The sequence below is a fragment of the Wenzhouxiangella sp. AB-CW3 genome, from assembly GCF_014725735.1.
GTDB lineage: Bacteria > Pseudomonadota > Gammaproteobacteria > Xanthomonadales > Wenzhouxiangellaceae > Wenzhouxiangella.
Genome location: NZ_CP061368.1, coordinates 1 through 57,671, shown reverse-complemented (window position 1 = coordinate 57,671; position 57,671 = coordinate 1). Strand labels below are relative to the sequence as shown.

At 62.8% G+C, this 57,671-nt stretch carries 48 protein-coding genes (1 of these 48 running past the window's edge); 19 read left to right on the top strand and 29 right to left on the bottom strand.

All coding sequences use genetic code 11. From position 1 onward, the window contains the following. From IC757_RS00240 to IC757_RS00180, 13 genes are all read right to left on the bottom strand, one after another. Positions 1-376, bottom strand: partial view of a sialidase family protein gene (locus IC757_RS00240; protein WP_190975426.1) — the 5' end (the start) only. The gene continues 917 nt to the left of window position 1, outside the view; the window shows 376 of its 1,293 coding nt (coding positions 1-376); it begins with the start codon at positions 374-376; its stop codon lies beyond the left edge, outside the window. A 104-nt stretch (positions 377-480) separates the two neighbouring features. Beyond that, complete coding sequence (locus tag IC757_RS00235) at positions 481-1,347, bottom strand: class I SAM-dependent methyltransferase (protein ID WP_190975425.1); 867 nt, start codon at positions 1,345-1,347, stop codon at positions 481-483. A 112-nt stretch (positions 1,348-1,459) separates the two neighbouring features. After that, positions 1,460-3,115 (bottom strand): tetratricopeptide repeat protein, encoded by a 1,656-nt coding sequence (locus tag IC757_RS00230; RefSeq protein WP_223846183.1) that lies wholly within the window; start codon positions 3,113-3,115, stop codon positions 1,460-1,462. Positions 3,116-3,131: 16 nt separating this feature from the next. Further along, positions 3,132-3,560: a cupin domain-containing protein gene (locus tag IC757_RS00225; RefSeq protein ID WP_190976874.1), complete on the bottom strand. Its 429-nt coding sequence runs from the start codon at positions 3,558-3,560 to the stop codon at positions 3,132-3,134. Positions 3,561-3,720: 160 nt separating this feature from the next. Continuing rightward, a complete protein-coding gene (locus IC757_RS00220) occupies positions 3,721-6,189 on the bottom strand; it encodes a protein kinase domain-containing protein (RefSeq protein ID WP_190975424.1) in 2,469 nt (822 codons plus the stop codon). A gap of 3 nt (positions 6,190-6,192) precedes the next feature. Further along, positions 6,193-6,738 (bottom strand): ECF-type sigma factor, encoded by a 546-nt coding sequence (locus IC757_RS00215; protein ID WP_190975423.1) that lies wholly within the window; start codon positions 6,736-6,738, stop codon positions 6,193-6,195. 95 nt (positions 6,739-6,833) lie between these two features. Next, positions 6,834-8,537, bottom strand: a complete 1,704-nt coding sequence (locus IC757_RS00210) for a potassium channel family protein (protein WP_190975422.1) — start codon at positions 8,535-8,537, stop codon at positions 6,834-6,836. Positions 8,538-8,552: 15 nt separating this feature from the next. Then, a complete protein-coding gene (locus tag IC757_RS00205) occupies positions 8,553-8,936 on the bottom strand; it encodes a DUF6394 family protein (protein WP_190975421.1) in 384 nt (127 codons plus the stop codon). A 322-nt stretch (positions 8,937-9,258) separates the two neighbouring features. Further along, positions 9,259-9,525: an RNA recognition motif domain-containing protein gene (locus IC757_RS00200; RefSeq protein WP_190975420.1), complete on the bottom strand. Its 267-nt coding sequence runs from the start codon at positions 9,523-9,525 to the stop codon at positions 9,259-9,261. Positions 9,526-9,715: 190 nt separating this feature from the next. Next, a complete protein-coding gene (locus IC757_RS00195) occupies positions 9,716-11,221 on the bottom strand; it encodes a serine hydrolase (RefSeq protein WP_190975419.1) in 1,506 nt (501 codons plus the stop codon). Positions 11,222-11,331: 110 nt separating this feature from the next. Then, the gene (locus tag IC757_RS00190; protein WP_190975418.1) at positions 11,332-12,690 is read right to left on the bottom strand and encodes an amidohydrolase family protein; all 1,359 of its coding nucleotides are present in this window, start codon (positions 12,688-12,690) and stop codon (positions 11,332-11,334) included. A gap of 25 nt (positions 12,691-12,715) precedes the next feature. Continuing rightward, on the bottom strand, positions 12,716-13,204 hold the full coding sequence (locus IC757_RS00185) for a DUF411 domain-containing protein (RefSeq protein ID WP_190975417.1): 489 nt from the start codon (positions 13,202-13,204) through the stop codon (positions 12,716-12,718). Continuing rightward, on the bottom strand, positions 13,201-13,473 hold the full coding sequence (locus IC757_RS00180; RefSeq protein WP_190975416.1) for a hypothetical protein: 273 nt from the start codon (positions 13,471-13,473) through the stop codon (positions 13,201-13,203). Before IC757_RS00180 ends, IC757_RS00185 begins: the two co-directional genes overlap by 4 nt. Before the next feature lie 91 nt (positions 13,474-13,564). On the opposite strand from IC757_RS00180, the gene IC757_RS00175 reads away from it, so the two are divergent. Continuing rightward, the gene (locus tag IC757_RS00175) at positions 13,565-13,774 is read left to right on the top strand and encodes a cold-shock protein (protein WP_190975415.1); all 210 of its coding nucleotides are present in this window, start codon (positions 13,565-13,567) and stop codon (positions 13,772-13,774) included. A 97-nt stretch (positions 13,775-13,871) separates the two neighbouring features. Here IC757_RS00175 and IC757_RS00170 read toward each other — a convergent pair whose 3' ends face one another. After that, entirely contained in the window at positions 13,872-15,341 is a 1,470-nt protein-coding gene (locus IC757_RS00170; protein ID WP_190975414.1) for a hypothetical protein, read from the bottom strand. A gap of 200 nt (positions 15,342-15,541) precedes the next feature. Here IC757_RS00170 and IC757_RS00165 point away from each other — a divergent pair, with 200 nt between their 5' ends. From IC757_RS00165 to IC757_RS00155, 3 genes are all read left to right on the top strand, one after another. Then, positions 15,542-17,389 (top strand): winged helix-turn-helix domain-containing tetratricopeptide repeat protein, encoded by a 1,848-nt coding sequence (locus IC757_RS00165; protein WP_190975413.1) that lies wholly within the window; start codon positions 15,542-15,544, stop codon positions 17,387-17,389. Positions 17,390-17,509: 120 nt separating this feature from the next. Further along, positions 17,510-18,526 (top strand): hypothetical protein, encoded by a 1,017-nt coding sequence (locus IC757_RS00160; protein ID WP_190975412.1) that lies wholly within the window; start codon positions 17,510-17,512, stop codon positions 18,524-18,526. Between the two features lie 77 nt (positions 18,527-18,603). After that, positions 18,604-19,842 (top strand): hypothetical protein, encoded by a 1,239-nt coding sequence (locus IC757_RS00155; protein ID WP_190975411.1) that lies wholly within the window; start codon positions 18,604-18,606, stop codon positions 19,840-19,842. A 41-nt stretch (positions 19,843-19,883) separates the two neighbouring features. Here IC757_RS00155 and IC757_RS00150 read toward each other — a convergent pair whose 3' ends face one another. Then, positions 19,884-21,980, bottom strand: coding sequence for an alpha/beta fold hydrolase (locus IC757_RS00150; protein WP_190975410.1), 2,097 nt, complete (start codon positions 21,978-21,980; stop codon positions 19,884-19,886). A gap of 210 nt (positions 21,981-22,190) precedes the next feature. On the opposite strand from IC757_RS00150, the gene IC757_RS00145 reads away from it, so the two are divergent. Then, the gene (locus tag IC757_RS00145; RefSeq protein ID WP_223846182.1) at positions 22,191-24,938 is read left to right on the top strand and encodes an alpha/beta hydrolase family protein; all 2,748 of its coding nucleotides are present in this window, start codon (positions 22,191-22,193) and stop codon (positions 24,936-24,938) included. A gap of 46 nt (positions 24,939-24,984) precedes the next feature. Here the strand turns inward: IC757_RS00145 and IC757_RS00140 are convergent, their stop codons facing one another. Continuing rightward, positions 24,985-25,482: a macro domain-containing protein gene (locus tag IC757_RS00140; protein WP_190975409.1), complete on the bottom strand. Its 498-nt coding sequence runs from the start codon at positions 25,480-25,482 to the stop codon at positions 24,985-24,987. 231 nt (positions 25,483-25,713) lie between these two features. On the opposite strand from IC757_RS00140, the gene mutM reads away from it, so the two are divergent. The 7 genes from mutM to IC757_RS00105 all read left to right on the top strand — a co-directional run bounded on the left by mutM (position 25,714) and on the right by IC757_RS00105 (position 33,494). Continuing rightward, on the top strand, positions 25,714-26,526 hold the full coding sequence (gene mutM, locus IC757_RS00135; protein WP_190975408.1) for a bifunctional DNA-formamidopyrimidine glycosylase/DNA-(apurinic or apyrimidinic site) lyase: 813 nt from the start codon (positions 25,714-25,716) through the stop codon (positions 26,524-26,526). Between the two features lie 45 nt (positions 26,527-26,571). Further along, positions 26,572-26,781, top strand: a complete 210-nt coding sequence (locus IC757_RS00130) for a DUF3185 family protein (protein ID WP_190975407.1) — start codon at positions 26,572-26,574, stop codon at positions 26,779-26,781. Between the two features lie 166 nt (positions 26,782-26,947). Next, a complete protein-coding gene (locus IC757_RS00125) occupies positions 26,948-29,008 on the top strand; it encodes a protein-disulfide reductase DsbD family protein (protein WP_223846181.1) in 2,061 nt (686 codons plus the stop codon). Between the two features lie 80 nt (positions 29,009-29,088). Then, positions 29,089-29,688, top strand: a complete 600-nt coding sequence (locus IC757_RS00120) for a redoxin domain-containing protein (protein ID WP_223846180.1) — start codon at positions 29,089-29,091, stop codon at positions 29,686-29,688. Positions 29,689-30,245: 557 nt separating this feature from the next. After that, positions 30,246-31,391, top strand: a complete 1,146-nt coding sequence (locus tag IC757_RS00115; protein WP_190975405.1) for a trans-sulfuration enzyme family protein — start codon at positions 30,246-30,248, stop codon at positions 31,389-31,391. A gap of 10 nt (positions 31,392-31,401) precedes the next feature. Next, the gene (locus IC757_RS00110; RefSeq protein ID WP_190975404.1) at positions 31,402-33,228 is read left to right on the top strand and encodes a Na/Pi cotransporter family protein; all 1,827 of its coding nucleotides are present in this window, start codon (positions 31,402-31,404) and stop codon (positions 33,226-33,228) included. After that, positions 33,225-33,494 carry a hypothetical protein gene (locus IC757_RS00105; protein WP_190975403.1) on the top strand — a complete coding sequence of 90 codons (270 nt, stop codon included), beginning with the start codon at positions 33,225-33,227 and terminating at the stop codon, positions 33,492-33,494. The genes IC757_RS00110 and IC757_RS00105 overlap by 4 nt, the downstream gene beginning before the upstream one ends. A 42-nt stretch (positions 33,495-33,536) precedes the next feature. Here IC757_RS00105 and IC757_RS00100 read toward each other — a convergent pair whose 3' ends face one another. From IC757_RS00100 to IC757_RS00075, 6 genes are all read right to left on the bottom strand, one after another. Further along, a complete protein-coding gene (locus IC757_RS00100) occupies positions 33,537-34,016 on the bottom strand; it encodes a CYTH domain-containing protein (RefSeq protein WP_190975402.1) in 480 nt (159 codons plus the stop codon). A gap of 99 nt (positions 34,017-34,115) precedes the next feature. Beyond that, the gene (locus IC757_RS00095) at positions 34,116-36,128 is read right to left on the bottom strand and encodes an alpha/beta hydrolase family protein (RefSeq protein WP_190975401.1); all 2,013 of its coding nucleotides are present in this window, start codon (positions 36,126-36,128) and stop codon (positions 34,116-34,118) included. Positions 36,129-36,255: 127 nt separating this feature from the next. Further along, positions 36,256-36,744 (bottom strand): DUF3299 domain-containing protein, encoded by a 489-nt coding sequence (locus tag IC757_RS00090; protein ID WP_190975400.1) that lies wholly within the window; start codon positions 36,742-36,744, stop codon positions 36,256-36,258. A 69-nt stretch (positions 36,745-36,813) separates the two neighbouring features. Next, complete coding sequence (locus IC757_RS00085) at positions 36,814-38,079, bottom strand: ABC transporter permease (RefSeq protein ID WP_190975399.1); 1,266 nt, start codon at positions 38,077-38,079, stop codon at positions 36,814-36,816. Next, positions 38,076-38,765, bottom strand: a complete 690-nt coding sequence (locus IC757_RS00080) for an ABC transporter ATP-binding protein (protein ID WP_223846179.1) — start codon at positions 38,763-38,765, stop codon at positions 38,076-38,078. The genes IC757_RS00085 and IC757_RS00080 overlap by 4 nt, the downstream gene beginning before the upstream one ends. 6 nt (positions 38,766-38,771) lie before the next feature. Then, complete coding sequence (locus tag IC757_RS00075; RefSeq protein WP_190975398.1) at positions 38,772-39,332, bottom strand: ZrgA family zinc uptake protein; 561 nt, start codon at positions 39,330-39,332, stop codon at positions 38,772-38,774. Between the two features lie 83 nt (positions 39,333-39,415). Between IC757_RS00075 and IC757_RS00070 the strand changes: the two genes are divergently transcribed. From IC757_RS00070 to IC757_RS00055, 4 genes are all read left to right on the top strand, one after another. Then, a complete protein-coding gene (locus IC757_RS00070; RefSeq protein WP_190975397.1) occupies positions 39,416-39,862 on the top strand; it encodes a MerC domain-containing protein in 447 nt (148 codons plus the stop codon). Between the two features lie 49 nt (positions 39,863-39,911). Beyond that, a complete protein-coding gene (locus tag IC757_RS00065) occupies positions 39,912-41,273 on the top strand; it encodes a sodium-dependent transporter (protein WP_190975396.1) in 1,362 nt (453 codons plus the stop codon). 346 nt (positions 41,274-41,619) lie between these two features. After that, positions 41,620-42,693, top strand: coding sequence for a hypothetical protein (locus IC757_RS00060; protein ID WP_190975395.1), 1,074 nt, complete (start codon positions 41,620-41,622; stop codon positions 42,691-42,693). A gap of 33 nt (positions 42,694-42,726) precedes the next feature. Next, positions 42,727-44,577 (top strand): DUF11 domain-containing protein, encoded by a 1,851-nt coding sequence (locus IC757_RS00055; RefSeq protein ID WP_190975394.1) that lies wholly within the window; start codon positions 42,727-42,729, stop codon positions 44,575-44,577. 118 nt (positions 44,578-44,695) lie between these two features. Here the strand turns inward: IC757_RS00055 and IC757_RS00050 are convergent, their stop codons facing one another. Genes IC757_RS00050 through IC757_RS00040 form a run of 3 tightly spaced genes read right to left on the bottom strand, consistent with a single transcriptional unit; the run spans position 44,696 to position 47,884 of the window. Next, the gene (locus IC757_RS00050; RefSeq protein WP_190975393.1) at positions 44,696-45,580 is read right to left on the bottom strand and encodes a ribose-phosphate pyrophosphokinase; all 885 of its coding nucleotides are present in this window, start codon (positions 45,578-45,580) and stop codon (positions 44,696-44,698) included. Positions 45,581-45,582: 2 nt separating this feature from the next. Next, on the bottom strand, positions 45,583-47,118 hold the full coding sequence (locus IC757_RS00045) for a thymidine phosphorylase family protein (protein ID WP_190975392.1): 1,536 nt from the start codon (positions 47,116-47,118) through the stop codon (positions 45,583-45,585). Positions 47,119-47,125: 7 nt separating this feature from the next. Then, positions 47,126-47,884: a glutamine amidotransferase gene (locus tag IC757_RS00040; RefSeq protein WP_190975391.1), complete on the bottom strand. Its 759-nt coding sequence runs from the start codon at positions 47,882-47,884 to the stop codon at positions 47,126-47,128. A 106-nt stretch (positions 47,885-47,990) separates the two neighbouring features. On the opposite strand from IC757_RS00040, the gene glyQ reads away from it, so the two are divergent. The 3 genes from glyQ to IC757_RS00025 are packed head-to-tail and all read left to right on the top strand — an operon-like array spanning position 47,991 to position 51,447. Then, positions 47,991-48,887 carry a glycine--tRNA ligase subunit alpha gene (glyQ, locus tag IC757_RS00035; RefSeq protein ID WP_223846178.1) on the top strand — a complete coding sequence of 299 codons (897 nt, stop codon included), beginning with the start codon at positions 47,991-47,993 and terminating at the stop codon, positions 48,885-48,887. Then, a complete protein-coding gene (gene glyS / locus IC757_RS00030; RefSeq protein WP_190975390.1) occupies positions 48,884-50,959 on the top strand; it encodes a glycine--tRNA ligase subunit beta in 2,076 nt (691 codons plus the stop codon). The genes glyQ and glyS overlap by 4 nt, the downstream gene beginning before the upstream one ends. A gap of 5 nt (positions 50,960-50,964) precedes the next feature. Continuing rightward, positions 50,965-51,447 (top strand): hypothetical protein, encoded by a 483-nt coding sequence (locus IC757_RS00025; protein WP_190975389.1) that lies wholly within the window; start codon positions 50,965-50,967, stop codon positions 51,445-51,447. A gap of 27 nt (positions 51,448-51,474) precedes the next feature. Here the strand turns inward: IC757_RS00025 and gyrB are convergent, their stop codons facing one another. The 4 genes from gyrB to dnaA all read right to left on the bottom strand — a co-directional run bounded on the left by gyrB (position 51,475) and on the right by dnaA (position 57,671). Then, the gene (gene gyrB, locus IC757_RS00020; protein ID WP_190975388.1) at positions 51,475-53,865 is read right to left on the bottom strand and encodes a DNA topoisomerase (ATP-hydrolyzing) subunit B; all 2,391 of its coding nucleotides are present in this window, start codon (positions 53,863-53,865) and stop codon (positions 51,475-51,477) included. 64 nt (positions 53,866-53,929) lie between these two features. Further along, on the bottom strand, positions 53,930-54,985 hold the full coding sequence (gene recF / locus IC757_RS00015) for a DNA replication/repair protein RecF (RefSeq protein WP_190975387.1): 1,056 nt from the start codon (positions 54,983-54,985) through the stop codon (positions 53,930-53,932). A gap of 21 nt (positions 54,986-55,006) precedes the next feature. Beyond that, entirely contained in the window at positions 55,007-56,104 is a 1,098-nt protein-coding gene (gene dnaN / locus IC757_RS00010) for a DNA polymerase III subunit beta (protein ID WP_190975386.1), read from the bottom strand. A gap of 232 nt (positions 56,105-56,336) precedes the next feature. Beyond that, entirely contained in the window at positions 56,337-57,671 is a 1,335-nt protein-coding gene (gene dnaA, locus IC757_RS00005; RefSeq protein WP_190975385.1) for a chromosomal replication initiator protein DnaA, read from the bottom strand.

Genomic DNA, 57,671 nt, shown 5'->3' with positions numbered 1-57,671 from the left:
CTTCCCAGGCGATGTAGACCCGCTCGCCGTCAACGGCCACCCGTGGCAGCCAGGAAAAAATGTCTCCGGAGACCGATACATTGACCGGTTCATCGAGCTCGGGCTCACCATCCCGGTCGAAAATCTGGAAATGAATGTCCTGGTCGGCATTGTCGACCCAGGCAAAGAAGATCTTGCCATCGGCCAGCGCAACGGCTGGGTCGTCGACGTAGAGAAACTCCGACTCGTTCATGCGCCATGGGCCCTGGTAGGCCTCACCCGAGGCCACCTTGACCGGCTCCGACCAGCGCAGGTCGGTTTCTGGCATCGATTCGGACTCCGCCTGGCAAGCCGTCAACCACAGTACCAGCGGCAGGTACAAGACAGATCGTGGCATGGGTGCAATCTCCATACTCAGATGGCCATACACCACATTGTAGCGGTGCCGAAAGACCCAGGCCCGGCAGGCTGACGACTGGGCGACCGAATCAGTCAGACAACTTACTGTTCCCTTCGCGCCGTGACTGTCCACGAGCTCGATGGCATGACGATGCGTCCGCCCTGCTCATAGGGGGCGAGTGCGTCGCGCAGCGCCTGCTCGATTTCGGGGCGCTTCGCTTCGGCCAGTTCACCGGCCTCGCGAAAGACTTCGCCGGCCGGGCCGAGTGCCAGCTGGAACTGCATGGCGTTTTCGACCGAGTCACCCACGGTGACCGGACCATCCGTGCGCTCGAACTCGATGTCGCCGAAACCCGCGATCTCCAGTTGCTTGGTGACCACTTCCGGGTTGGCCATGGAGAAGGGGCCGGGCCCGCAGGTGCGCGCGTCATCGCCGGGTTCTGGCAGAAAATCGAGCACCACCTGTTTGGGGACACCCACCCAGGGGTTGTCGGCAATATCGCGCCAGACGATGAACATCAGTTCAGCGCCCGGCTTGAGCGCGGCACGGATGTTGCGCATGGCCGCGACCGGGTTCTCGAAGAACATCATGCCGAAACGCGAAAAGCAGAAGTCGAACTCGGGCATGAAAGGGAAGGTTTGAACGTCGGCGGCCACGAACTCGACATTGTGAATGTCGGCCCGGCGGGCATCTTCGCGGCCCTTGTCGAGAAAATCATCGACGCAGTCCAGCCCGAGCGCATGCCCCTCTGGTCCGACCTTTCGGGCCAGCTCAATGGCGGTGTCACCCCAGCCGCAACCCACATCGACAACCCTGGAGCCGGCATCCAGATTCAGACGCTCCAGGGGCACCCGGCTGTGATAGCTCAATCCGTTCATCAGGATCTCGCGGAAACGGTTGAATTTTTCCGCCAGGGTGTCGTTCCAGAACTCGACGTATTCGTTGGCTGCTTCAACAGGCTGATTCATGATTTGCTCCTCCGGGTTCGCTACTCGCTCAGGGTTTCATCCGAACTGCCCATCTCCGAGGACATGCCCCTGAACTTGAGCAGCCCATCGGGAACTTGCAGGACCGATTCCTTCAGCGCGCGGCCAGTTCGCGGGCGTCCTCGATACTTGTGCGCTCGGCATCGGGAGCCACCTCGACCAACCGGCTCGACCACACGGCAGCGGCTTCGTCATCGCCGGCAGTTCGGGCCGCGTGAGTTGCCCCCAGCAGCGTGTTGTAGCGTCCCGGCCAGATCTCGTCGGAGGCCCGGTAGGCCGCCATCGCCTCGTCCGGTCGGTCCAGTTTTCTGAGCAGGTCGCCCAGGGCCTCGTTGGGTGGGTACAGAGCACCGGGTGTAATCGGATGCTTCTCGACCGAGGATTCCAGCTCGGCGGCCGAACGCATCAGTTCGACAGCTTTCTCGCTGTCGCCTTCGGATTGGGCGATGAAGCCGGCCAGGATGCGGCGGTCGACTTCGAGGTAGACGGCGAAGCGTGTGTCGGGCGCCTCCTCGGCCGCCTCGGCCAGTTCGGCGAGGCGCTGCTCGGCGCGGCGAGCGGAGTCTAGGTCGTCGGTGTGGACCGCACCCAGCCCGCGTGCGTACCAGCTCAAACCCTCGGGCCACTGGAATTGGTCCCAGGGAAGATAGTCGGGCGTGCGCGGCTCGATCGCCGCGGCGGCCTCCCAGTCGCGTTGCTCCACGGCCAGGCGTGCCGGAATGGTGGCCAGGTGGAATGCGCCGGGGAAGCCGCCCTGGTGACGACCCTTGTCCAGGGCCGTTTCCCACTTGGCCTGGGCGGCGGAATCCTCGCCGCGCTGGAGGTGGCCATAGACCAGGTAGTCGATGGCATGGATGTAGTGATACGAGATCGCGCCATTGACATCGTGGTTCAGCGCCGCCTCGGCCGAGCGCAGGTTCCAGCCGATCACCTCGGGCCAGTCGCCCAGGCGCACGTAAATGTGCGAGGGCATGTGCAGCGCATGCGGCACATCCGGGGCGATTTCGCCGTAGGCCTCGACCATGTGCAGCATGTTCTCGGCCCGGCCGTCGGCATCGCTGGCATGGATGGCGTAGTGGATCGCGCCGGGGTGCGCGGACTCCTGTTCCCAGACGCGCTGCAGTATGCCTTCCGCCTTCTCGTGCAATGCGTGATGGTCGTCGGCTTGTATGGCCTCGGTCACCAGAGACAGCGCGTACAGGGCGGCCACGTCGAGATCATCGGGGTAGGCCTGGTAGGCAGCCGCCATGCCGTCGATCCAGCCCGGCATGCGATCCCAGAGCCGGTCGGTCTCGGGCTCGAAGAAGGCTGCCGTGGCCTCGATCAGCAGGCGTTCGCGCTGGTTGTCCCGGTCGACAGTAGCCTGGGCCCGTTCAATCGCCGCGCGGGCCTGTTCGACCTCCTCGTCGGTGGGCGTGGTGCCCCACAACGGCTGAAACAGCGTGGTCGCCACCCCCCAGTGCGCCATGGCGCAGTCAGGATGGTCTTCGGCGATGTCGGCGAACTCGCCGCGCGACTGCAAATACATCATGTGATGCATCAGGCCCAGGGCACGGTCAAACTCCGCGCGCGCCGGCTCGGGACAATCGGCGCCGAAATCCACCGTGCCAATGGGCTCATCGGCACCCACGAGCGCGTCGTCGTGCATATGCTCGTGATCATGATCGTCGTGATCATGGTCCGCCATGGCCATGCCGGCTCCCACCATGAGTGCGGGTAGCAAGCTGCGAATCAGGTTGATCGTATTCATGGTTCGCTCCGAAATGTCAGTATCCGTTTTCCCCTTGATCGGTAGGCACGGCATCGACCGGTTCCTCGAAGGCGATGAACAATACGCAGGGATCATTGCCCTCCAGGCAGCGAGCCGTGTGCGGCAGGCGGGCCGGGCCGTAGGCATAGGTACCGGGGGTGAGCGTGACCGGTTCCTGATCGTCGTAGTCGACGACCATTTCACCGGAGACCAGCACCATGCGCTCAGCCGAGCTGTGCCAGTGATGCGCGGCCTTTGTGCCGGGCTGCAGGCGGAAGAAGATGTCGGCGTTGTGCCCGGCCGGGTCACCCTGCAGCACGGCGATGCGGCAGTCATCGGGCAGGAACTCGGGACAGGGGCCCCATTCCAGGGCGGGGTCGTCGGCCGACCAGGTGAAGGCCTGGTCCTCCGCCATGGCGAGGGGCAATCCGCCCAGAAGCAGCATGCCCGCCGCGGTGAACGCAAGAACCTTTTTCACGATTTGCTCTCCGGCTTTTTGATTGGATTGGTGCACAGGGACACGGAAAGCGGGCGGGCTACCCGCCAGGAATTTACCGACCGGTCAACGGCCGTAGCCCGAAGGCGAGGGGATTCAGATCCCCGGTTCAAGGACGTCCATCTGCAAGTTCCGCGCGGGCATCAATCACCTGAGCAAAGCGAGGATGGTCATGCAGTTCGAACTCCCGAAATCGGGCTTGAGCCTGGTCGAGTAACTCGGCTGCCTCGTCGTGGCGTTGCAGGGCCTTGAGGATTCTCGCCTTGAGGAGTTGCCGGCCGGTCAGTACCAGCAGGTTGCCGGGCCGGTCGGCGGCTTCGAGCGCGGCATCGATGGCTTCCAGGGCCGGCTCGGGCTGGCCGGTTTCCAGGTAGCAGGCGGCACGGGCTTCAGCCAATTGGGCACGATTGCGGGGGTTCCCCTCCAGCGTCTCGGCATGCTCGAGGTTTTCAAGCGCTTCCCGGCCGGCCCGGCCGTCTCCGGCCAGACAGCTTGTCCAGGCCAGGAGCATGCGCCCGGTGGCGATCAGGCGCGGATCGAAGCCGTCCTCTTCCCGAAAAAGACGGTCGGCGCGCTCCATGTCGGCAAGCGCGTCGCCGGGCTCGCCGATGCGGGCCAGAAAGGTGCCGCGCCGCGTGTAACGCAGCGGCCAGCGATCCGGCTCGTTGCCCAACGCCTGGGCGTGTTCGGCACTTGCCAGATCCATCGCTTCGAAGGCTTCATCGTAGCGTCCGGTCGCCAGCAGCGTGCGCGCCAGGCTGGCACGGGCCACGGCACGGTAGTCAACCGGGTCGGAATAGATGCGGTCGTAGAGCGCGATGGCCTCGCGCGCGCGCCGTTCGGATTCTTCGAAACGACCCAGGATTCGTTCCTGACCCACGCTGTTGGCCAGGGCAACCGCATAGCCCAGACTGTCCTCACCGTGCGCACGCCGGTAGGCCTCGATGGCCTCGCTTCTCATTCGTGCCGAAGCCTCCTGGTCGCCGGTTGCACCTTTCAGTCCGGCCAGGGCGTCGAGCAGTGCAGCGCTCATGGTATCGCTCAGCTTGCCCTGCCGATAAAGGCTGTCGTAGAGCGGCTCGACCAGTGCCAGGGCACGTTCATGTTCGCCACGATGACGCTCCACCCAGGTGCGCATGATGCGAATTCGCACCAGCAGGTTCCAGGATTCGTGCTCATCGTCGAGCAGTGATTCGGCTTGCAGCAACAAGGCCTCTGCATCGTCCAGGCTGTCGCCATCGCTGATCATGAGGTGTGCCTTGAGCTGCAAGGCCCGGGCGTGATCCTCAGGTCGCAAGGCAGGCGTCGTTTCGACCAGATCGACGGCCGCCTCGATCAGCGGACGGGCATCGTCGTAGAGATTCCGGGATCGGTAGACACGGCCGATGGCAAGCAGCATGCCGAAGCGTTCAACTGCAGGCGCCGACTCCGGATCCAGGGCCCGTTCGGCGCCGCGCGACAGGATCTCTTCGGTGGTCGGTAACTGATCGCGGGGACGGGTCGGACGGGTCGCCTCGAACAGGTTGACCAGGAAGTCACCGAGGGCCTCGGCCCGGGCCAGTGCGGCCTGTGTATCGGCCAGTGCGGCCTGGGCACGCGCCGCCTCACGCTGGGCCAGATCGCGTTCTTCGGCCAGTTGCAGGGCCATCCATGCCCCGCCGCCGACAAGAACCAGGACGGCGGTGGCCGTGACCAGTGAAAGCGCACGGTTGCGCCGAACCCAGCAAGTGAGACCGTAGACCAGTCCGCCACCGTGGGCGAGCACCGGCCGATCCGACAGCCAGGCGTCGATATCGGTGGCCATGGCCGAGGCCGACGCATAGCGTTGGTCGGGTGATCGGGCCGTCGCCCGCGCGATGATCGATTGCAGGTCGGTCGCGACGACCTCGTCGGCGAGCAGGTCGGCGAGCAGGTGACCGAGTTGCCAGATGTCGGACGCGGTGGTGAGCGGATCACCGGCACGCTGTTCCGGACTCGCGTAATCGGGGGTCAGCCCGTAGCTTGAACCCAGGCCACCGCCCTTCATGCGTGAAATGCCGAAATCGACCAGGCGCGGCTCGCCGCGACCGTCGACCAGCACGTTCGACGGTTTGATGTCGCCGTGGATCAGACCGCGCCGGTGGGCATGATGAACGGCCCGGCACAGCTTGGCCACCAGTGCCAGGCGATCACGCAAGGCCAGATTGGCGGCATGGCGGTCGACGGTCTGACCCTCGGCCAGGTCCATGGCGAACCACAGCATGCCGTCGTCGGTCTGGCCGCCGTCGATCAATCGCGCGATATGGGGATGGTCGAGGCTGGCCAGCAACTCGCGCTCGCGCGCCAGTGCTTCACGCCCGCCGGGAACCGGCCGATCGCCACGCAACCACTTCAGAGCAACCTGCTGGGAGAAGGCGCCGTCGGCACGTTCGGCCATGTAGACCACACCGCTGCCGCCGCGACCCAGTTCGCAGACAACGCGCCAGGCGCCGATACGGTCGCCGGGTTCGGGCTCGCGGGTTTCGGACAGTCGCCGCAGAAAACCCTCGAACAAGCGGCCTTCCAGTGCCCCACCGGGCTTGAGAGGATCGTCGCCCATCGGTCAGTCCAGGCGCCCGGCCAGCCATTCCCGGGCCGACTTCCAGTCGCGCTGCACGCTTCTGAGCGAGCGACCGGTGGCCTCGGCGGTTTCTTCCTCGGTCAGGCCGGCGAAGAACCGGCATTCGACCACGCGCGCCTGGCCGGGATGGATCTCGGCGAGTCGCTCCAGCGCCTGGTCCACGGCCAGGCAGTGTTCGGCTTCGGCCCGTTCGGCCGCATCGTCGTCGCGCAGCTCGACATGCACGGCCCCGCCACCACGCTTGACCGCTAGCCGTTCGCGAGCATAGTCGACCAGGAGCTGGCGCATGATACGCGCGGCAAGGTTGAAGAAGTGGGCGCGATCGTTGACCTCGAGTTCGCCGGAATTGAGGAAGCGGAGGTAGCACTCGTGAACCAGGCTGGTGGTGTCGAGCGCCTGGCCGTCACCACGCCGGCAGCGGTGGGCCAACTGGCGAAGATCGACATAGAGCAGGGCCACCAATCGATTGAGCGCCGGCTGATCGCCGTCGCTGGCCGCTTTCAGCAATAAAGTGAGTTCGCCGGGCATGACGCCATTCGGTCCCTGCCGGATTTTCCATGTGTCTGATTTGGCAGGATAACACTGCCCAGAAGCAGGGGCCAGTGCGTGAGCGGCGGCGATGCTCAGCGCAAATCGCGGGTCCCGGTCAGTCGCTGCCATAGCCAACCCTGGTGAATGTCGCGGCCGGTCAGGGTGCGGCCGAGGATATTCTCGTTGTCGAGCATGGCGCGCAAACGCCGCCCGGCGCGGGGATGGCCTGCCATGAGAATGCGGTCGCCGACCATCAACTTTGTGTTTTCATCCGGGGTGAGGATGTCGCCGCTGTCGCGCCGCAACAGCAGAACCTCCACGGGCAGGCGCCGCTCATTGTCGACCGGGTTGCGCACCAGCGCCGAAATGGGAACCTCGATCCCGCGTTCGATCAGACTGACCAGCGCTGGCGAGCGACGCTCACTGATGCGCAACGTCAGGAAATCGGGCGGGGCCTCCCGGCAATGCACCGACAAGCGATCAAGGAGGGCGTCGATGGCTTCGTCGTCGCATTCGAGTATGCGCTCGATGAACGGCTGGACCAGGGGCGAGCGCAGGCGGCTGAGGATGGTCCCGGCAATGACCGTACTGGGCTGGGCGACCAGGTCCGGCTCGGCGGCGCGCACCATGGAATGGCTGGACAAGCCGTTTTCCAGCACTCCGGTGAACAGGTCGGCATGGAGGGTCCGGGCCGTGATCAGAATGGAGAGGTTGTCGACGTCGTCGCGGGTGGTAGCAAGGATGCCGACGGCCCGATCGATGCCGGCTTCTCGAAGCGTCTCGGCCTGGGTGCCACGACCGCGAACAAAATTGGAGGGCAGGCCGGCCAGCGTATCGTCTTCCTCGATGACAGTCACTTCGATGCCGATCTCGACGAGCATGGCGTGCATGGCCTTGCCGAGACGGCCGAACCCGGCCAGGATCCATGGACCGCGCGGGGGCCGGCGAATATCAGGGATACGGGCGTGGGGTCCGGACTGCAGCCAGTGATAAAGCCGGAACGCGGCCGGTCGCTCGATGGCCAGGCGCATGCGGTAAACGTATTCGGTCACCGGGTTGACCACATCCTCGGTGTCGAACGAGAGCATGTTGTCGGCCACTTCGGGCAAGTCGGCACGTGCGTGCACCGCACAGCGCTTGTTGAGCAAGCGCGTGGCCACGGCGATCTTCAGGTTGGCCCGGTCATCGCCGGTCACCGCCATCACGCCCATGCACCAGCGGCTGCGCATGCCGCTTTCGACCAGGTTGTCGGGTGGACGCGCATCCATGGCAAAAGCCGCCACCGGCATCTTGAAATCCTGCACCGACAACGCATCAATCTTGTCGGTGTTGTGGTCGACAACGACCACGGGATGGCGTCGTTCGGTCAGGGCGCGGGTCAACAGGCGCCCGGTGTCACCGTATCCGCAAACCAGGTAGAAGGGTTCGTTGATGGCGCGCACGGCACGGCGGAAACGTGCCCGCTGCAGGCTGCGTCGGAACGCCGGGTCCTGCAACAGTGAAATGATGGTGCCGATCGAAAACAGCCAGGCGATCACGGTCAGGTAAATGCTGACCATGGTCCACAGACGCTGCGCTGGCGAAAACTCGTAGGGGACCTCACCGAACCCGATGGTCGAGCCGGTATAGCTGACCACGTAGAACGCCTCGAACAGGCTCAATTGCCAGGGGTTGCCTTCGTCGTCCACTCCCGGCATGAAAGTGAAGCCGACCGTTGCGATGGCATAGGCGGAAATGAGTACCACCAGCGGCACCCGCATGCGCCGGAAAAACACGAAGATGAAGGATCCACCCACGGGGCAACCAGGGCGCTAGCGACTGAAGCCGGCCGTTTCCAGCGTCAGCAGCACCACCGAGAGCAGGTTGGCCAGCAGCGCACCGCCGGAGAGCGAAACGATGGTCGCCATGACCGCCGGGGTCAGACCGATATCGGTGACGTGAACGGCAAACGCCCACACCAACGCAGCGGCGATCAGGTGCAGATCGACTACCAGGCTGGATGCGAGCAGCATGGCGCTCATCTGCGAGCGCTCACCCAGCTTCATGACCGTCGCGATCAGGCCCACGACCAGCGCGGCAAACAGCTCATAGACGTTGTGGTGATCGGGGTTGTCGATTTCGCCGATGAAAAAGCCGAAATTCAGGGTCAGTGCCAGCAGGACGAAGAATCCGAAGACCACCTTGCTCATGTTCATGACGGCCAGCTCCCTCGATGGTAACGTGAAGCTTCATTATGCACAGGCCCGGCGCGGCATGGCGAGTCCCCTTGACGGACCGACCGAATCGGGTATCTGCCGCACGGTGCCGGCGGCAGATCCGGAATGTCCCGGACTAGTGGGCCATGCGGTTAATAAGGTAACGCTCAGAGCCACTGTGCTGGCGCGAATCAAGGCGCGTTTCGCAGGGAATGGCAGCGTCCTTGCCAAGAAACGCAACGCCGAGTCGCGCCAGCACAGTGACTCCCGAAGGGCCGTCGCACAAGCGCCGTGGGCAGGGCAGGCGAAACCGCATGGCCCACTAGCGCCGACCGCCGCGCTTCTTGCCGCGCGGGCGCTCTTCGCGCACCTGGATGGCCTGGCCGTTGAACATGGCGCCATCAAGGCCGGCCTGGGCCGCACGCGCTTCATGGCCTTCCATGTCGACCATGGCGACCCCGCGGCAGCGGCGGGTGAAGATGTCCATGGGCAGTTTCATGCCACGCACGGTGCCATGACGGGAAAACAGTTCCTTGAGATCTTTTTCGCGGGTTTCGGGATGGATATTGCGTACAAACAGGGTTTTCATCTGCAGGCGGCCTCCGGGCCGTGAGGTGATTGGGGCGGACCCGTCTGCCGACAGGCGGCGAAACAGGCCGGACCCCGAAAACAGGCGGGAATGAACGATCGGAACTCGATCGCAGCCGTGCAGTATAGGCCGGTTTGAGCCATCAAGCACGCAGGTTGGCCAAATCCACCCGAAACCGGCCTCGGATCGGTCACTCCTCGATGCGTGGCCAGCGATTGCTGTGGCGGTGATAGGCGACGACGCGCCCCTGCTCGTCGCGCTCGAATTCGATCAGGTCGCCGGGCAGATCATCGCGTCGCTGCCAGCGAAACCGGTCGTCCTCGACGTGCTCGAGCATGACCAGGGATCCGACCGGATCGGAAGTCGGCAGTTCGAGCATGGCGAGGTTTCCACGCCAGCCAACAACCGCGACTTCGCCACCCCAGGGCGCCAGGCTGTAGCTGCCGAGGTAGTCGGAAAATTCCGTGGGCAGCGCCACCGCTTGACCGTTGCGGGCCTGATTCACGGCCGTACTGACTGCCTCGAGCGCACGCCGCACCCACAGCTCGGTGTCCACCCCGGATGCATTGGCCAGGGCCGTGGCGGCCATTGCATCGTCGGTCTGAAGCCACAGCGCCGAGCGATAACCGGGACACGATCCGCTATGGCCCACGTAGATGGTCTCTTCGGGCCGATAGACACCGAAACCCAGGCCGCGGGCCGTCTGCCAGTCCGGTTCCAGCCACTGCACGCGCTGCATTTCGCGCAGGGTGTCGGCCGCCAGCAGGTCCGTGTCGCCATTGCCACCCAGCAGGCCAAGCTGCCAGATAGCGAAACGCGCCAGGTCGTCCGCGGTGGATGAGAATCCGGCCGCCGGTGCAATACCCCGCGCATCGAACAGCGGCACGGCCACACGCTCTCCGGCACGGTTGCGTGCCCCGTGTCCCACGGCCAGGCGTTCGCCATGCAGATCGTCCGGCATGTAGGTGCGGGTATCGCGCATGTTCAGCGGTTCGAGAAGGTTTTGTCGGACATAGTCATCGAACGAGGACTCACTGGCCTCCGCGACCAGTTCGCCGGCCAGGGTCAGGCCCAGGTTGGAATACTGAAAGGTACGCTCGGGCGGATACAGCATCTCCTGTTCCGCCAGGCGCTGGCGAATCAGCTCACGCGGCGGAAAGGGAAAGTCGGGGGGGGTCCAGTAGGGAAAGTCGGATTCGCGCGGCAGGCCGGCAGCGTGTGTCAGCAGCCCCCAGAGGGTGACAGGCCGACTGTCGTCCCCCGCACCAGCCATGTCGAACCAGGGCAGGACATCTCGAACCGGATCGTGCAATGCCAGTTTTCCGCGGTCGCGCAACTGCATGGCAGCCACGGCGGTGAACAGCTTGGAGATCGAACAGATGGAATAGAGGGTATCGGTTCGGGCCGGGACATCGGCGTCCGGGTTGGCCTGGCCAAAGGCTTTCCGCCACAGCACCTGGTCGTCGTGGACAACCGCCATTGAGACCCCCGGAACGCCCTCGTAGGCTCGCTGCGCGTCGATCCAGGTTTCCAGCAGCGCCAGGGTTTCGACAACCTGCGGGTGCTCGTCAAGCGCGGGCTCCTCGGCCCACAGTGGACTGACGCAGCCGGCCAGCAACAACAACAGCAGCCCGCCGCGACGGGTGCAACGCACCAGGCCTGGACCGATGGCCTTCAATTGAATTCCGGGATACATGGACCTGCCTCGCTTCTGAATCGGTGTCCGGGAAACCGGCCCGACGAACAGCCGGACCGGTACACCGGGCCAATTTAGCCGGCGGCAAGATGGTAAGTCAATCCATGGAATCAGCCGCCTTCCATTGCCTGAAGCCGGCTATCAATTTCGTCACGACCAATCCATCGACCGCCGACAACGACGCCCGAGAGATCCTGCAAGTGCGAAATATCTTCCATCGGGTTGCCCCCAACGAGCACAAGATCGGCGATATATCCTTCACCGATATGGCCCAGCTCTTCTTCCATGCCCAGGTACCGGGCGGCATTGGCCGATGCCATCTTCAGAATACTGTAGTCGGAGAACCCGACTTCCCTGAGCGCCGACATCTCGTGATGCACGGAGAAGCCCGGAACATTGAACCACTGCGGGGCATCGGAACCCAGCAGAAACTTCGCGCCCTCTTCCCGCAGTGCTGCGAGCAACTCGGCTCGTGCACGCATGTAGGCCTTGCCTTCCTCGGGGCTATCCAGCATGTTCTCTCGCATCATCTGAACCTGGCTGGACCAGCTCTCGCGCACTTGCGCGGGAACATAACGCAGTTCGGGACGATCGTCTTGCAAGGCCTGAATGGAGGCGCCGCCGAACAGGGTGTATGCGAGACTCTGTGTGGGCACGTTCCAGAACTCTTGTTCCGCCAGTTCGGAAGCAAGCATTCTCGCCCGCTCCGGATCGAAGCCCCGGGCCAGGCGGGCGCCAAACAAGCCTGCCGAGCCATCCACGTGGGTATCAGGATCAACCGTGGATGGCATATAGCCATCAAGGTGTTCAATCGTTGCGTAACCCAGACTGACCGCTTCTTCCACCGAAAGGGAAGTCGGAACATGACCCGACATTTCCATTCCCAGCCGCTCGGCTTCTTCGGCAATGGCTTCCATCTCCGGTCTCGACAACCCCTCAAGTAATTTAAGCAGATCGTAGCCTGCCTCCACCTGAGCTCGTACTTGTTCTCTGGCGCCATCGACACCGTCAACGGTGTTGTACCCGAACCCCGAGTTGTCAAGCGGTGGGCCACTGGTTATCAGTCGCGGCCCCGGGTATTCACCCGCGTCGATTGAGCGACGGATCTCCAGATGCTGCGGTGTGCCAATCATGTTGCGTATGGTTGTAACCCCGTTGGAGAGGAACAGGAACAACACATCCCGTGGGTCCATCGCGGAACCGGATTCATCCGACGGCAGATGTGCATGCATCTCGGACAGCCCGGGCACGAGATACTTTCCGGCGCCATCAATTCTCCTGGCACCGTCAGTCACGGAAACCGAGTCCGATCGATCAATCTGCCGGATGCGTCCATCCGATATCACGACAGACTTGTCTTGCAGAATTGCGTGATTCTTCATGGTGACCACGTTGACGCCCTCGATGATCAGCACTTCGGCCAGGACCAGTGAGGGGGCCAGCGCGACCAGAAAAAGCAGCCCTTTCATGTTTAGTCGCATCATGTAGTCGACCTCAGTGGTTTGGGTTGTAGATGGCATAGGCGTAGGTTTCGCCAGATTCATCGAAAGCTAGTACCTTGTAGCGCTCCTTTGCGTCGGTCACGTCCATTCCGGGAGAGCCAAGAGGCATGCCCGGCACACTAAGCCCCACAATGTCCGGTCGCTCTGCAATGAGGGATTTGACTTGTTCAGCCGGGACATGACCTTCGATGACGTAGCCATCCACCAAGGCCGTGTGGCAAGAGGACAGATCACTGTTCGGGCCCGTGTGATGGGTCTCCTGCAGCGACTGGAGGTCCGAGGGGTCGAGATACTCGAGCTCGACGGTAAAGCCCGCTTCTTCCATATGATCAGCCCATCGCACACAGCACTCACAGTTCTCTGTCAGGTTCAGGGTGACCGTGGGCAGCGGCTCCGAGCTGAAGCCGATGTTGCACACGAAAACCAGGGCCGCAACCAGCAGCAAGGGAGTCGAACGGCAATCAAGTCGGTAGTAATTCATGGTTTGGCTCCTTGGGCATCAGTTTTGATTTCACCGGTATCGATCCGATTGAGGTGAAACTGTGCCGAACCTGTTGTGGGCCTCGGTAGGGGTTTCGTCAGGGGAATGTCAGGATGTTTTCCGGGGACGGCCATGCCATCGATCCAGCCGGGCACGAAGAAGTGCTTGCACACCCGCAGAAACCGTGTATAATCGGCGACGCTGCGGAACACAGCAGTGGTCGAATTTGATCGAAGTTCCCTTCCGGTACCCCCTTCAAGCTCCTCCATTTCCTGAATTTCCGAGTAACAGCAACACCGGACCCGGCCGTGTGGCATGGTCCATTACAAACTTGCAATACATTTAAAGGTAGACATCAATATGTCCAGCAATACCGGAACCGTGAAGTGGTTCAACGACGCGAAGGGCTTCGGCTTCATTTCCCAGGACGATGGCGGCAGTGACGTCTTTGTCCACTTCAGCGCCCTGACCGGCTCGGGCTTCAAGTCCCTGGCCGAAGGTGCGAAGGTGAGCTTCGACATCGTCAACGGCCCCAAGGGCCAGCAGGCAGAGAACGTCGTCACCCTCTAACAGGGGCGACAGACCGCATTGCCGCGAAAAACCCCGCCGCCGGCGGGGTTTTTCATGTCCGGTATTCCCGGAGTTCCACGTTCCCCCCGGTCACCGGCTACAGGCCACAGGAGACTCCTACGGTGTCAGCCACTCGCTGCAGTTGGTGAGTCTGCGCACCATCAGCGCCCGAAATTTCAGCCGTGGCCTGGTTGCAGCTGTCGAAGACGAACGTGACCTCGCCCCAATGCGATAGATCATCTGGCTGCACTGGGTCGCTGAACGAGCCGAGTTCCCCGTACAGCAGGTTGTAGGCAACCGACTCCCCGGTGGAGATATCACCGATCACCTCTTCGGTGATCAGCCACAAGGTCTCGCCGCTGTCGGCGTATCCATAGAAGTACCCGAACACACCCCCCGGCGTGGCGATGAAGTTCCAGCCCTGGCCGGCGGTGGCCGGGTCATACCAGGCACCGGTCAGCCCGGCTCCTGGCGTGACGCTGAATTCCACCAGCATGCTGACCTCGGGATTGTCTGCATCAGGCTGCACGGGATTGGGCACCTCGGAGACCAGCACGTATTGGCCTGGCGTGAGATCGGCATGAAAGTAGGCCGTCAGGGGAAAGTCCTGGCCGGCACCGGCATTCGGAAAGAGTGTCTGTACACCGCCAAGAAAGGTCTGTGGGCCGCGTTGGCCGCTGGCCGAGACCAGCGCACCGCTGTCGGCGTAGTAGCCGTCGGCACCGATGTCGAGGTAGTTAATCCAGCCATTGATCTCCTCGACAGTCGTTTCTCCATCGAGCCGGACCAGGTGGACGTCATGGCCCAGGCCATGGCCGTAGACGATGTTGTCTTCGAAGATGACCTCAAAGGTTGTCGGTCCTGGCTGTAAGTTCTCGGCTTCCAGCCTCAGACCCTCGGTTGAGGAGATACGTACCTCGACCTCACTTGCCGGCTCGGAAGACTCGTTGTCTGAATCGTCGACAACCTCCAGGCGATTGACCATGCCGTGGGTGGTATGGAATACACCCTCGGTGTCGAGCACGTAGCACTCAATGAAGTAGGTTCCCGGTTCCAGGTACACGGTCATGCTGCTGGTCATCCCGCCGCTGGTGAACCCCGGGCCACTGCTGGGGACGCTTTCGGCAGACCATTCGGGCATTCCGGGCAGCAGCACATCGAAGAATCCTCCGACGTCGACGTCTCCGGCGAAGTACGGATCCCAGGCATCCTGAAACGGCAATGACAACGCATCCATGTATTCCTCGACAGACAGGTCAGCCACATCATCGGGCACACGCACCATGTAACCGAAGTGCGTGGAACTGGAATGATTGCTCATCCGGATCGTCGTCCAGCCCGCCGGAATCACCTCGTCGGACAGGACGAACTCGTAATGCGCATGGGCATCGGCCAGGGGCGGATGCCGGGTGATGACCTCTAGTACATTGGTCCCATGGGGGTTCGACAAGGGTCCGTGCCCCTGGCCCTGGGCTTCTGGCGGTCCGGCCGTCGCCAGCATGGGGGCAGTCATCATGGCGATGACTGCAACCGGGATGAGGAATAGTTTGCCAACTCGGATATTCATGATTGCCTCCTGCAATTGATTTGGACAGCTCCGCCAGATGGCGGATGGATCCAGCCTGCACAAGGCGTCCCGGAGTGTCCTGAGAATCTGGTGAGACTTTCCTGCGAAAAATGTGGGGACACTCCGCCCGTGGTCAGTGCAGCACCAGGTCAATCCGGTAGACTGGGGCTCATGGTCATCAATCGAGGGGCAGACCATCAATGGAGTTGAACCGGGGATTCCAGCTGGGCGACTGGCTGGTGCTGCCAGAGGAAAGCCGGATCAGGGGACCGACCGGCGACGTCCACCTGACCCCGCGTGCCATGGCAGTGCTGGTCTACCTGGCCGAACAGTCAGGGCGCGTGGTCTCTCGCGATGAGTTCAATGAGCAATTGTGGGCGCCTGCGGTGGTCACCGACCATGCGCTCACCCAGTGCATCGCGGAGTTGCGCCGGGCGCTGGATGACTCGCCAGCTCATCCGCGCTTTATCGAAACCGTTCCAAAACGCGGGTATCGACTGAGTGCTACCGTCACGCCGATCGAGGCGACCCGGAAGGAGGCGTCATCTGCAGCGTCCCGCACTCAGCGTCACGGCTGGATTGCGCGCGCCGGAATGGCCATGTTTACCGCACTTTTGGTTGCCGCCGGACTTTGGCTCCTGGATCCCGATTCCGGACCAGAGTTCAAGCAGCACTCGATCGCGGTTCTGCCCTTCGAAAGGATTGGCGTTGAGCCGGCACTGCCGCTGGCCGATGGATTGCACCACGATCTGCTGACCCGTCTGTCGGATATCGAGGATCTGCGCGTCATTTCCAGCACGTCGGTCCGGCAGTACCGCGACACGGTGCAGACCATTCCCGAGATTGCGCGGCAGCTTGGCGTGGTCTGGGTGCTCGAAGGCGCGGTTCAGCAGATCGGGGCCGAGGTGCAGCTAAACGCACAGTTGATCGATGGCCGCGATGACACGCACGCCTGGGCCAAGACCTATCGCCGTTCACTGACGGCCGAGAACCTGTTCGCCATCCAGGCCGAACTGATCGAGGATATCGTTGGCTATCTGGCCACCGAACTGGATCCCGATCCGGCACGAGCGCGTTTCCGGCCGACTGACAACCTGGAGGCTTACACCCTGTATCTGCGCGGCCGAGCTTTTGCCGATCTGCGTACCGCCCCCGGTTTGCGCCAGGCCACGACCTACTTCCGACAGGCCATCGAGCGCGACGAAAACTATGCACTGGCCTGGGTCGGGCTGGCCGATGCGCTGACGCTGCTCTACGACTACGGCTACGCCGCGCACGAAGAGGTCGTGCCGGATGCACAAGCGGCCATCCAGCAGGCGAAGGACCTCGACCCGAAGCTGGCCGAAGCCCATGCCTCGCTCGGGCTGCTCTACACCGCCACCCGCAATGGCTCCAGGGCTGTTCAATCGCTCGAACGGGCCGTGGCCCTGCGACCCAGTTATGCCGAGGCGTATAACTGGCTGGCCTGGACCTATCTCGTGCTGGGCCAGCCGGAAAGAGCCCTGGAGAACGCGGTTCGCGCGGTCGAACTCGATCCCATGTCACCGGAAGCCTTGTCCAACCTGTTGCTGGCCCAAATCGGCACGGCCGAGCACGAAGCCGCGCTGGCAGCGGCCCGGCAGACAGGCGACATGGAGCTGGCCTTCACCACGTTTCAGTTCTACAAGGCGTTGGCGCTTTACCACCTCGGTGACCCACGCGCGATCGAATTGCTCGACGGGCTGAGCGCCGCCTGGGCCGGCGAAGGGCCGAGAGCGACCCTGGCACTGGCCTATATCGCCCGGGATGAACCGGACCGAGCGCGCGAGGTACTCGACGCCATTCGGGCCACCGACGACGCATTTGCCATCGGCCTGGTCAAGGCCGCCCTGGGCCAGGTGGACCAGGCAATCGAAATCTTCATGAACATCGAGGAGTGGGACTACTGGCCCGCCCTGTCCGTGCACTTCCTTTATCCCGAGGTGCTCGACCCCGTGCGCCGGGACCCGGGGTTCGAGGCCATCATGCACCAGGCCCTACTGTCCCACGGCGGTAAACCCGATACCTGATCCCGGCTGCATCACCCCGGGTGTCGGCAAGCAGACTCGCAGTCGGTGACACATTCTCCTTCGGTTCACCGTAGAGTAGAGTTGAAGCCAAAAAATGCAAGAGAACAGGGGAACGTAACCATGCAGCAACATCTGAGAAAGCCGGGCATCGGCGAACGGCTGGGACAGCTCGCCTACCTGCTCAAGCACACTTTCACCATTGTCGGGCGCGACCCCGGCATTCTGAGGCCCTGGGTACGGATGGCCATCTACAGCATGGTCATGACCACGCTGTTCTTTGCCGGCATTTTTTCCATCGTGATCGGCGCCTACGGTTTCGGGGCCTTGCTGCTCGTTGTCGCCGTGTGCATGTTTCTCTACAAGTTCTTCTACTTCGTTCGCCAGGAGCTCCGACAGAGCTGGCTGGTCAGCGAGGCATTGCAGGGGCGCACCCGCAGCGCCGACGAAGCCAAGGCCCGGGTGCGGGAGGTACGGTCCACCGCCCGGCGGATTGCCCTGATCGACATGCTGGTGGCCTGGATGCTTTCCATGGCGCGGCGCAACGGCAATGCCGGCCGCCTGGTGAGGCTGTTCATGCGCGGCATCGAGGAAGTCTGGGACCTGGTCAATCACTATCTCCTGCCGACCACGGCCGTGGACGGCTGCAACGTGCGCGAGGGGATTGGCCGCATGAAGGCGCTCCGGGACAACGTACCCGAAACGCTGACCGGCGTGTTCGGCATCGACATCGCCGCGCGCGCGGTCGGCACCATCATGGCACCGGTCTATGCGTTGCTGGTATTGCTGGCCATCGGCCTGGGCCTGTGGGTCGGCGACAGCATTGCCGCCTTCTACGTCGGTGACCTGCGCGAGATGCTCGGCGATGTCGAGGTCGACTTCCTGCCCGAAGTCATGCACTTTTCCTGGCTGCCGCTGCTTGTTGTGCTGTGGATGGGCAAGCTCGGAAGCGTTGTGCTCGAGCGCGTGACCACCTCGGTCAAGGTCATCTACTACTCGATCTTCTACATGCGCATCACTCACATCGAGGAGATCATTCCCGAGATCCGGGACGATCTGGACAGCTACCTGCGCATGGAAGCCGAAGAGGTGACGCCGGTGGCGGGACAGGACGCGCCGCAGCCGGATTCGGCCGGCTGATGGACCCCGGATGACGGGTTTGCCGGTCCCGGGCAGTTGCGGTATGTTGGGTTCAACCTTCACCGTGCCAGGACCGCATGGAAGACAACGCCCGGCAACGCAATATCGGCACCCTGCTGCTGGAACTGGGCAGGGTGACCGAACAGGACCTCGAACGTGCGCTGGAACATCAGCGTATTCAGGGCGGGTACTTCGGTCAGGCCCTGGTTGATCTGGGCATCGTCGAGCAGGAGGAACTGGATTTCGGGCTCGCCGCCCAGGCCAACCTGCCTTACCTGGTGCCGGATGTTGACCATATCGATCCGGATGTCGCCGGGCTGGTGCCGCCAACCTGGGCCCTGCGCCACAACGCCATGCCGGTGCAGCGCGAGGATGGCTGGCTGACCCTGCTGCTGGATTCACCCCTGAAGGCCGGGCTGGCCGAGCAGATCTCCCGGCGTACCGGTCTGTCAGTCAAGCTGGCGTTGTGTTCGCCACGCATTGTTCGTGACGCCATACGGCAGGTCTACAAGCTCGAACCGGTGCGTGAAAAGGCCGAGCGGGTGCTCTCGACCGAAGCGTTCTGGACGCTGGCCTCCTCTCCCAGCGCGAGCCGATGGGGTCTGAGCGTGCGTCGCGACTTGGTGATTGGCTGGATCGACAACGGCGACGGTGTAAAACGTCATCCTCTCATGCACAACTGGCTGGTGTTTCTCGACCGGCTGCTCTCGCCACCGCCCTCGCAGCTCTTGCCTGGCCACGGCATGCGCCAGTGGCGCGCCAGCGTACGCCCCGATCACTCCCCCACAGCAGTCAATGTGACCAGCCTCTCCGGTCCGGGCGGCCATGACCTGCTGTTTGAGCCCTTGCGCGAACGCGAAAGCGAACTGGCCAATCTTCCCGGCGCCTCCATCATCGCCAGCTTGCGCGAATCGGCGCGATCGGGCAAGACCGCGCTTGGCGTGCGCAGCCCGACGGGACAGGCGGCCCGCAGCCTGGTCACCCGCCTGCCGCGACTGCTGCTGAAATCAGGGCACCGCAGTGTGTGCCTTTTCCGCGAAGGCGGCCACACGATCAGCGAGGATGTGCTCATCCTCACACTGCCCGAAGACGGCAGCGAGGATGAATGGATCTCCTTTACGCGGGATCTGGCGCTGGATGCAGTCGGTGTTGAAATCGAACCGAGCAGCCAGTCAAGCTGGCAACAGGTGCTCGAGCTGGCGCCATTGACGCTGGTGGTCCTGACCGGCACCGGCGGCAAGCCGCCGGCCGGCCTGAGCTGGCACCTGTGGTGTGACGACGATCGGACGCCACGCTGGCAACTGGAATCGGCCTGAGCCGCCCACTGCATGGTGGGGCGGCCCGGGCCGGCCGGCGATCAGATCGGCCAGAGATCCCAGAACAAGGTGAACACCGACAGGCTGATGATCGCCAATCCGGCCAGCAGCAAACCGATGCGCGGTGCCGCGGCAAGGGCCGGCCGGTAGCGCCAGGCCTGCACCAGGGCAAGTATCCCCAGCAGGCCGGCCAGCGGTCCCAGCCAGGCAAACCAGCGCGCCCAGGAGACCATGCCGAACAACAACATGGCCTCGGTGATCTCGCTGGTGGCATGGATGGCCGCACCGAGTCCGCCCAGGTGTGTCAGGGCCACGGCCGAGGCCAGGAACATGAGAAAGCGACTGCCGCCGGCCGGAGTAAGGCCGCGACCCTCCAGCCGGCGCGCCAGCCAGCCGAATGACAGCACGATCAGGGTTGCCAGGGACAGGGCGGCGGACAGACCGCCCCAGACGGCATGACCGCGCAACCGATCCTCTTTTTCGGCATGCATGACGATTCCCCGGGTGACCGCCCGGCTGCGGAAGTAGGGAGCAATGTAGTCGGCGGCATCCTCCCCGTGTTCGATGCATTCGCGGTCGAGTTCGGCGGCGGGATCGTCGAAGTAGTCGTTGAGCAGGTCTCCGGCGCATTCCACCGAGCGGGTCGGTCCGTGGCCGGCATGCGGAAACACCACCAGCTCGCCGTTGGCAAAGCCGGGCATGATGTACTCGGCCAGCGGCACCGGTGTGATCGGGTCCCAGGCGCCGTTGACCACCAGCACCGGCAGGTCGGTTTCAACCAGCTCGAACTGGGCCGTATCGCGCGGCGTCAGGCCCACTTGTCGACAGACCTCCGGCGCTTCGGCAATCGCTTCCAGTGCACCGAAGGCATGGGCCAGCGTCGGGTAATCGCGAAAGTCCGAGGGCGCGGCTTCGGCCCAGCGGTCGACATAGCCATCGAGACAGCGCACGGCCGTCGACATGCCCCTGCTCATGCCCGGCCCCCCGGGCTGCTCCATCAGGGCAATGGCCCGGAAGAAGCGCTGGTCGCGACGCTCGGCCGCTCGCGTCAGGCCCTCGATGATGGCGGGAATGGCCGGGTGAGTGGACTGCTCGTAGAGCAGGCTGAAAGGCAGGCCGGCAATCAGGTCCTGGAACAGGTAGGCCTTGCCGGTGGGATAGCGTTCGTCGGCCTCGACTTCCAGCGCAACGGGTTCCTCGCTCATGGCCTCGATCGCGGCCATGTAGCGTTCGCGCAGATCGCCGAAGGCGCGGGCGCAGGCGGCCTGGTCCTCGCAGGCGTCGAACAGCATGTCCAGGTTGCGATCGTGCCAGTGCGGGATGCGCATCAGGTCGTGCAGGTCCAGCGGCACGATGGCGTCGATCACCGCGGCACGAATGCCGTCCGGATCGACCTTCATGTAGGCCTGGCCCAGTACGGAACCATAGGAAATACCCCAGACGTTCCAGTCATCCAGGCCCAGAGCCAACCGGAGCGCCTTGATGTCGCGCGCATTCTCGAAAGTGTGATAACCGGTGACATCGACTCCGCGCGCCTTCGCGCCCTCGATGCAGGCGCGGGTCTGTTCAAGCGCGGCACGCTGGCTGTCGACGAAATCGGGGCGGATGAAATCGGCGCGATTGCGATCGGCGAAGAACGGGCAGAAATCACCGGAGTGCCCGATGCCGCGCTGCTCAAGGATGTAGAGATCGCGCCGGGCGGTGATGCGGTGGTCCTTGAGACGTGCGACATACCCCTCGACCTTCACCCCCGGTCCGCCGGTCAGGTAAAGGGCCGGATCGTCGCGAACCTCGACCTCGTTGCCCTCGTGGTCCTCGCCGCGCGCGTTGATGCGCACGAAATGCAGTTCGATGGTTCGACTGCCCTCGACCTCGCGGTTCTCGGGCACCTGGATCAGGCCGCATTCGACCTCGCCCGGACCGTAATCGATGCGCCCGCGAAATGGACAGACGACAGTGTCGTATTCGGCCTGGCGCAGCCATTCGTAGTCGGCATCGGTCCGGGCCGGCAGACCGGGCGCTTCGTCCGATACCATTTCGGCCGGCACCATGACGAAATCATCCGGGGTTGTGGCCGCCGGGCTGGCGGCCAGGAATATCAGCGACAGGGGGAATAGCAAAGCGGCAAATCGGTACATGCGCGGTTTCCGGTGTTTGACGAAATTTTCACATCAGCCTACCCGATGCGCCAGCGCGTTACCAATCGGCGACCGGACACAGGGCATGCGGCCGGCAGACAATGACGAATGGCCTATTCCATCCGGGACGCTCTGGCGTTATGGTTTCGGGTGAATTTTTGTGTCCAGACACCAGGCGCCTGCGGGCGCCCATATCAGGAGGGTGACATCATGACGTTATTGATCCGGGCGCTTGCGCCTGCTGCTTTCTTCATGCTGGCATTCAGCCCGGCCGTCCAGGCCGAGCAGGCTGATTCGCTGGCCTATCTCGACCAGCTGCCCGAGCTGATCGACCGCGACCTGTTTTTTGGCGACCCCGAAATCTCGGGTGCCCAGCTCTCCCCGGACGGGCAGTACGTCACGTTCATGCGTCCTTATGAGGGGGTGCGCAACATCTGGATCAAGGAGCAGGGCCAGTCTTTTGACGACGCCCGCCCGCTGACGGCCGATAGCCGCCCGGTGCCCGGCTATTTCTGGACCCACGACTCCGGGTACGTGCTGTATGTCCAGGACCGCGATGGCGACGAGAACTTTCATGTCTGGGCCGTCGATCCACAGGGAGAACCCGATGACAACGGCGTGCCGGCCGCGCGCAACCTGACCGATGGCGAAGACGTTCGCGCCCAGATCATCTCCGTGCCGCGCAGCAACCCGGACCGGCTTGTCGTCGGCATCAACGACCGCGATCCGGCCCTGCATGACGTCTATGCCGTGTCCATCGCCACCGGCGAACGCGAACTGCTGATCGAGAATGTCGACAACGTGGCCGGATGGAGCGCCGACCTGGAGGGCAACATCCGCCTGGCGACCCGTCAGACCGATGCCGGCGGCACGGAAGTGATGCGCGTGGCCGACGGCGAACTGGGCGATGTCCTGTTCGAGTGTTCCTGGCAGGAAACCTGCGGCCCGGCCGGCTTTCTTCCCGACGGCGATCGGGTCTGGTTCCAGTCCAACCGGGGCGAGGATATTGACCTGGTCGGTCTTTATATCCTCGACCTTGAAAGCGGAGACACCGAACTGTTCGAGCGCGACCCCGAAGGCGAGGTCGATTTCGGTGGCGTGATTCTTTCGCCGGCCACCGATGAGCTGCTGGCCACCGTGTACGTGGGCGATCGGCCGCGGATCTATCCGCACGACGAGAACTTCGAGGCCGACCTCGAGTTCCTGCGCGAGAACCTGCCGGAAGGCGAAATCGGCATTAGCTCGATGACCGCCGACGAGCGACTCGCCCTGGTCAGCCTGTCACGCGACGTGGATCCGGGTACGGTCTACCTGTTCGACCGCGAGCAGCGCACGGTCGAGAAATTCTACCGGAGCCGCCCCGAGATCGACCCGGACCAGATGTCTGAAATGAAGCCGATTCGCTACACCGCACGCGACGGCCTGGAGATTCCCGCCTACCTGACGATTCCGCGCGGTGCCGATCCGGAGAACCTGGCGGTTGTCGCCCTGATTCACGGCGGACCGTGGGCCCGCGATACATGGGGTTACCGGTCCCAGGTGCAGTTTCTGGCCAATCGCGGCTATGCCGTGCTGCAGCCCAATTTCCGTGGCTCGGCCGGCTTCGGCAAGACCTTTCTCAATGCCGGCAACAACGAGTGGGGCGATGCCATGCAGGATGACATCACCGATGGCATCAAGCACCTGATCGAAGAAGGCATCGCCGATCCCGATCGGGTCTGCATCATGGGCGGCTCTTATGGCGGATACGCCACACTGGCCGGCATGGTCTTTACGCCCGAGCTGTATGCCTGCGGCGTGAATATTGTCGGGGTGTCCAACATCATTACTCTGCTCAACTCCATTCCGCCCTACTGGGGACCGATCCGGGAAATGTTCATCCGCCGGGTGGGTGATCCGGATACCGAGGAAGGTCGCAAGCAGCTCGAGCGGCAGTCGCCGATCAATCACGTCGAGCAGATTGCCAGCCCGCTGCTGGTCATTCACGGCGCCAACGACCCGCGGGTACGTCAGGCCGAGGCTGACCAGATTGTCGTGGCCATGCGCGAAAGCGATCTGCCGGTTGAGTACATCGTGGCGCCGGATGAAGGCCACGGTTTCCGCGGTCTCGAGAATCGCATGGCCATGTTTGCCCGCACCGAGGAGTTCCTCGCCAGCCATCTGGGAGGACGCTACCAGCCCGACATGGCCGAGGACATTGCCGTGCAGCTCGCTGCCATCACCGTCGATGTCGACGAAGTCGAGCTGCCGGACCTGGCCGACGAGCTGGCCGCCGCGCGCACCCGACCGCTGCCCACGGTCAATGCCGAACAGATCCTTGATGGGCGTCTGGAGTACGTGACCCGGCTTTCGGTCCAGGGCAATGAGCTGGAAGTGCCGGCCACGCGCACGATCGAGCGTACCGAACAGGACGGCCGCACCGTCATCGAAGTACGCTCAGAATCGAGCTCGCCGATGGGCGAGGCCAGCGACCGGATCGTGGTCGATGGGCGCACCTTGCGGCCGATCAAGCGTCGTGCCGAACAGGGCCCGGCCACCATCAAGGTCGATTTCGACAGCCGGCAGATCAGTGGCGAGATTGATGCGGGCGCCCAGCAGATACCCATCGACATCGAGCTCGACGCGCCCGTCTTTGGCGGTGAAACCGCCCTGGAGCTGGTGATCAGCGCATTGCCGCTGACACAGGATTACCGTCGGCCGCTGCGCTTTGCCGAGATCGGCATGCAACAACAGGTCCGCTACTTCAACCTGACGGTGACCGACAGGGAATCCATCGATGTGCCCGCGGGCGAGTTCGAAGCCTGGCGCATCGAGCTCTCCGCTCTGGACGACGAGGGTGGCGACCAAGTGATCTGGCGCAAAGCCGATGCACCCTACCAGGTGCTGCGGGTCCAGGGCCAACTGCCGCCCCAGATGGGTGGTGGCGAATTCACCACCGAGTTGACCGCCACGGACTAAGCCCGTTCCAGCATGCATCCGCCCCGGTCATCGCCGGGGCGGGTGCTCATCCCTCCCTGGCGAACGATCGAAAAGCCGCCAACGTCTTGTCGTCAAAAAGAACGAATCGCACCTGCAGGCTATCGGGTCGGTACTGCCGTACCGTGTCCATGGCAATTTCGGCGGCTTCCTCGAGCGGGTAACCGAAGGCACCGGCCGACAGCGCGGGAAACCCGACCGAGGCCAGTGCCTTTTTCTCGCACAAGCGAAGCGCATTGCGGTAAGCATCGGCCAGCAACCGGTCGGCCGGCTCGTCGATACCATAGCGCGGCCCCAGGGCATGAATAATCCACGGGTTGGGCAGCTTGTAGCCGCGGGTGATCACCGCCTGGCCCGGAGCGATGGGCGCTAGCGGCTGGCAGGCCTCGGCCAGTTGCGACCCGGCGGCCCGATGAATCGCACCAGCCACGCCACCCCCGGGCATCAGCTGGGCATTGGCGGCATTGACCACCGCGTCGAGATCGGGCTGATCGGTGATGTCGCCGGTGACGAGTTTGATGGGCATGGAGCAGCTCCGATAATCGGCAAGCCTGTGACTATTCTAACGAATGGAGCGTGGATAGCTGTTGGGGACGGTGAAAGGTGAAAGGTGTAAGGTGTAAGGTGTAAGGAAGAACCGGTTCGTTCGCTTCATGGTCTGGTTGCCATGAGCGATGCCTCGAACTTGGCCGGTGCTCATGATAAAAGAAGGGGCGATAATCCTGTTCACTTTTCACCTTTTACCGCCTTTATCCCCATGCCCGAATTGCCCGAAGTCGAAACCACCCGTCGCGGACTGGCGCCGCTGGTCGAGCGGGAGCGTATTGCCGCCATCACCGTGCGCCAGCGGGGGCTGCGCTGGCCGGTGCCGATCGAGGTCGACGGACTGGGCGGCGAAGTGATTCACGCGCTGGAACGGCGCGCCAAGTGGCTGATCTGGCATCTGGACAGCGGCTGCCTGCTCTGGCACCTGGGTATGTCAGGGTCGTTTCGCGGCTGGCTGGACGCACCCGCCCCCGGCCCGCACGACCATGTCGATGTGCAGATGGCCGGCGGCTATCTGGTTCGCTATACCGACCCGCGCCGCTTCGGAGCCCTGCTCTACTGTGCCGGCAGTCCACTTGAGCATCCACGCCTGGCTGGCCTGGGGCCTGAACCGCTGGGCGATAGATTCGATGGCGATCACCTGTGGCAACGGTCTCGGGGCAGACGAGCGCCCGTGAAATCCTTCATCATGGATTCGCGCATCGTGGTCGGTGTCGGCAATATCTATGCCTCCGAGGCGCTGTTCGACGCCGGCATCCATCCCACCCGGCCGGCGGGTCGGATCAGTCGCGAACGCTACCATCGACTTGCCGGGACCATCCGGGCCACCCTGGCCGCGGCCATCGAGGTGGGCGGCACTTCTCTGAGAGATTTCACCGTGGGCGACGGCACGCCGGGCTATTTCGGGCAATCGCTCAAAGTGTATGGCCGCGAGGGCCAACCGTGCCCAGGCTGCGGGGCCGCGGTGCGCCGGAAGGTTGTTGGTCAACGCAGTACTTTCTATTGCCCGGTTTGCCAGACCTGACGGTTCGGGGCTATGCTCGGGCCTCACCCGAAACGGGATTGAACCATGAGCACCAAGCGCATTGTCGGCATTGGCCTGCTGATCGTCGGCCTCGGCCTGCTGTTCTTCGGCTTCCAGGCCACCGATACCCTGACCGAGGAAGTCCATGAAACCCTCACCGGCCGCTTTACCGATGAAACCACCTGGTACCTGATCGGGGGAGCTGCCGCCGCGGTCGTCGGCTTGCTGCTGACGCTGTTTGGCGGGAAACGCTAAGGGGCCAGGGGAGGAGCGCACCACCACAGAGAACCTTTTCTGCCCCGGCGTGGTCTTTCCTAGGTGTGTCCGCGTGCCCGTCCGGCTGCGGCGGCAGCGTTCACATCGACATTTGTAATGCTGGACCGACGTGCGGCCCCTCGGGCCGTCGAGAGACCTGGACCTCATGATGCGAAGTCTTTTTGCCGCGCTGATCCTGTTGCCCTTACTGTCCTGGGCCGCTCCCGAATACGGCACGGTGGAGCGCGATCATATTCGCGCCGAGCTGATCGCCGAGATCACGGCCGTCGAGCCGGGCCAGTCTTTCTGGGCCGGACTCAGACTGGAACCCGACGACAACTGGCACACCTACTGGCTCAATCCGGGTGATTCGGGGCTGCCGACGCAACTGCACTGGGACCTGCCCGATGGCGTGAAAGCCGGCGAGATTGAATGGGCCTGGCCCGAAGCCCTGCAGATGGGCCACCTGGTCAACTACGGCTACAAGGACGGACACCTGTTGCCGGTGCGCATCGATACCCCGGACAGCCTCGTACCGGGCGAGACGCTCACGTTGGTGGTCGATGCCGCCTGGCTGGTGTGCGAGGAAATCTGCATTCCGGGCGACGCGACTTTGGCGCTGGATCTGGATGTAATCGATCACGGCCAGCGACGCGAATCGCCTCATGCCGCACTGTTTGCCGACACGCTTGAACGCGTGCCCGAGAAAGCGGGGTGGACGGCGCGCTTCAATACCGAAGGGGGCAATCTGAGTGTGCAGGTGGTCCCGGAAGACATCGACCTTTCCGGCGATCTGGCCTTTTTTGTCATCAACGACAACCTGGTCGAACATGCCCGGGAGCCCAGCGTGCTGGCCGAGAACGGCCAGATTCTTGTTTCTCAACCGCTGTCGGCCTATTTCAGCCGGGCGCCCGAACAGCTGGAATTTATCCTGGTCGACCACGACGCCGGGCAGGCCTGGCATCTTTCGGCCGAGACCGGCGAACTGCTCAGTGCCGGCGCGCTGGTCGACTCGTCGTCACCCGGCTGGGCACTGGCGCTGATTCTGGCGCTGGCCGGCGGTGTCTTGCTCAACCTCATGCCCTGCGTGTTTCCGGTGCTGTCGATCAAGGCCATGAGCCTGGTTTCCGGTGCCGGCCACGACCAGCGCGGTCATGGGCTGGCCTACACCGCCGGGGTGCTGGTCAGCTTTGCGGTGCTGGCGGCCGTGTTGCTGGCGCTGCGCGCCGGCGGCGAAGCCATAGGCTGGGGATTCCAGCTGCAATCGGCCTGGTTCGTTGCCCTGCTGGTCTACATCCTGTTTGCCCTGGGTCTTTCATTGTCGGGACTGTTCGATTTTGGGACCCGGCTGATGGGCATTGGCCAGGGGCTGACCGAGAAGGGGGGTTCCAGGGGCTCATTCTTTACCGGCGTGCTGGCCTGCGTGGTGGCCAGCCCCTGTACCGCCCCCTTCATGGGCGCGGCTCTGGGCGCGGCGGTGTTCATGCCCTGGCCCATGGCCATGAGCGTGTTTCTTGCCCTCGGGTTCGGGCTGGCGCTGCCCATGCTGGTTCTGAGCTTCAGCCCGGCATTGGCGCGCCGCCTGCCACGACCGGGGCCGTGGATGGAGACCTTCAAGCAGGCCATGGCTTTTCCGCTCTACCTGGCCGTGGTCTGGCTGCTGTGGGTACTGGCCCGGCAGACCGATCCCACCGGCCTGGCGCTGGTGCTGTCGGGCATGGTGGTGCTGGCCTTTGCCCTGTGGCTGGGCGGGCGTGAGTCACGTGGGGAAAGCCTGGTGGTCGCCCGGCATGCGGCCGTGGGGCTGAGCCTGATCTTCGTGCTCTCGACCCTGTTTTCGGCCGATCGTTTCGGTGGCGCGGAAGCGGTATCGGTCGACAACGCACACTGGGAAACGTATTCGGCCGAAACCCTGGCCGAGTTGCGCGACGACCCCGAACGTGCCGTGCTGGTCAACATGACCGCCGACTGGTGCATCACCTGCCTGGTCAACGAACGCGTGGCGCTGAACACGTCGGCAGTGCGCGAGGCCATGGAAGAGAACGACGTGGTCTATCTCAAGGGCGACTGGACCCGGCGCGACCCGGACATCACCGAGTACCTTTCAAGCTACGACCGCAACGGCGTACCGCTTTACGTGCTGTATCCGAGAAATGGTGAGGACCCAAGGGTTCTGCCCCAGGTACTCACCCCGCAACTGGTCATTCAGGCACTGGAACGTTCCTGAGGCCAGTCATAATAGACTGTTCCACATCGACCCATCCAAACAAACCAACGACAATCAAGGAGTACACGATGCCTTACCGAATGATGCAAGTGTTGGCCACCAGTCTGCTGCTGGCCCTGTCCACCGCAGTGATTGCCGCTCCTCAGATCGGTCAACCCGCACCCGATTTCACGCTGACCGACACCCAGGGCAATGAAGTGTCGCTGTCTGATTTTCGCGGCCAGACCGTGATCCTGGAATGGACCAATCACGACTGTCCATTTGTGGTCAAACACTACCAGCCCGGCAACATGCAGGACCAGCAGCGCCTGGCCCGCAATCAACATGATGCGGTCTGGCTGTCGATCATCTCCTCGCGGCCCGGTGCCCAGGGTCACGTGTCGCCTGAAGAAGCCGACGAGCTGACAGCCAGCCGTGATGCCTATCCCAACGCAGTACTGATCGACGAGCCCGGCGATGTCGGCCGTGCCTATGACGCCCGCGTCACCCCGCACATGTACATCATCGATGCCGAGGGCATCCTGCGCTACATGGGCGGTATCGACTCCAACCCCAGCCGCGATCCCGAAGACATTCCCGACGCCACCCAGTACGTCGTGGTCGCACTCGAGCAGATGGCCGCTGGCGAGGAAATCACCGATTCGGTAACCCGTCCGTACGGTTGCCAGGTGCATTACTGATCGATCCTTTTTCTGGCCGGGCACGGACACCGTGCCCGGCCCGCACTTGCCCATGCTTTTATTGCGGTAGATTCCGGTTGTGGTGGCGGGGTGGCGAGCAGCCTTGCGCGGGGCCGGAACCGAGGTGAATCGCCTAGCGGGCAGTCCAACTCCGATGGCGTTCTGGTGCCACCTAATCGCGCCGTGCAAGTTCAAACGCAAGACTGCGCAATGACTCATGCGGGTTGACCGAAGCACGGATCGACTGTGCCTGCCTTCATCACCTCGAACCCGGCCCCGCGCAAGACTACTCGCCACCTGATGTGTATGAGGAGGTTGATGACGGTGGGTCAATAGCGGCACCTGACCACTATCGGTCTACTCCCACATATCGAAGCGGGTGGTACTCGAGCGAGGTCGGCCTGAGCGCTAGCGGGCCGAGATCGCTCGAATGCTACCCGCTGCTCCACCTCAATGGTCAGGTGCCTCCAAACCGCCGTTGGGAACAACTCCCAACTTGTCGGGGGTTCCGCGCGCGGCTGCGCTATAGTCAGGGCTTTCCCCCTCGCGTTATCAGCATGAAGAACCCCGCAAACCATGACTCAACCCTGGACACCGCCTGCGTGCACGCCGGCGAAGAGAAGCTGGAGGCCCGTTTCGGTCTCAACACCCCGGTGATCACCAGTTCGGCGTTCGATTACACCGATGGCGAGGTGCGCTATCCGCGCTATCACAACAGCCTCAACCATCAGGTCGTGGCTGCGAAGATCGCCCGGCTGGAAGGCGCCGAAGCCGGGCTGGTGACCGCCAGCGGCATGGGCTCAATCAGCGCCGTGTTCCTGTCCCTGATGAAACCGGGCGATCACGCCGTCCTGCTCGACGGGCTCTACGGCGGCACCACCGACCTGGTCGAAGGGCTGCTCACCCCGTCAGGTTTTCGATTTTCGATCTGGGATGGCGACCCCGACCATCTCGACAGCCTGATCACGCCGCATACCCGCCTGCTGCTGGTCGAATCGCCAACCAACCCGCTCATGACCATCGTCGATCTCGAACACACTGCCGCCATCGCACAGCAGCACGACACCGTCAGCGTGATCGACAACACCTTCGCCACCCCGGTGGTGCAACAACCGATCCGGCATGGCTTCGACCTGGTCGTCCATTCCGGGACCAAGTATCTCGGCGGACATTCCGACCTGCTATGCGGTGCGCTGGCCGGCAGCAAGGAACTGATTGAGCACATTCATCCGACCGTCGTGCGACTGGGTTCAAGCCTCAACGGCCAGGATCTCTACCTGCTCGAACGTTCCCTCAAGACACTCTCGCTTCGGGTCAGGCAGCAGTCGGCCAATGCCCTGGAACTGGCCCGTCGGCTCGACGGGCACGAGGCCATCGACGAGGTGCTCTATCCGGGCCTGCCCGAACACCCGTCTCACACTATCGCCAGCGGCCAGATGAAAGGCTTCGGCGGCATGCTGTCGTTGCGGCTCGGAAAGGATCGCGACCCCACCCGTTTTCTCGACGCGCTGGAGCTGATTCGCCCGGCCATCAGCCTGGGTGGCGTGGAAACCACGATTTCCCAGCCATCACGTTCCAGCCATGCCAAGCTCGGCGACTCCGAACGGAATCGACTGGACATCGATGATCACCTGTTCCGGCTATCGACCGGCATCGAGGGCGTGGATGATCTGTGGCATGATCTTCGCCATGCGCTGAACTAGGAGCCCCCTGGTGTTTCGCAGTCTGCCACTGATCGTCGCCCTGGCCCTGCTGGGCTGGGCATTCTGGTCCAGCGAGACAGTGGCCGACATCGCCTCCGGCGTGGCCCTTTTCCTGTTCGGCATGATGGCGCTGGAACAGGGCCTGCGCGGACTGACCGGCGGCACGCTGGAACGTCTGCTGAGGTTGTCGACGGACCGGCTCTGGAAGGGGCTGACTTTCGGTGCGGCTTCCACGGCGCTGACCCAGTCGAGCACGCTGGTCTCGTTGCTGACCATCTCCTTTCTCAGTTCCGGACTGCTTGGGCTGCAGCAAGGGCTGGGGGTGATCTTCGGCGCCAACCTGGGCACCACCACCGGCGCCTGGCTGATGGCCGGGCCGGCACTGCACTTCAATATCGGGCGCGGCGCATTGCCAATGCTGACCTTCGGCGTGGTATTCATTCTCACCCGCCAGGTGACCCTGCGTTCGCTGGGCTGGGTACTGGTCGGAATCGGCTTCCTGTTTCTGGGCATTCAATGGATGAAGGACGGCTTCGAAGCCTTTCAGCAGGCCTTCGACCTGACGGCCTGGACCATGACCGGTTGGCAGGGACTGGTGGTCTACACCGCCATCGGCATCTTCGCGACGGTGATCATGCAGTCCAGCCATGCCACGCTGATTCTGACCATCACCGCCCTGGCCGCCGGACAGATTGGGTACGAGAATGCGCTGGCCATTTCCATTGGCGCCAACATCGGCACGGCGGTGTCTACCGGATTGGCGGCCATCACCGCCAATATCGAGGGCCGACGACTGGCCGGTGCCCACCTGTTGTTCAATCTGGTCACTGCGGCCGTGGCACTATTACTGATAACGCCTTTCATGCTGGCCGTGGAGTGGCTGGCCGGACTGCTGAGCCTGGCCGAAGAAAACCATGCCGTGCGACTGGCCATCTTCCACACCCTGTTCAACCTGGCCGGCATCCTGATCATGGTGCCGCTGATCCCGTCCATGGTAAGGGTCCTCGAGCGTGTGTTCCGGAGCAAGCCGGCACCGGCCAGCAAGCCGCGCTACATCGGCAAGGCGGTTGCCGACATCCCGGGCCCAGCCATGGAAGCCGCGCGCAAGGAACTGGTGCGCCTTTTCGGTCGCATCTTCAAGATCATTGCCACATCACTGAACTACGAGCCGGCCGAATTGCGCAACGCGGTCGACCGGGAAAAGTTCAAGACACCCCCGCATCGTGTGCGCTCACACGACCTGGATGCACTGTACCAGGAGCGGGTCAAACCACTTCACGGCCTGATCGTGGATTTTCTGGCCCGGGTTCCCGTCCGGGGCGAGCGGGCCCGCCAACTCGTTATGATGCGGACATCGAGCCAGCGTTTGCTCGAATCGGTCAAAGACACCAAGCACCTTCAGAAAAATATGGTGCGTTACCTGCGCTCGTCAAATCCCGGTATTCGTGGTGAGTACCTGGCCATTCGCGCCAACCTCGGAGAACTGCTGCAGCGGCTCGAAGCGCTTTCACGCGACCCGGGCGAAGACCTTGAACTCAGCCTGGGGGAATTGGCAGCACGTGCCGAAACCAATGACATCGTCACCAACGGTCATCTTGACCAACTTATCCGCGATCGAGCAATCACTGCCGAACAGGCCACCTCGCTGATGAACGACAGCGCCTACGCCTACCGAATCGCAAGCAACCTGATTGCGGCTGCGCGTGCACTTTTCCTGCCGTTCGAGGAGCTGGACGCCGAACTGCGCGAAGAGCTGGCGCTGGAGTCGGGTGAGTTACGCGACATCCTGCAATCGTCGGATGAAACAAGCAGGCAACAAGGAGGACATTCTCCATGAGTGGAAAGTCCAACCTGAGGAAATTCCGGGAGTTCCTCTCCAGTGACTATCGCGACCAGCTCAAAAAACGCGACAAGCTCCGGAAGATGCTCGGGCAGATGCGCAAAAAGCAGCGCCGGCTCGAATCGGAACTGGAAGCCGAAAAGCAGCCCGATGCGCGCGAGCTGCTCGAAATGCAGATCCGGCTGCTGCGCGAACAGCGCCGCAAGGGCATCAATTTGCTGCGCGAACTTCGCCAAGCCCGCAAGAAGGGCGACAAGGACTAACCGGCTTCCCCGAGTCAACCTCAAAGCCACCAGGCCAGATACTCAGGCCTGCCTGCTCCACTCCCGGTAAGGGTGATCAATCAGATTGGAGTTGAAATAGCGCGGGTCATCAGAGACCTCCTCGCCCAGCCACTCGGGGCGCTCGAAGGCTTCGTCCTCGGCCTCGAGTTCGATTTCAGCGACTACCAGTCCGTGGTTATCGCCATTGAACTCGTCGACTTCCCAGACATGGTTGCCATGCTCGATCCGGTAGCGGGTCTTGTCGATGAACGGTTGGTAACAGAGGGTATCGAGCATGACCTCGGCATCAGCCAGTGGAATCGGATATTCGAATTCCAGCCGTGTGATCCCCTCGCTCTGTCCCTTGATCGTCAGCCAGGCGTCATCTTCGATCACGCGGACGCGCACCACCCGCTGCTTGTCGGTCGACAGGTAAGCCTGACGAACACGTTCGCCCTTGCCAGGCTGCTTCCAGCCCGGACCGGCGACCAGAAATTTGCGTTCGATCTCTGTATGGGTCATGGATATGAGGAGGTGAAAGGTAAAAGGTGAGAGGTGAAAGGGGGTACGAAAAACGCCGGCCCATGGCCGGCGTCTTTCTTGATGCAAGATGTCCGACCGTCAGCGGGCGCCGGGTTCGGCGAACTTGGCCATCCAGTCGGCCACCTGCTCGTACCAGTAGATGGAGTTGTTCGGCTTGAGAATCCAGTGGTTCTCGTCCGGGTAGTAGATCAGGCGCGACTCGATGCCCTTGCTCTGCATGGTGCGGAACAGTTCGAAGGCCTGGCCGACCGGCACGCGGTAGTCGAGCTGACCATGAATGATCAGTGCCGGGGTATGGAAATCCTCGGCGAAGTAGTGCGGCGAGATGTCCCGGTAGATGCTCGGGTCATCCCAGTAGTTGCCGAAACGCACCGAGTGCACGGCAAAGTCGGCCGCCATCTGCGAGTACATGTTGTAAACCGGGGCGTGAATCAGCAGCGTTTTGAAGGGGTGATCCTTGCCCAGCAGGATGGAAGACAGGTAGCCGCCGTAACTGCCACCGCCGGCGACCATGCGCTCGTCGTCGATCCAGTCCTGGTCGGCAAACCAGTCGGCCGCGGCGATGGTGTCGTTGTAGGGCGCGGTGATCCAGTCGGGGTTGATGTAGTCGGTGAAGTCCTGGCCCCAGCCCGGTGTGCCGTGGAAATTGTGCCAGGCGGTGACGTAGCCCCAGGAGGCGAAGGTCTGGGCATTCCAGCGGTAGTGGAAGCCGTCGGTGATCGGGCTGTGCGGGCCGCCGTGAATCAGCAGGAACAGCGGGTATTCCTTGCTTTCGTCGAAGCCGGGCGGGTAGTTGACCCACATCTGGATCTCCTCGCCATTGTGGCCGGTGTAGGTCACCGACTCGTAGGTGCCCAGGTCGACCTCGGCGAGCAGCTCGTTGTTGATGGTATCCAGGCGGGTGGGCTCGCCGCTGTCGGCATCGAGTCTGACCAGGCGGGCCGGGTACAGGAAGCTTTCGTTGGTCGCCACCATCGTGCCGTCCTCGGCGATGCTCAGACCGCCGAAGTTGGTCGCACCGGTGACCGCGCGAACCTCGCCATCGAGGTCGATGTGGAAAACCCGGGTGGTGCCATCATCGGCGGCGATACCAAACCAGCCGTTGCTGTCGGCGGCCCAGACCAGCCCGCCCGGCGAGCGATCCCAGTCGTCGGTGACGCTGCGGGTCTCGCCGGTTTCCAGGTCATGCAGCTGGATGTTGACGGTGTCGGCATAGAAACCGGGGATCTGCTGTCCACCCCAGGCCAGCCAGCGTCCGTCCGGGCTGAACATCGGCGACGAGTCGCCGGCCGGGTTGTCGCTGAGATTCTCGGCGCTGTCGCCGCCGATCTCGGCGAGAAAGACGTCAGTGGAGGGGTCGACATGATCATCGCGATCGGACAGGAAGGCGATATGGGTTTCGGCGGGATGAATGTCGAAGCTGCCGGCACCCTGGGAAGAGCGCGGCAGTTCGCGTCCCAGCGGCTGGGTGACCGGCTCGATGTCGCCGCCATCGGCGGGAATGCGGAACACGTGCGCCTGGCGATCCTCTTCGATCCAGTGATCCCAGAACGAGTAGGGCAGCGCGTTCCACTGGCGGGCCGAAACATGCGAATCGGCCTCGGCCTGCTGCTGCTCCTCGATTTCCTCCCAGGTCTTGTCCGGCCACACCCGCGAGATGAAATACAGGTACTCGCCCACCCACTTGACGCCATTGACGCCGGTGGGCACCTCGGTGAGGCGCTCGGCCTCGCCGGGGCGGTCCATGGGCAGGAGATAGATCTGCGTGGCCTCGTCATCATCACGGCGGCTGGTGAAGGCCAGCGTGCTGCCGTCGGGAGAGAACACCGCGTTGCCTGCCGAGACCCCGCTGGCGGTCAGTGGCCGTTCGACCGTACCGTCGGTGTGAAACAGCCACAGCCGGGTCTCGGAGGAATCATCATCGGTGTCGTAGGCGGTGACCGGCGCGACCACGTGACCGCCCTCGGGGGCAATCACCGGCGAGCCGATGCGCTCAAGCTGCCACAACACCTCGACCGACAACGGCTTGATGTCGTCGGTCAGTGCAATGGCAGGCAGCAGAAGGATCAGAATGAATATCAGTTTTCTCATTGTTTGCCTCTGTTTGGGGTGTTTTGGTTAGAGGGGGAGAAGGGGAGAGGGGGAGAGGAATACCCTTGCCATGGAGCCGACTGTGTCCTCTTCCGTCTCTCCCTCTTCCCCTCTTATCCTCTACCCTTCAATACAACACCAGCCGATCGACATCCATGGTGTAGGCGGCATCGGCAGTGTCATTGGAAATGTCCTCGATATTGAGCGTGCCTTCCATCCAGAAGGCATCCCAGATGTTGACCATGGGAATGGGTTCTTCCAGGCGGCCGTAGATAATCTGGTTGGCCGGCGGTGGTGGCACGTGAATGCAGGCGCCGAAGTAGGGCACCAGGAAAAATTCTTTGAGCTTGCCGTTGCCGTCGGTTTCCACCGGGACCACGAAACCGGGAATGCGAACATTCTCGCCATCGAGCTTGCCGACGGTGGTGTAGGACTGGAACGGTTCGGGGGCCTCGAAGCCGGAGTGATCCACTTCACTGGACTCGGCCAGCCAGGTCTCGGCCTCTTCTTCGGGCATCAGTTCCAGCCACTCGAGTTCACGCGGCTCGTCTGCCAGCGCGGGCAAGGCCAGTGACAGGGTGGTGGCGGTCAACAAGACGAGTCGCAGCTTGTTCATCGGTTCGAACTCCTCATCGAATAGGTGTTCTTCGGCAGCCTGTTGAGACTGTGGTTGACCGAGTCTGGTTCACATTCTCACCTGCATGCCGTCGGCCAGTGTCCGGCGATAGGCCATCAACGCCGGGACCAGGCCGATGGCCAGACCCGCGCCCAGGATGCCGGCGAGCACCAGCCAAAGGGCACCAGCCGGCCAGCTTGCCACGACATGCAGACCGAAAGTGGTCAGCAACCATGGCGCGGCCAGCGCCTGAGCCAGCAGCGCCAGCGCGACGCCCGCGATAATGCCACAGGCGGCGATGAGACCGGCCTCGAACACCAGCAATCCGGCAATCTGCCACGGCCGGGCCCCGTTGGCTCGCAGTATGGCCATTTCGCGTCGGCGCTCGTTGAGCGTGGTGAGCAGCACGGTGAGCATGCCGAGCAGCCCGGCGAGCACCACCATGCCGGCGACCACGCGCAGGATCTGTTCGGCCAGACCGGTGATGCGCCACAACTCCTGCAGGGTGATACCGGGCATGATCGCGGTGAGGGCTTCAGCCCGGTAATCGTTGATTCGGCGCTGCAAACCGAACACGGCCGCTCGGGTCTGCAGTCCCAGCAGTACGGCGGTCACGCTTTCAGGGTGCAACTCCCCGGCACGCTCACGCGCCTGATCGGGATCGATCTCGGCGCCGGGCATTCGGGTGCCACGCTCCCAGCCGATATGGATGGCGCGATGGGCCGGCAGAGAAATGTAAAGGGTCTGGTCAACTGGGGTGCCGGTCGGCGCCAGAATCCCGGAAATGGTAAACGGGTGATCCTCATGCTGCTGCAAGGCCGTGCTCCCGGTCCCGTGCGACAGCACGATGCGGTCAGCGATGTCGTAACCGAGCTGGCGTGCGACCTGGTGGCCGACCACCACATCGAACAGGTCGTCGAAGGCCTGGCCTTCGGCGAACTCCAGCGCACGGCGATCGCCGTAGCGGAAATACTCGAACAGGGCATCGCTGGTACCCATCACCCGGTAGCCGCGATGCATGTCGCCCAGCGCCATGGGAATGGCCCAGGCCACATCACTGGTGCCGGCCAGCTCCTGGTAGGTCTGCCAGGAGACGTTGTTGGTGGCATCACCGATGCCGAAGACCGAGTAGAGCAGCAGCTGGATGGGCGCAGTTCTTGCCCCGACGATCAGGTCGGTGCCCGAGACCGAGCGGTAGAAGCCGTCGCGCACTTCCGAGCGCATCTGCTCGACCAGCACCAGCAGGCCGATGGACAGGGCAATCGTGAGTACCGTGAGGACCACGGCAAAGCGGCGGTTGATCAGCGAACGCAGCGCCAGGCCGAACAGGTTCATGTCACTACCCCAGCGCGGTTGATCTCCGATAGGCTGACCCGGCGATCGAACTGGCCGGCCAGCGACGGGTCGTGACTGACGAACAGCAGCGCACTGCCGGCGGCCTCGACCTGGCCGAACAGCAGATCGATGAAGGCTTCGCGGCGGTCATGGTCCAGCGCGGAAGTGGGTTCGTCAGCCAGCACCAGGCGTGGCTTGCCGATCAGCGCCCGGGCGGCAGCCACGCGTTGTTGCTGACCGACGCTGAGGGTATCAGCCCGCTTGCCGCGCAGGGCGGGCGCCAGGCCCATGCCATCGAGCAGCGCGTCGGCAGCCTCGACCACATTACCGGCACGCCGGGCACGTGCCTTCGAGAAACGACACGGCAGCATGACGTTGGCACGAACATCCAGCCAGGGCAGCAGGTTGAACTGCTGGAAGATCACGCCCAGGTGCTCGGCGCGGAAGCGGTCGCGCCGGGCCGCCGACAAGGCACCGAGATCGGTCTGATCGAAGCGGATGCGTCCGCTTGCCGGTCGGATCAATCCACCAATGGCGGCCAGCAGGGTGGATTTGCCCGAGCCGCTGGGTCCCTGCAAGAAAACGCGTTCACCCGGTGCGATGCGGAATTCAGGCAGATCCAGCACCGGCTGGCTGTCCCCCGGCCAGGTGAAGCGAAGATCTTCGATCTGCAGCAACTCGGGCATGATGGGTTACTGCAGGCGGATGCGGGCGTCGCTGGCAGTCAGTCGCAGTCGCTCGGCGTGGGTTTCGGTCAGGACATCCATGCGGATCTCCTCGTTGGCGGGATAGTCCTCGAACAATTTCAGTTCCAGCCATTCCAGTCGTTCGGGCTGTTCGCAGGTGATGTCGAGTTCGAGATGGAATTCAGCATGCTCGTGGTGGTTATGGTCATGGTCGTCGCCATGATCGTAAGCGTCTGCGGCCCCAAAACCTGGCGCGGCCAGTTCAAGCTGCTCAATTCGGCATTCGCCATGTGGATGGAATGCCAGCCAGGTACCCGACTCCAGGAAGTGCTGGACTTCGCTCAATCGTCCGCGCTGAGCCTCGTCCCTGGGTGCATGTTCGAAACCAACCAGGTTCATCCCCGGCACCACCAGCGACAGATTCAGACGACCCGAGTCCTTGGCCAGCGTTCCGGTCGCCTGTCCATGGACATGGGCGCCGTGCTGGCGCTCCAGCGAGGCGGCTTGCGTGGTCATGGCGAATACGGCGGCGGCAAATGGCATCAACAGGGCAAGCAGCGGTTTCATAGTGTCGTCTCCTGCATCAGGCTGGAATGATAGCGGTTCGTGGGATGTTATAATATAACACTCTTGCTTAATAGAGATCCATCATGCGCTTCTCCCGCTGGCCCGACCGCCTCGGCATGGTCATCGCCATCGGCTGCGGTATCCACTGCGCTGCCATGACCATTGCATTCCTGGCCTGGCCGGCATTGTGGCTTAATCGCAGTCTGTGGGAACGCGGCGTGTGGCAACAATTGATTGTTGTCGAGTGGACGCTGCTCGGGCTGGCCTGGGTGCTGATTCTGAGCACCTCCGTCCTTGGCTGGCTCGGTCATGGGCGCTGGCAGCCGCCGGTGCTGGGTTTGGCCGGGATCAGTCTGATGACCGCCTCGATCGTCTCGCCATTGCACACTCTGGGCTACTGGGGCAGCGGGCTGGCCCTGTTGGGCGGCGTCATGGTGGCAACCGCCCACTGGATGAACCTGCGACTGGCCTGTCAGAGGGGCCGGGCACCGCCCCGGAAACGGTCGGGTTTGCATGGCCCCGGCGCTTGACGCACAATTGCGCGCTTAAGCCACGTGAATTCTCGGGGAAAGAACAACAATGCAGACAACTTCCATTCACGGCATGTGGTCATCGCGCCTGGCCTTCATTCTCGCCGCCACCGGCTCTGCGGTGGGCCTGGGCAACATCTGGCGCTTTCCGTATGTGACCTCCGACAATGGCGGCGGCGCCTTTGTGCTGATCTATCTGGCCTGTATTCTGCTGGTCGGCCTGCCGATCATGTGGACCGAGATCGTCATCGGCCGGCGCGGGAGAATGAGTCCGATCAACTCGATCCGCGAGCTGGCCGATGATGCCGGAGCATCGCGCAAGTGGATGGGCCTGGGCATCATCGGGGTGCTGGCCGGGTTCCTGATCCTGTCGTTCTACTCGGTCGTGGCCGGGTGGACGCTGCACTACGGCTTTCTTTATCTCAAGGAGCTGTTTGGTGGCACGCCCATCACCGACCCCGAAGCCACATTCACTGGTCTGTTGGCCAGTCCCGGCGAACTTACTTTCTGGCATGGCCTGTTTATGCTGATGACCATGGGGGTGGTGGCCTTTGGCGTCGAAAAGGGACTGGAAAGGGCGGTGAGCATTCTCATGCCGATGCTGTTCGTGTTGCTGCTGGTGCTGCTCGGCTACGGCATGAACACCGGGTATTTCACGGACGCCGCCTCATTCCTGTTCCGTCCCGACTGGTCCCAGGTCTCCGGTGGCATGATCGTGACGGCCATGGGGCAGGCCTTCTTTACCCTGAGCCTGGGCATGTGCGCCATCATGACTTACGGTGCCTACCTGCCATCGGGGGTCAATATCCCCAAGGTTGGCATTACCGTGGCCGCCACCGATACCGTGGTGGCACTGATTGCCGGCCTGGCCATCTTCCCCATCGTGATCTCTTTCGGCCTCGATCCGGAAGGTGGCGGTGCCGGCCTAATCTTCACCTCGTTGCCTCTGGCCTTTGCCGAGATGCCGTTCGGCATTATCTATGGCTTCCTGTTCTTCACCCTGCTCTCGATTGCCGCCTGGACCAGCGGAATTTCGCTGATGGAACCGGCCACCGCCTATATCGTGGAATCAACCAACCTGTCGCGCAAAGCCGCCGCGCTTTGCGTGGCCGCGGTGGCCTGGATCATGGGGCTGGCCTCCGTGTTCTCGTTCAACCTGTGGGCGGAGGTCTCGATCGGCGGCCGGGATGTGATGAGTGCCATCGAATACGTGGCCAATGACATCATGCTACCCGTGGGCGGGTTACTGACCGCCCTGTTCGGCGGCTGGATACTTTCCAGCCGGATCACGCGCGAGGAGCTGGACAAGAAGATGCCGACCTGGGCCTTCAATGCCTGGCTCTGGATCACTCGCATCGTCACTCCGGCGCTGATCCTGGTGGTGCTGGCCGGCTTGTTCGGAATCATCTGAGCCGGCCAAAACCCGCCCGATCCCGCGTCCTCACCATCGCTGTAGCCAGCCGGCAGCCCGATTACCGGGCTGCCGGCTTTGCGCACGGCCTGCGTTCATCCGCGATTTCACGATTCAAGTCAGCGCCTTGGCTAAGATTCATAGGGCATAAAGATATGTGATGGAAGTCTCATATTTTTGGGGTATTGAGATATATTGCAAAAAATTCGAGACGCTTAGCGTAGTTTTCCGCACGCTCTTGGGCCATGATGTCGGTCTGTTTCCAGGGGCTGCTTCGGAATTCTGATGCAGCAGGGGCGAGCAGATTTCCATTCAACAGAACCATCATTTCCACGGGGAGAAGAAAGTGAAATTCCATTCTTGTTGGCAGAACGCCTGGCGTTCGTTGCTACCGGCTGTCGTGCTGGTGGCATTGTTGGTGCAGACCGCGCAAGGGCAGGTCGTTCGTTCATTCGACGAACGCGCCAGCTTCAGCGAACGCGGCGACATCTATCTGATCGGCAACACACTGTTGACCTGTGAGCCTGGCGGCACCCCGGACTGTTCGCAGGTGCAGTCGGGAGAGGTTTCGGGCAACAACAATCGGCAAATGCAGTATGTGAATATTGATGGCGGCGCCGGATTCGACAATTCCTCCAGCGCCGACCTGATCCTGCCGCCCGATACCGAGGTCCTGTTTGCCGGCCTTTACTGGGGTGCGCGGGCAGAGCCGACAGACGCGGATCGCGAAACCATCCAGTTGCGCGAGCCCGGCGCCACGTCGTATCAGACCATCACCTCTGTTCAGACCGACACCATCACCGCCCAGGGCACGGCAGCAACCAGACCCTACCAGGGTTTTGCCGATGTGACCTCCATTGTGCAGGCGGCCGGCACCGGCACCTATTATGTCGGTGATCTCACGGCCAGCCTGGGCAATGACGGACTGGGATTCTATGGCGGATGGAGCCTGGTGGTTGTCGTCGAGGATCCCGCCGAACCGTTTCGCCGCCTCAGCGTTTACGACGGCGCGGCCAATATTGCCGGGTCTACGACTGAAACGGTGAACATTTCAGGTTTGCTGACCCCTTCCAGCGGGTCGTTTACAACCCGCCTGGGTGCCTTGGTCTGGGAAGGCGACGAGGGGATCGAGAATGATCGCTTCCGACTGGAGGGGGTCGACCTGTCCGATCCGCTCAATCCGGTCAACAACTTCTGGAACAGCAGCATTACGCGTCTCGGAACCCGGATATCCGACAAGAACCCCGATTTCGTCAACCAGCTTGCCGTCGATATCAACTATATCGATGCCTCCGGCATCCTGGCTAATGGCGCGACCGAGGCGGATGTCGAGTTTGTTACCGATGGAGACGCCTACTTTCCACACGCGCTGGCATTTGCCGTTGACCTGCATGTGCCCGACCTTGTCACCAGCCTTTAGAAAACAGCCAGTGACATCAATGGCGGGGACCTGATGCCCGGCGATATCATTGAGTACACCATCACCTTCGAGAATGCGGGCAACGACGGTGCCGACCTGGTGGTCGTCACGGATCAGATACCGGCCGGCACGACCTATGTGCCCGACTCGCTGGAGATCATCGACAACGCCAGCGGTGCACCAACCGGTCCGCAAAGTGATGCAGCCGGTGACGACCTGGCGGAATTCGACGCCGTGGCGAACCAGGTCATCTTCCGGCTCGGGGACGGGGCCGACGAAAACAATGGCGGCCTCATTCCTGGGGGTGAAACCGGCGGCGTCCGGTTCCAGGTGCAGATCGATGATGATGATTCGATGTACGGTGCCACGGTGGAGAACCTGGCGGTGGTCACGCATATCGCCGAGACCTTGACCGAACTGGAATTCGAAGGTCAGGCAGAAGTGGAAACGGAAGTGGCCGACCCTGCCATTGCGCTCACCAAGACCATCGAAAGTGGCGACCCCTATGCCGAGGCAGGAGACAGCATCCTGTACTCACTGGTCGCGACCAATACCGGAAGTGCCACGCTCCATGATGTCAGCATCGTTGATCCCGATGCCGTGCTTTCCAACTGCAGTCCGAGCATGCCGGCAACACTGTCGCCTGGCCAGACGCTGAGCTGTGACGGGGCCTACACGGTCGAACAGGCCGACGTCGATGCGGGCAGTTTTACCAATACCGCGACGGTGACCGCAACGGCGGACAACGATGATGAGTTTTCCGACCAGGACTCGGCAACGGCCAGTGGTCCGACAGCGAGCCCGGAGCTGGATGTAAACAAGATCCTGTCGTCCGCGCCCGATCCGGTCGAGGTCGGCAGTGTATTGACTTACACCATCGCCGCGACCAACACTGGAAACGTCACCCTGAACAATGTCGTGGTCAGTGATCCCATGATCAGCGTGACCGGTGGCAGCAGCCCCTGTGCCACACTGCTTCCGGGTGACAGTTGTACCCTGATCGGCGAATACAGCGTCATTCAGGATGATGTGGATAGTGGCGCAATCTCCAACACGGCCACGGCCAATTCCGACGAAACCGGCGAGGAGGAAGACACCCTGGTCACTGATCTGGACCAGGACCCATCGCTTGCCATCGTGAAGGAGTTGAGTGATGCGCCCGATCCGATCGAGGTCGGCAGTGTATTGACTTACACCATCGCCGCGACCAACACCGGAAACGTCACCCTGAACAATGTCGTGGTCAGTGATCCCATGATCAGCGTGACCGGTGGCAGCAGCCCCTGTGCCACACTGCTTCCAGGTGACAGTTGTACCCTGATCGGTGAATACAGCGTCATTCAGGATGATGTGGATAGTGGCGCAATCTCCAACACGGCCACGGCCAATTCCGACGAAACCGGCGAGGAGGAAGACACCCTGGTCACTGATCTGGACCAGGACTCATCCCTGGCCATTGTGAAGGAGTTGAGTGACGCACCGGACCCTGTTGAGGTCGGCAGCGTGCTGACTTACACCGTCACCGCGACCAATAGCGGCAACGTGACCTTGCAGACCGTTCGGGTAGATGATCCCATCACAACGCCTTCGTCGATCGAGTGCAGCAATGTCGAGCCCGGCGGTGAATGCGTGCTGGTCGGCACCTACACCGTCAGCGAGTCGGATCAGCACGCCGGTGGCGTCGACAATGTCGCGACGGCAACCGGATCGGTCGATGGCTCGACTGATCTGCCAGAGATCAGCGATGATCACCAGATACCCGTGCAGGCTCTGCCGGCGATTCCGGTACCGATTCTCAGCACACTTGGATTGATGCTGTTCATGTTGCTGATGCTCGCCAGTGGCTGGCTGATGCTGCGGCATCTGGCTGTGCGACAGGGCTGAGGGCTTTTGAACAGCCAGCAATAGACAAGGTCGCTGCTCTCCCGTGAACCGGGAGAGCAGCGATATCCTGCATTCACTTGGATTGGGGGGACCCTGAAGCAAGGGCCCGCCAGTTGGTTTAAAGGTCTCTCAACCTTGAAGCCAGGTCGCGGGACAGGTCGATGACCGATTCTGGGGTGTCGACAGTATTGGTGCAGACGATTCGGGAAATGCCGGCCTCGAGCATGCTGTCGCGGGCACCGTCGGCAAAGAGCCCGTGTACGCCGACGGCCAGGGGAGGGCGAAATCCGTTTTCGACCAGGTGCCGGGTGGCCCGGGCCATGGTCGTGCCCGAGGAAATAATGTCGTCGATCAGCACGGGAGTGTGTTGCTGCAGCCCGGTCAGGTCGGGCAGGTGCATGCGCACGTCGCGGTCGCCATAACGCTTCTTGGTAAACACCCGCCAGGGCAGGTCTTGCAGGGCGGCAACCTCGCGAACCCACTGTTCGCTTTCCCCGTCCGGACCGATGAGCACCGGATCGTCCACCTCCTCGGCAACCCATCGAGCCAGGGCAGGCGCGGCCGCGACAACCTCTCCTTTCAGCGTGTAGAGTTCATCGAGGCTGGCATATCGATGCAGATGCGGGTCCACGGTCATCAGCCAGTCGAAGTGGGCCGAGATCCATTGGGCGAATGTTCTTGATGTCAGCGCTTCGCCCGGGGAAAAACGCTGGTCCTGTCGCATGTAAGCCAGGTAGGGTGCGACCAGTCCGACTCGACTGGCGCCCAGGTCGCGCGCCAGATCGGCTGCAAACAGCACGGCCGGAATCTTGTCATCCGGTGCATTGAGCGTGGCAACGGCAACCACTGTCTTGCCGGTCGGATCGGCATGCAGCCGGAGGTAGCTTTCGCCATCGGGAAAGCGCCGGTATTCCAGCGGGGCCATCTCGGCAGAGAGGTTTCTGGCCAGACGCTCGGCAAGGTCTTCGTTGCCCGGAAGGGGCATGATCAGCAATTCAGACATGGTCAGGCTATCCGGATGATGCCGTTGGTCTGGGCGTACTCGTGAGCATAGTTGAGCTCTCCCAGGGTTTCAGCGTGAATCGTGTAGAGCGGCATGCCGGGCTCGACGTGTTGGCCCAGCTTGACATGCAGCACCAGTCCGGCGGCCGGGGCGCCGGGCGCGCCGGCCAGCTTGGCCACGCGGGCCAGTCGCCGGTTGTCGATGGAAACCACCTCACCATCGCTTTCGGTTTGGATATCAAGCGTGCGGGCAGCGCGAGGTGGCGTCCGATGTCCACCCTGTGCATCGCAGATGGCGGCAAAGCGTTCGGCCGCGCGGCCGTCGGCCAGGACCGATTCGGCCAGGGCTTCTCCCGCACCTGTTTCGGCCACCCCGGTCAATTCAAGCAGGGCACCGGCCAGATGGACGGCGCGACGGCGCAGGTCCATGGGTTGATCGGCCTCGTTGTGCAACACCGACAACACGTCGAACGCCTCCAGGGCCGGACCGATGCCGCGGCCGATCGGTTCGCTGCCATCGGTGAGCAGTACTGAAAGTTTCAAGCCAAATGCATCGGCCACCGATTTCATGCGGGCCGAGAGTTGTTCGGCTTCGCTCTGGCTTCTGACCTTGGCCGTCGGACCCACCGGAATATCAATGACCAGGTGGGTGGCGCCTGCAGCCACCTTCTTTGACAGCACCGAGGCCACCATCTGCCCTTCGGCGTCTATGTCCATCAGGCGGGCGACTCGAATGAGCATGTCATCGACCGGACTCAGGCGCACGGCACCTCCCCATGCCACGCAGCCACCCTGGGCTTCGATGACGCGTCGCATCTGATCGAGATCGAGATCGACCGGGGCCAGCGTTTCCATGGTATCGGCCGTACCCGCCGGCGAGGTAATGGCTCTCGAGGAGGTCTTCGGCATCCACAGCCCGCAGGCCGCGGCAATGGCCACCACCAGTGGCGTGGTGCGGTTTCCCGGCAGGCCGCCCACGCAATGCTTGTCGGCAATGATGTCGCGTCCCCATTCCAGTCGATCGCCGGCATTGACCATGGCCTCGGTAAGATGAACGAGTTCCTCGTCATTTGGCGGAATCGCGCCCATGGCCGTGATGAACATGGCCAGGTGGATGTCGGCGTAGCGACCGGCTGAAATATCGGCGATAATCTGGTGCATTTCGCCGCGGCCCAGCCGGTTGCCGTAAATCCGGCCACGCACCAGCCCCAGAGAATCCAGCGGTTGCGGATGCGCAATATGCACCGAATCGCCTTCGGCAATCTGCAGCCGCTGCCAGGCCGATTCCGACAGGGCGATTTCGTCATCTGCCAGGAGATCGGAATCGATCTGGTAAAGGGTGGCAATGACCCGGCGGTTACCGGCCTGCAGGCGGACACGCGCATGCGCCGAAAACCCCTCCGAGCGGCAGACCGGACAATCGCGGTGGGTGATGGCAACCACCTGGTCATGCGTGTCCAGGGCCACGCGCCGCGCACGAAGATTGTTGCTGCTGCTCTCGACGTTTGCTGCCGACGGGTCGGTGGGCTGATCGCTCATCGAGACCTCAAGCCTGTGGTTCGGCGAGTCTTTCCGGCAGCAGGCAGGTCCTGGCAAATCGTTGCAGCAGGGACGCGCCCAGGGGCGCCGCTTGCACCCGGCCAAGCAACCGCTCCGGATCCTGACCCTCATCAATGAGTAGCTGGCGGCGCTCGCGGATATAGGCGCGCATGATCTCGGGATCAAACTCGGGATGGAATTGCACGCCCCAGCTACGCGGGCCGAATTTCAGCATGTGGTGTGGATCGCCGGGGGTTTCGGCCAGGATCTGCGCATCCGGTGGCGGGTCGAGTACGACTTCGGAATGGGTAACCTGCACCGACTGCCCATCATCGGCCAGGGTGACGAGGTCATCGCTGGCCAGCAGGCTGATGGGAAAACTGCCCATCCGGCGACCGTTGGGATTCGGTCCCACCCCGCCGCCCAGCGCATAGGCCAGGAGCTGGTGGCCATAGCACACGCCCAGGATGGGGAACCGGCGGACATGCATTTCGGCCAGCCAGCGGGCAGCGCGTTCCGACCAGGCCGGGCGGGACGAAAGCATGGCCGGCGAGCCGGTAACCAGGATGCCCGCCGGGGCATCGGGGTGATCGGGGTCGGGTAGGACTTCCCCGCGATCGACCTGAATGGTCCGGTAGCGAAACCAGTCGGGACCCAGCGCACGTCGAAACCAGGCATCGAAATCACCATGCTGGCGACGAATCGACTCCGGTGCCGAGCCGGTCTTGATGATCAGGAAAAGGGGAGTATCAGACATGCGCTTCATGATAGTCAGTATTGCAGGTTCGTGCCGTGCCATCGGCACATCCATTCGCCCTCACCGACCTTGCAGGTATACTGGTGGGCTTGAGTTTTTGATACCGGCTGACAACGTGAATTTTCAGGACTTCATTCGCACTCTCGACCGTTACTGGTCCGACCAGGGATGCGTGCTGACCGCGCCACTCGATCTCGAAGTCGGCGCCGGCACCTTCCATCCGGCCACCTTCCTGCGTGCCATCGGACCCGAGCCCTGGAACTCCGCCTATATTCAACCCTGCCGTCGTCCCACCGACGGTCGTTATGGCGAGAACCCCAACCGTCTGCAGCACTATTACCAGTACCAGGTGGTCATGAAGCCCTCGCCGCTGAACTTTCAGGAGCTCTACCTCGGTTCGCTCGATGCCGTGGGCATCGATCCCGGCGTGCACGACATCCGCTTTGTCGAAGACAACTGGGAATCGCCGACGCTCGGTGCCTGGGGACTGGGCTGGGAAGTGTGGCTCAATGGCATGGAAGTCACCCAGTTCACGTATTTCCAACAGGCCGGCGGACTGCCCTGCAAGCCGGTGATGGGCGAGATCACCTACGGCCTGGAACGCCTGGCGATGTATCTGCAGGGGGTTGAAAGTGTCTTTGACCTGGTGTGGACCGAGGGACCGCACGGGCCGGTGACCTATCGCGATGTGTTTCATCAGAACGAAGTCGAGCAGTCGACCTACAACTTCGAGCTGGCCGACACCGACAGCCTGTTTTCCTGGTTCGATACCTGCTACGAACAGGCCGTCCGCCTGGTCGAGGCGGATCTGCCGCTGCCAGCCTACGATCAGGTGCTCAAGGCATCGCATACCTTCAACCTGCTCGATGCGCGTCAGGCCATCTCGGTGACGGAACGTCAGCGCTACATCCTGCGCGTGCGCGATATCTCGCGGCGCGTGGCCGAAGCCTACTATGCCCGGCGCGAAGCGCTTGGTTTTCCGGGTGTCAAGCAAGGGGAGGTGGCGGCATGAAGGCCAGCCTGCTGATCGAGATCGGATGCGAGGAATTGCCGGCGCGCCAGATCAACCGGCAACTGTCACTGCTGGCCGACGGACTGGGCAAGCAGTTGCTCGAAGCCGGGTTGATTGCCGAAACCGACCGCATCGAGCGCTTTGGAACGCCACGTCGCCTGGCGATACGCATTCCGGAAGTGAGCGATCGCCAGGCCGACCGGGTGCTGGAGCGCAAGGGGCCATCACTTGATGTCGCCTACGACGAGGACGGCAAGCCGACCCGGGCGGCCGAAGGTTTCGCCCGCAGTGTGGGGCAGACCGTGGAATCCCTGGAAACGGTCGAGAATGAGCAGGGCCGCTGGCTGTTTGCACGGGTGGAACAACCGGGCCAGGCGTTGGCTGAACTGCTGCCCGGGATGTTTGCCCGCACCATCGCCGACATGGCCGGGGCCCGTTCCATGCGCTGGTCGGATCGCGAGGAGCGCTTTCTGAGACCGGTCCGCTGGCTGCTGGCACTGCATGGGGACCAACCCGTCAAGCTCGAACATTTCGGCCTGCAGGCCGAGCCACTGACGCGGGGTCATCGAATTCATTCGCCCGGTCCCCACAGCGTGGCCGACGCCGATGATTACGAGCGGGTGCTCGAAGCGGCTCATGTGCTGGTGGATCCGGCCAGCCGCCACGAGCGCATCGAGCATCAGGTCCGCGAACTGGCGAGCCAGGCACAACTCGAAGCGCTGGTTGACCAGGCACTGCTCGACGAGGTCGCCGGGTTGTGCGAATGGCCGGTGGCGATCATGGGTCATTTCGATCGCGACTTCCTGGAGGTGCCGGAAGAAGCCCTGGTCTCTTCCATGGAGCAGCACCAGAAATGCTTTGCCCTGCGCTCATCCGACGGGGCGCTGGCGCCCTGCTTTATTGCCGTGGCCAACATCGAAAGCCGGGATGTCGAAGCCATGAGCGCGGGCTTTGAACGTGTCATTCATCCGCGACTGGCCGATGCGCGCTTTTTCTGGAACCAGGACCGGCGCGAACGCCTGGCCGACAAGGTCGGCCGGCTTGACCAGATTCTTTTTCAGGAAAAACTGGGCAGCATCGGCGACAAGGTCAGGCGCATGATCGATCTGGCACAACAGCTGGCCGAAGGCCTGGACGCCGACCCGGCCACGGTAGAACGCGCCGCGCTGCTGAGCAAGTGTGACCTGGTCACCGAGATGGTGGGCGAATTTCCCGAACTGCAGGGTGTCATGGGGCGGCACTACGCACTGGCCGATGGCGAACCCGAAGCCGTCGCCGATGCCATCGAGCAGCACTACCTGCCGCGCCAGGCCGGCGATCGCCTGCCGGAATCGGCAGACGGCATGGCCGTGGCGCTGGCCGATCGGCTCGACACCCTCTGCGGGGTGTTTGCCGCCGGTCAGAAGCCGCGTGGCGGCAAGGATCCCTTCGCGCTGCGCCGGGCCGCACTGGGTGTGCTGCGCATGCTCGACGCCAGTGGCTATCCGGCATCGCTGCGCGACCTGGTCGATGCCGGTCTGGCCGGGTTTTCCGGGCAGCTCGAAATTGCCGATGGCCTGGGTGACGAGATCGAGGTCTTTATCTTCGATCGGTTGCGGCCCTGGGCGGCCGAGGAAGGCATCGAAACCAATACCGTACATGCCGTGGCGGCCGGTCGCACCGGCTCCATTGCCGACTTCATGGCCAGGGCCCGAGCCGTGCAGACCTTTGCCAACAACCCGGCGGTGGCCAGCCTAATTGCCGCCAACAAGCGGGCCAGCAATCTGCTCAAGCAGAATGCATCCGTCAGCCTGAACGGCATTGACCCGAAGTTGCTCGAAGACGAACAGGAGCGCGCGCTCTATGAAGCCATGGAACAGACGCGCGAGCGACTGGACGGCCACCTCAAGCAGCAGGACTACCCGGTGGCACTGGCCGAACTGGCCGAACTGCGCGAGCCGGTGGACCGCTTCTTTGACGATGTCATGGTCATGACCGACGACGAGGCCATCCGCAACAATCGACTGGCCCTGCTCGATGCACTGCAGCGACTGTTTGCCGATATCGCCGACGTGGCGCGTCTGGGACGCTGAGGACCATGGCCAGAATCCCCGCCCCGGTGCTGATCGAACGCACACTGCTGCTGGCCGGTGAGCAGCCGGCCGGCGGGGCAATCGACGCACTCATCGATTTTCAGCGCGCCGGACGTCGGGTGTTGCTGATCGCGCCACGCCCCCGGCGCTGGCGCCCCACGCGCAACTCGGTGGACCAGGATCTGGCCATACAGAAGGAACTGCATCGACGCTTCAGCCGTTCCGGCGCGGAGCTCGACGGCATCTGTTATCTGGCAGCCAGCCTGTTTTCCCGGCGTCCCGATCTGGAAAAACAGCTCAACCGCATCTCGCAGAGATATGCCTGTAAAAGCTCCGATCTTGTAATGATCGGTTGTGAACAGACCATTTTGCAAGGAATAGTAGAAATTGGTGGCCAAGCTCTGGCCGTGGGGCCGGGCAACGGGCCCGAGTGCCCGCACTACTCCAGCTTCAAAGCCGCACTGAAGTCGGCCCGGCAACGGCACTGAATACCCGGCCGGGCCAATCGGCCTGGGTCAGATATCCAGATTGGCCGCCTGCAGGGCGTTGGACTCGATGAAATCCCGGCGCGGCTCGACCTCGTTGCCCATCAGCGTGGCGAAGATCTCGTCGGCGGCCACCGCATCCTCGATGGTGACCTTGAGCAGTCGCCGGGTTTCCGGGTTGACGGTGGTGTCCCACAACTGCTCGGGGTTCATTTCACCCAGACCTTTGAAGCGCTGGAAACTGCGACCCTTGCGCGACTCGTTCATGAGCCAGTCGAACACCTCGGCAAAGCGGGTGACCGGGTGCGCCTGGTTGCCGCGTTCGACGCGCGCGCCTTCTTCGAACATGCCGGCCACGGCCCGGCCCACCCGGGCCAGTTGCGCGTATTCAGGCGAGTGGAAGAAAGTCGCATCGAACACCGTGTCCTGAACCACGCCCTGGGCAAAGCGCGAAATCACCACGCCACCGCCAGTCAGCGGCTTGATCTCCCAGCGCACTCCGGCCGGAGTGGCCTGATCCAGGCGCGCCGTGAAGCCTTCGGCCCAGGGCTGAAAGGCAAAGTCCTCTTCCATTAAAAACTGTTCAAAATCAATAAGTTGTTCCACAACATCCACATCGTAACGCAGCTTCAGGCGTTCGGCGACCTGGCGGGCCTGCTGGAAATCACGCATCAGTCCGGCGAACACTCCGGCCTCGATGGCAGGCGCGTCGGCACTGGGAAACAGTCGGGCCCCGTCCAGGGCACGTTCCAGCAGATAGTTGTTGAGCTCCGCCTCGTCCTTGAGATACCACTCCTGCTTGCCCTGCTTGATCTTGAACAGTGGCGGCTGGGCAATATAGACATGGCCCCGCTCGATCAACTCCGGCATCTGGCGGTAGAAGAAGGTCAGCAGCAGCGTACGAATGTGCGAACCGTCGACGTCGGCATCGGTCATGATGATGATGCGGTGGTATCGCAGCTTTTCGAGGTCAAACTCGTCCTTGCCGATGCCGGTGCCCAGGGCGGTAATCAGGGTGCCAACCTCGGCCGAGCCCAGCATCTTGTCGAATCGGGCCTTCTCGACGTTGAGGATCTTGCCCTTCAACGGCAGGATGGCCTGGTACTTGCGGTTGCGACCCTGCTTGGCCGATCCGCCGGCCGAGTCACCCTCGACGATGAACAGCTCGGACAGTGCTGGATCCTTTTCCTGACAGTCGGCCAGTTTTCCGGGCAGGCCGGCGATATCCAGTACGCCCTTGCGACGGGTCATGTCGCGGGCCTTGCGGGCCGCTTCGCGGGCACGGGCAGCTTCCAGCACCTTGCCCACGATCACCTTGGCCTCGTTGGGATGCTCGAGCAGGAAATCGCGCAGATTCTCGGCCAGGGCCGACTCCACCACCGGCTTCACGTCCGATGACACCAGCTTGTCCTTGGTCTGCGACGAGAACTTCGGGTCCGGCACCTTGACCGACAGCACGGCGATCAGGCCTTCGCGACAATCGTCACCGGTAGTCTGGACGCGATTCTTGCCGCCCAGACCGTACTCGTCGATGTAATGATTCAGCGTTCGCGTCAGTGCCGCACGGAATCCCGCCAGGTGCGTGCCGCCATCGCGCTGCGGAATCGTGTTGGTAAAACAGAACACTGATTCCTGGTAAGCATCAGTCCACTGCAGGGCGGCCTCGACGGTAATGCCCTCCAGCTCCTGCTGGAAGTGCAGGGTGGTGGTGTGCAGCGGGCTCTTCTTTTCGCTGAGGTGCTGCACGAAGGAACGGATGCCGCCTTCGTAGCAGAAGCGATCGCGCTTGCCGCTGCGCTCGTCGATCAGCTCGATATTGACGCCGGAGTTGAGAAAACTCAGCTCGCGCAGGCGGCGGGCCAGCACATCGTAGTGAAACTCGGTGTCGGAAAAAGTCTCGCGGCTGGGCAGGAAGCGGATCTCCGTGCCGCTCTGATCGCTGTCGCCGGTCGAATTCAGCGGCGCCTCGGGCACGCCGTTGCGATAGCCCTGGTACCAGCGCTTGCCCTGACGGTGTATGACCAGCTCCAGGTGCTCGGAGAGTGCGTTGACCACCGACACGCCGACACCATGCAGACCACCGGAAACCTTGTAGGAGTCGTCATCGAACTTGCCGCCGGCGTGCAGCACGGTCATGATGACCTCGGCGGCCGACCGGCCTTCTTCCTCGTGCTGATCCACCGGAATACCGCGACCGTTGTCGCTGACGCTGACCGCGCCGTCGCCATGCAGAATCACGCGGATCCGGTCGCAGTGCCCAGCCAGGGCTTCGTCGATGGAGTTGTCAACGACCTCGAAGACCATGTGATGCAGGCCGGTGCCGTCATCGGTATCGCCGATGTACATCCCGGGTCGTTTTCGAACGGCATCCAGGCCCTTGAGAACCTTGATGCTGGTTGAACCGTAGCTGTCCTGCGCCATTTGGATTTGCTTCCCGAAAGGTGGTGCACAAGTCAGCCCGCCACAGCGGGCACATATCCCATCATTATACCACTGGCCGAATACGCCCCTGTTCCACGTGGAACATGGTGGCCGTATCTCGGCCACCGGCGGTCGCCGTCACCCAGCTTTGCAACTCGGCTTGCTCCAGCCAGTCCAGCAAGCGGGCCAGGTGCCGGGCATCGAGCTCGGATACGGGGTCGTCGAGTAGCAGCATGGGCGGCCAATCGGCCTTCTCGGCCAGCAAGCGCAAGCCGGCCAATTGCATGGACATCGCCAGCAGCTTCTGCTGCCCGCGCGATAGCTCCGTGGCAGCCGGATGGCCGTCGCAGTGAATAACCAGGTCGGCGCGATGGGGACCATGCTGACTGAATCCGCGTTCCCGGTCGCGGTTTCGTCGTTTAGCCACGATCCGCTCCAGGCTGGAATCGGCCGGATGTCCGGGACGATAGCGAAAGTCGAGCCGCCCGGGAAGAGCGAACCCCAGTGTCTGCACCAGGGTTTCGACTTCCCCGGCCACGGCGTCAGCCTGCCGACGGCGCAAACGATTAAGCTCCGCCGCGGTCGAGAGAAACTCCGGTTCCAGGGCATCCAGCACTGCATCGTCGCCTCCCGCTTTCAGCGCCGCATTGCGCTGGCGCAGAACGCGGGCGAAGCGCTGCCACGCCAGCAGGTACCCATGTTCCACGTGGAACAACAGCCAATCCAGGTACTGCCGACGCTGGCGGGGTGCTCCGTCGACCAGGCGATGGCTGTCCGGTTCGACCAGCACCAGCGGCAATCGGGCCGCGAACTCGCTGACTTTCTGACAATCTCGCCCATCGATGCGACCGCGCCACTGCCGGACCTGCCGCTCGATCCCCAGCCGACAGCCATCGCGTCGTCGAGCGACGACCGACACTGCCTCGGCACCGTGCTGAATCAATCCGGAAATGTTCGCCGTACGAAAGGACCGCCCCCTGGCGAGCAGAAAAATGCCCTCGAGCACACTGGTCTTGCCTGCGCCATTCGGGCCTTGCAGCCAATTCAGCCCCGGCGTGGGCAGCAGTTCGACGGGTGCGAGATTCCGCAACCCGCGCAGGCTGAGCCACTCGATACTCAAGCCACCGGGGCCCGGACGGGATCAGAGCTTGAGCGGCATGACGACCTGGCGCACCGCTTCGGTATCGGTGTCGGTCACCAGGCAGGAACTGTTGGCATCCTTCAGGGAGATTGCGACCTTCTCGCCCGACATGGCCCCCAGGGCGTCGAGCAGATAGTTCACGTTGAACCCGACCTTGAGCTGGTCGAACTCGTGCTCGGCCTCGATCTCCTCGGTCGCTTCCTCCTGCTGCGGGTTGTGAGCCACGATACGCAGGGTGTCGGGCAGCATCTCCAGTCGCACACCACGATACTTCTCGTTCGACAGAATCGCCGCGCGCTGCAGGGCCTGGGTCAATTCTCCGCGATCGGCCTGTAAGGGCTTCTCGCTGGTCAGCGGAATCACGGCCTCGTAATCGGGAAAGCGGCCGTCGATCAGCTTGGTGGTCATGACTACGCGTTCGCGGTCGACCCGCAGAAAGCCCTGACCCAGCGTCACCTTCAGCGGCTCGTCGATATCCTCGAGAATACGGGTCAACTCCATGACGCCCTTGCGAGGCACGATCACGCTGCGCATCTCCCCGCTGATATCGGCATCGGTTTCGGCCAGTGCCAGGCGGTGGCCATCGGTCGCCACCGCACGCAGCTGCCCTTCGCGAAACTCCATGAGCAGACCATTGAGATAGTGACGAACATCCTGCTGCGCCATGGCAAAGGCGGTCTTTTCCAGCAGCCAGCGGAAGCGGCCCTGGTTCATCTCGTAACTGACTTCAGATTCGGCCTGGTCGCTGGATGGAAACTCGGTTGCCGGCAGGGTCGACAGGGTGAAGCGACTGCGTCCGGCATGCAATGCCAGCTTGTCGTCGTTGAGCTGGGCATTGATCTGCACGCCTTCCGGCAGTGCCCGGCAGATATCGACCAGCTTGCGCGCCGGCACGGTGATACTGCCTGCCTGGGCCACCTCGGCAGGTGCCCGGGCGACAACCTCCACTTCCATGTCGGTACCGGTGATGCGCAGACCCTCATCCACCGCCTCAATCAGAAAGTTGGCCAACACCGGCAGGGTTTGCCGACGCTCCACTACATTGACCACTTGTGCGATCGGTGCCAGCAACGTTTCACGCGGAATCGAGAACTTCATGGCTGCTCCTTCAAACAAGCCGACAGGGCCGGGGCCCCTGTTTCTGTTTTTGTTTATAAAGAAAGAAACATCAGTAGCAACAGGCCGTGTGTACTCTGTTGAAAACCCTATTTCTCATTATTTTTCAACTACTTGCAAAATATTTACCAGTGTACGGACACTGCGCTCTTCCTGTGGGTGGTCTGTGGATAACATGCCCCGTTCTTTTTGTCCACAGCTCATCCACCGTTTTTTAACTGGATAATTCCCGGGTCAGCCGGGCGCGTTCCTCACGCAGGCGCCCATCAGCTTCGCACAGACTCTGGATTTTACGACAGGCATGCAGCACTGTCGTATGGTCACGGCCACCGAAAGCGTTACCGATCTCGGGCAGTGAATGCTCGGTCAGCTCCTTGGCCAGGAACATGGCCATCTGCCGTGGTCGGGCAATCGAGCGGCTGCGGCGGCGCGACAACAGGTCGGCGACCCGTAATTGGTAAAAGTCGGCCACCACCTTCTGGATGTTCTCGATGGTGATCAGCCGGTCATGTACGGCGAGCACATCGCGCAGGATCTCGCGGGTGTATTCCTCGTCGATGGTCCGTCCCGAAAAACGTGCATTGGCGATCAGCGAGTTGAGTGCGCCTTCCAGGTCACGCACGTGCGACCGGATCCGCCGGGCCACCAGGAAGGCCACCGATTCTTCCAGCTCCAGCCCGCGTTCCATGGCCTTCTTCTGCAGGATGGCCACCCGGGTCTCGAAATCCGGCGGTTCGATCGACACCGTCAGGCCCCAGCCGAAACGGGACCGTAGCCGGGCCTCGATGCCGTCGACCTCCTTGGGGTAGCGATCGCAGGTCAGGATGATCTGCTGGCGCGATTCGAGCAGGGCGTTGAAGGTATGAAAAAACTCTTCCTGCGTCCGATCCTTGCCGGCAAAGAACTGGATGTCATCGATCAGCAGCGTGTCGACCGAGCGATAGCGGCGCTTGAAGGCATCGATGCTGTTGCGCCTGAGCGACTGGATCATTTCGCTGACGAACTTCTCCGAATGCAGGTACATCACCCGCGCTTCCGGATTGGTGCGGGCAATGTACTGGCCGGCGGCGTGCAGCAGGTGGGTCTTGCCCAGGCCGGTGCTGCCGTAGAGCAGCAGCGGGTTGTAGGCCGTGCCCGGGCTGCTGGCGACCTGCTGGGCTGCGGCGAAGGCCAGCTCGTTGGACTTGCCGAGCACAAAGTTGTCGAAATCGTAGCGGTCATCCAGGCCGAAAGCGCCCCCATTGTGGGCCGGCCCGGTGGTCGTGCCGCGGCTACGCTGTGCCTGCCCACCGACATCGATCACGACCTGGTCGCGGTCAATGCCGTGGTGCGCGAAGAAATCGCGCACCATGTCCAGGTAGTGGGTTCGCACCTGTTCACGCACCAGGTCGTTGGGTGCGTTGAGACGAACCCGGTGGCCATTGCCATTGACCAACTGCAGGGGGCGAATCCAGGTGTTGAGTTCTTCGAGCGGGACGTGGCGCTCGAGTCGCTCGAGGCACTGCTGCCAGAGCTCGGCGAGTTCGTCTTGTTGCTGCTGGCCGCTCAT

Coding starts and splice junctions, on each gene's coding strand:
- IC757_RS00220 (WP_190975424.1), bottom strand. CDS start 6,189: ATGGGCGACGATCCTCTCAAGCCCGGTGGGGCACTGGAAGGCCGCTTG.
- IC757_RS00215 (WP_190975423.1), bottom strand. CDS start 6,738: ATGCCCGGCGAACTCACTTTATTGCTGAAAGCGGCCAGCGACGGCGAT.
- IC757_RS00085 (WP_190975399.1), bottom strand. CDS start 38,079: ATGAACCTGTTCGGCCTGGCGCTGCGTTCGCTGATCAACCGCCGCTTT.
- glyS (WP_190975390.1), top strand. CDS start 48,884: ATGAAGGCCAGCCTGCTGATCGAGATCGGATGCGAGGAATTGCCGGCG.
- IC757_RS00230 (WP_223846183.1), bottom strand. CDS start 3,115: ATGAATACGATCAACCTGATTCGCAGCTTGCTACCCGCACTCATGGTG.
- dnaN (WP_190975386.1), bottom strand. CDS start 56,104: ATGAAGTTCTCGATTCCGCGTGAAACGTTGCTGGCACCGATCGCACAA.
- IC757_RS00120 (WP_223846180.1), top strand. CDS start 29,089: ATGATGCAAGTGTTGGCCACCAGTCTGCTGCTGGCCCTGTCCACCGCA.
- IC757_RS00050 (WP_190975393.1), bottom strand. CDS start 45,580: ATGTCTGAATTGCTGATCATGCCCCTTCCGGGCAACGAAGACCTTGCC.
- IC757_RS00145 (WP_223846182.1), top strand. CDS start 22,191: ATGACGTTATTGATCCGGGCGCTTGCGCCTGCTGCTTTCTTCATGCTG.
- IC757_RS00070 (WP_190975397.1), top strand. CDS start 39,416: ATGCGCTTCTCCCGCTGGCCCGACCGCCTCGGCATGGTCATCGCCATC.
- IC757_RS00055 (WP_190975394.1), top strand. CDS start 42,727: ATGCCCGGCGATATCATTGAGTACACCATCACCTTCGAGAATGCGGGC.
- mutM (WP_190975408.1), top strand. CDS start 25,714: ATGCCCGAATTGCCCGAAGTCGAAACCACCCGTCGCGGACTGGCGCCG.
- IC757_RS00080 (WP_223846179.1), bottom strand. CDS start 38,765: ATGCCCGAGTTGCTGCAGATCGAAGATCTTCGCTTCACCTGGCCGGGG.
- IC757_RS00115 (WP_190975405.1), top strand. CDS start 30,246: ATGAAGAACCCCGCAAACCATGACTCAACCCTGGACACCGCCTGCGTG.
- IC757_RS00160 (WP_190975412.1), top strand. CDS start 17,510: ATGCAGCAACATCTGAGAAAGCCGGGCATCGGCGAACGGCTGGGACAG.
- IC757_RS00165 (WP_190975413.1), top strand. CDS start 15,542: ATGGAGTTGAACCGGGGATTCCAGCTGGGCGACTGGCTGGTGCTGCCA.
- IC757_RS00155 (WP_190975411.1), top strand. CDS start 18,604: ATGGAAGACAACGCCCGGCAACGCAATATCGGCACCCTGCTGCTGGAA.
- IC757_RS00175 (WP_190975415.1), top strand. CDS start 13,565: ATGTCCAGCAATACCGGAACCGTGAAGTGGTTCAACGACGCGAAGGGC.
- IC757_RS00130 (WP_190975407.1), top strand. CDS start 26,572: ATGAGCACCAAGCGCATTGTCGGCATTGGCCTGCTGATCGTCGGCCTC.
- IC757_RS00195 (WP_190975419.1), bottom strand. CDS start 11,221: ATGTATCCCGGAATTCAATTGAAGGCCATCGGTCCAGGCCTGGTGCGT.
- IC757_RS00225 (WP_190976874.1), bottom strand. CDS start 3,560: ATGCTGCTTCTGGGCGGATTGCCCCTCGCCATGGCGGAGGACCAGGCC.
- IC757_RS00185 (WP_190975417.1), bottom strand. CDS start 13,204: ATGAATTACTACCGACTTGATTGCCGTTCGACTCCCTTGCTGCTGGTT.
- IC757_RS00125 (WP_223846181.1), top strand. CDS start 26,948: ATGATGCGAAGTCTTTTTGCCGCGCTGATCCTGTTGCCCTTACTGTCC.
- IC757_RS00150 (WP_190975410.1), bottom strand. CDS start 21,980: ATGTACCGATTTGCCGCTTTGCTATTCCCCCTGTCGCTGATATTCCTG.
- IC757_RS00170 (WP_190975414.1), bottom strand. CDS start 15,341: ATGAATATCCGAGTTGGCAAACTATTCCTCATCCCGGTTGCAGTCATC.
- dnaA (WP_190975385.1), bottom strand. CDS start 57,671: ATGAGCGGCCAGCAGCAACAAGACGAACTCGCCGAGCTCTGGCAGCAG.
- IC757_RS00100 (WP_190975402.1), bottom strand. CDS start 34,016: ATGACCCATACAGAGATCGAACGCAAATTTCTGGTCGCCGGTCCGGGC.
- IC757_RS00040 (WP_190975391.1), bottom strand. CDS start 47,884: ATGAAGCGCATGTCTGATACTCCCCTTTTCCTGATCATCAAGACCGGC.
- IC757_RS00190 (WP_190975418.1), bottom strand. CDS start 12,690: ATGAAAGGGCTGCTTTTTCTGGTCGCGCTGGCCCCCTCACTGGTCCTG.
- IC757_RS00025 (WP_190975389.1), top strand. CDS start 50,965: ATGGCCAGAATCCCCGCCCCGGTGCTGATCGAACGCACACTGCTGCTG.
- IC757_RS00075 (WP_190975398.1), bottom strand. CDS start 39,332: ATGAAACCGCTGCTTGCCCTGTTGATGCCATTTGCCGCCGCCGTATTC.
- IC757_RS00180 (WP_190975416.1), bottom strand. CDS start 13,473: ATGGAGGAGCTTGAAGGGGGTACCGGAAGGGAACTTCGATCAAATTCG.
- gyrB (WP_190975388.1), bottom strand. CDS start 53,865: ATGGCGCAGGACAGCTACGGTTCAACCAGCATCAAGGTTCTCAAGGGC.
- IC757_RS00045 (WP_190975392.1), bottom strand. CDS start 47,118: ATGAGCGATCAGCCCACCGACCCGTCGGCAGCAAACGTCGAGAGCAGC.
- IC757_RS00090 (WP_190975400.1), bottom strand. CDS start 36,744: ATGAACAAGCTGCGACTCGTCTTGTTGACCGCCACCACCCTGTCACTG.
- IC757_RS00205 (WP_190975421.1), bottom strand. CDS start 8,936: ATGAACATGAGCAAGGTGGTCTTCGGATTCTTCGTCCTGCTGGCACTG.
- IC757_RS00065 (WP_190975396.1), top strand. CDS start 39,912: ATGCAGACAACTTCCATTCACGGCATGTGGTCATCGCGCCTGGCCTTC.
- IC757_RS00235 (WP_190975425.1), bottom strand. CDS start 1,347: ATGAATCAGCCTGTTGAAGCAGCCAACGAATACGTCGAGTTCTGGAAC.
- IC757_RS00095 (WP_190975401.1), bottom strand. CDS start 36,128: ATGAGAAAACTGATATTCATTCTGATCCTTCTGCTGCCTGCCATTGCA.
- IC757_RS00200 (WP_190975420.1), bottom strand. CDS start 9,525: ATGAAAACCCTGTTTGTACGCAATATCCATCCCGAAACCCGCGAAAAA.
- IC757_RS00105 (WP_190975403.1), top strand. CDS start 33,225: ATGAGTGGAAAGTCCAACCTGAGGAAATTCCGGGAGTTCCTCTCCAGT.
- IC757_RS00140 (WP_190975409.1), bottom strand. CDS start 25,482: ATGCCCATCAAACTCGTCACCGGCGACATCACCGATCAGCCCGATCTC.